The 57,671-nt window shown below is 71.2% G+C and carries 46 protein-coding genes and 2 pseudogenes (2 of these 48 cut by a window edge); 25 read left to right on the top strand and 23 right to left on the bottom strand.

The genetic code is table 11. From position 1 onward, the window contains the following. Positions 1–1,003, bottom strand: the 5' portion of a protein-coding gene (locus ACFHWY_RS17290; RefSeq protein WP_416581221.1) for an aldehyde dehydrogenase family protein. 497 nt of this gene lie to the left of the window's left edge; the window shows 1,003 of its 1,500 coding nt (coding positions 1–1,003); it begins with the start codon at positions 1,001–1,003; the stop codon falls past the left edge of the window. Between the two features lie 216 nt (positions 1,004–1,219). Between ACFHWY_RS17290 and ACFHWY_RS17285 the strand changes: the two genes are divergently transcribed. From ACFHWY_RS17285 to ACFHWY_RS17265, 5 genes are all read left to right on the top strand, one after another. Further along, on the top strand, positions 1,220–1,684 hold the full coding sequence (locus ACFHWY_RS17285; RefSeq protein ID WP_416581220.1) for an FHA domain-containing protein: 465 nt from the start codon (positions 1,220–1,222) through the stop codon (positions 1,682–1,684). Between the two features lie 87 nt (positions 1,685–1,771). After that, positions 1,772–2,827 (top strand): alpha/beta fold hydrolase, encoded by a 1,056-nt coding sequence (locus tag ACFHWY_RS17280; protein WP_416581219.1) that lies wholly within the window; start codon positions 1,772–1,774, stop codon positions 2,825–2,827. A 125-nt stretch (positions 2,828–2,952) separates the two neighbouring features. After that, on the top strand, positions 2,953–4,722 hold the full coding sequence (locus ACFHWY_RS17275; protein WP_416581218.1) for a 3-hydroxyacyl-CoA dehydrogenase family protein: 1,770 nt from the start codon (positions 2,953–2,955) through the stop codon (positions 4,720–4,722). 116 nt (positions 4,723–4,838) lie between these two features. Next, positions 4,839–5,165, top strand: a complete 327-nt coding sequence (locus tag ACFHWY_RS17270; RefSeq protein ID WP_416581217.1) for a hypothetical protein — start codon at positions 4,839–4,841, stop codon at positions 5,163–5,165. A gap of 85 nt (positions 5,166–5,250) precedes the next feature. Continuing rightward, the gene (locus tag ACFHWY_RS17265; RefSeq protein ID WP_416581216.1) at positions 5,251–6,060 is read left to right on the top strand and encodes an alpha/beta hydrolase; all 810 of its coding nucleotides are present in this window, start codon (positions 5,251–5,253) and stop codon (positions 6,058–6,060) included. Positions 6,061–6,228: 168 nt separating this feature from the next. On the opposite strand, the gene ACFHWY_RS17260 is transcribed toward ACFHWY_RS17265, so the two are convergent. The 3 genes from ACFHWY_RS17260 to mce all read right to left on the bottom strand — a co-directional run bounded on the left by ACFHWY_RS17260 (position 6,229) and on the right by mce (position 10,688). Further along, positions 6,229–8,352, bottom strand: a complete 2,124-nt coding sequence (locus ACFHWY_RS17260) for a hypothetical protein (protein ID WP_416581215.1) — start codon at positions 8,350–8,352, stop codon at positions 6,229–6,231. A 175-nt stretch (positions 8,353–8,527) separates the two neighbouring features. Next, the gene (locus ACFHWY_RS17255) at positions 8,528–9,781 is read right to left on the bottom strand and encodes a cell division protein DivIVA (RefSeq protein WP_416581214.1); all 1,254 of its coding nucleotides are present in this window, start codon (positions 9,779–9,781) and stop codon (positions 8,528–8,530) included. Positions 9,782–10,214: 433 nt separating this feature from the next. Then, positions 10,215–10,688, bottom strand: coding sequence for a methylmalonyl-CoA epimerase (gene mce / locus ACFHWY_RS17250; protein ID WP_416581213.1), 474 nt, complete (start codon positions 10,686–10,688; stop codon positions 10,215–10,217). A gap of 61 nt (positions 10,689–10,749) precedes the next feature. Between mce and ACFHWY_RS17245 the strand changes: the two genes are divergently transcribed. The 6 genes and pseudogenes from ACFHWY_RS17245 to ACFHWY_RS17220 form a co-directional block, all read left to right on the top strand. Then, a complete protein-coding gene (locus ACFHWY_RS17245) occupies positions 10,750–11,949 on the top strand; it encodes an acetyl-CoA C-acetyltransferase (protein WP_416581212.1) in 1,200 nt (399 codons plus the stop codon). Further along, complete coding sequence (meaB, locus tag ACFHWY_RS17240) at positions 11,946–12,962, top strand: methylmalonyl Co-A mutase-associated GTPase MeaB (RefSeq protein ID WP_416581211.1); 1,017 nt, start codon at positions 11,946–11,948, stop codon at positions 12,960–12,962. The genes ACFHWY_RS17245 and meaB overlap by 4 nt, the downstream gene beginning before the upstream one ends. Before the next feature lie 92 nt (positions 12,963–13,054). Further along, positions 13,055–13,459, top strand: a complete 405-nt coding sequence (locus ACFHWY_RS17235) for an Asp23/Gls24 family envelope stress response protein (RefSeq protein ID WP_416581210.1) — start codon at positions 13,055–13,057, stop codon at positions 13,457–13,459. Between the two features lie 103 nt (positions 13,460–13,562). Continuing rightward, positions 13,563–15,251: an acyl-CoA mutase large subunit family protein gene (locus tag ACFHWY_RS17230; protein WP_416581209.1), complete on the top strand. Its 1,689-nt coding sequence runs from the start codon at positions 13,563–13,565 to the stop codon at positions 15,249–15,251. A gap of 101 nt (positions 15,252–15,352) precedes the next feature. Then, positions 15,353–16,264, top strand: a complete 912-nt coding sequence (locus tag ACFHWY_RS17225) for a tetratricopeptide repeat protein (RefSeq protein WP_416581208.1) — start codon at positions 15,353–15,355, stop codon at positions 16,262–16,264. Between the two features lie 70 nt (positions 16,265–16,334). Further along, a pseudogene (locus ACFHWY_RS17220) lies at positions 16,335–17,271 on the top strand (arginase family protein); the annotation flags it as partial. Between the two features lie 467 nt (positions 17,272–17,738). Here ACFHWY_RS17220 and ACFHWY_RS17215 read toward each other — a convergent pair. Continuing rightward, positions 17,739–19,691: a penicillin-binding transpeptidase domain-containing protein gene (locus tag ACFHWY_RS17215; protein ID WP_416581207.1), complete on the bottom strand. Its 1,953-nt coding sequence runs from the start codon at positions 19,689–19,691 to the stop codon at positions 17,739–17,741. Positions 19,692–19,983: 292 nt separating this feature from the next. Between ACFHWY_RS17215 and ACFHWY_RS17210 the strand changes: the two genes are divergently transcribed. Next, positions 19,984–25,038 carry an NAD-glutamate dehydrogenase gene (locus tag ACFHWY_RS17210; protein ID WP_416581206.1) on the top strand — a complete coding sequence of 1,685 codons (5,055 nt, stop codon included), beginning with the start codon at positions 19,984–19,986 and terminating at the stop codon, positions 25,036–25,038. A 90-nt stretch (positions 25,039–25,128) separates the two neighbouring features. On the opposite strand, the gene ACFHWY_RS17205 is transcribed toward ACFHWY_RS17210, so the two are convergent. Then, positions 25,129–25,842: a class F sortase gene (locus ACFHWY_RS17205; RefSeq protein ID WP_416581205.1), complete on the bottom strand. Its 714-nt coding sequence runs from the start codon at positions 25,840–25,842 to the stop codon at positions 25,129–25,131. Continuing rightward, positions 25,826–26,713 carry a hypothetical protein gene (locus ACFHWY_RS17200; RefSeq protein WP_416581204.1) on the bottom strand — a complete coding sequence of 296 codons (888 nt, stop codon included), beginning with the start codon at positions 26,711–26,713 and terminating at the stop codon, positions 25,826–25,828. Before ACFHWY_RS17200 ends, ACFHWY_RS17205 begins: the two co-directional genes overlap by 17 nt. Before the next feature lie 539 nt (positions 26,714–27,252). Here ACFHWY_RS17200 and ACFHWY_RS17195 point away from each other — a divergent pair. Then, a complete protein-coding gene (locus tag ACFHWY_RS17195) occupies positions 27,253–29,031 on the top strand; it encodes a glycoside hydrolase family 6 protein (protein ID WP_416581203.1) in 1,779 nt (592 codons plus the stop codon). A gap of 169 nt (positions 29,032–29,200) precedes the next feature. On the opposite strand, the gene ACFHWY_RS17190 is transcribed toward ACFHWY_RS17195, so the two are convergent. The 3 genes from ACFHWY_RS17190 to ACFHWY_RS17180 form a co-directional block, all read right to left on the bottom strand. Further along, a complete protein-coding gene (locus ACFHWY_RS17190; protein ID WP_416581202.1) occupies positions 29,201–29,584 on the bottom strand; it encodes a hypothetical protein in 384 nt (127 codons plus the stop codon). A gap of 176 nt (positions 29,585–29,760) precedes the next feature. Continuing rightward, positions 29,761–30,615, bottom strand: a complete 855-nt coding sequence (locus tag ACFHWY_RS17185; RefSeq protein WP_416581201.1) for a hypothetical protein — start codon at positions 30,613–30,615, stop codon at positions 29,761–29,763. 10 nt (positions 30,616–30,625) lie between these two features. Continuing rightward, complete coding sequence (locus ACFHWY_RS17180; protein ID WP_416581200.1) at positions 30,626–31,243, bottom strand: hypothetical protein; 618 nt, start codon at positions 31,241–31,243, stop codon at positions 30,626–30,628. A gap of 308 nt (positions 31,244–31,551) precedes the next feature. On the opposite strand from ACFHWY_RS17180, the gene ACFHWY_RS17175 reads away from it, so the two are divergent. From ACFHWY_RS17175 to ACFHWY_RS17145, 7 genes are all read left to right on the top strand, one after another. Next, complete coding sequence (locus ACFHWY_RS17175) at positions 31,552–34,206, top strand: nitrate- and nitrite sensing domain-containing protein (protein ID WP_416581199.1); 2,655 nt, start codon at positions 31,552–31,554, stop codon at positions 34,204–34,206. Beyond that, positions 34,206–34,625, top strand: coding sequence for a roadblock/LC7 domain-containing protein (locus ACFHWY_RS17170; protein WP_416581198.1), 420 nt, complete (start codon positions 34,206–34,208; stop codon positions 34,623–34,625). Before ACFHWY_RS17175 ends, ACFHWY_RS17170 begins: the two co-directional genes overlap by 1 nt. Next, positions 34,615–35,004, top strand: coding sequence for a DUF742 domain-containing protein (locus ACFHWY_RS17165; RefSeq protein WP_416581197.1), 390 nt, complete (start codon positions 34,615–34,617; stop codon positions 35,002–35,004). The genes ACFHWY_RS17170 and ACFHWY_RS17165 overlap by 11 nt, the downstream gene beginning before the upstream one ends. Further along, positions 34,985–35,587: a GTP-binding protein gene (locus ACFHWY_RS17160; protein WP_416581196.1), complete on the top strand. Its 603-nt coding sequence runs from the start codon at positions 34,985–34,987 to the stop codon at positions 35,585–35,587. The genes ACFHWY_RS17165 and ACFHWY_RS17160 overlap by 20 nt, the downstream gene beginning before the upstream one ends. Before the next feature lie 124 nt (positions 35,588–35,711). Beyond that, positions 35,712–36,749 (top strand): lactonase family protein, encoded by a 1,038-nt coding sequence (locus ACFHWY_RS17155; protein WP_416581195.1) that lies wholly within the window; start codon positions 35,712–35,714, stop codon positions 36,747–36,749. 145 nt (positions 36,750–36,894) lie between these two features. Continuing rightward, the gene (locus tag ACFHWY_RS17150) at positions 36,895–38,658 is read left to right on the top strand and encodes a VWA domain-containing protein (protein ID WP_416581194.1); all 1,764 of its coding nucleotides are present in this window, start codon (positions 36,895–36,897) and stop codon (positions 38,656–38,658) included. Positions 38,659–38,863: 205 nt separating this feature from the next. Beyond that, entirely contained in the window at positions 38,864–40,348 is a 1,485-nt protein-coding gene (locus ACFHWY_RS17145) for a sugar transferase (protein ID WP_416581193.1), read from the top strand. Here the strand turns inward: ACFHWY_RS17145 and ACFHWY_RS17140 are convergent. Beyond that, positions 40,326–41,486, bottom strand: a complete 1,161-nt coding sequence (locus ACFHWY_RS17140; protein ID WP_416581192.1) for a PP2C family protein-serine/threonine phosphatase — start codon at positions 41,484–41,486, stop codon at positions 40,326–40,328. The genes ACFHWY_RS17145 and ACFHWY_RS17140 overlap by 23 nt on opposite strands. Before the next feature lie 59 nt (positions 41,487–41,545). On the opposite strand from ACFHWY_RS17140, the gene ACFHWY_RS17135 reads away from it, so the two are divergent. Continuing rightward, positions 41,546–42,145 carry a MarR family winged helix-turn-helix transcriptional regulator gene (locus tag ACFHWY_RS17135; RefSeq protein WP_416581191.1) on the top strand — a complete coding sequence of 200 codons (600 nt, stop codon included), beginning with the start codon at positions 41,546–41,548 and terminating at the stop codon, positions 42,143–42,145. Between the two features lie 59 nt (positions 42,146–42,204). On the opposite strand, the gene ACFHWY_RS17130 is transcribed toward ACFHWY_RS17135, so the two are convergent. Further along, on the bottom strand, positions 42,205–42,489 hold the full coding sequence (locus tag ACFHWY_RS17130) for a PP2C family protein-serine/threonine phosphatase (protein ID WP_416581190.1): 285 nt from the start codon (positions 42,487–42,489) through the stop codon (positions 42,205–42,207). A 79-nt stretch (positions 42,490–42,568) separates the two neighbouring features. Then, a pseudogene (locus ACFHWY_RS17125) lies at positions 42,569–42,883 on the bottom strand (SpoIIE family protein phosphatase); the annotation flags it as partial. 57 nt (positions 42,884–42,940) lie between these two features. Here ACFHWY_RS17125 and ACFHWY_RS17120 point away from each other — a divergent pair. Next, entirely contained in the window at positions 42,941–43,909 is a 969-nt protein-coding gene (locus ACFHWY_RS17120; protein ID WP_416581189.1) for a hypothetical protein, read from the top strand. A gap of 144 nt (positions 43,910–44,053) precedes the next feature. On the opposite strand, the gene ACFHWY_RS17115 is transcribed toward ACFHWY_RS17120, so the two are convergent. Beyond that, positions 44,054–45,313, bottom strand: a complete 1,260-nt coding sequence (locus tag ACFHWY_RS17115; RefSeq protein WP_416581188.1) for an ROK family protein — start codon at positions 45,311–45,313, stop codon at positions 44,054–44,056. 49 nt (positions 45,314–45,362) lie between these two features. Here ACFHWY_RS17115 and xylA point away from each other — a divergent pair, with 49 nt between their 5' ends. The 3 genes from xylA to ACFHWY_RS17100 all read left to right on the top strand — a co-directional run bounded on the left by xylA (position 45,363) and on the right by ACFHWY_RS17100 (position 49,507). Then, on the top strand, positions 45,363–46,550 hold the full coding sequence (xylA, locus tag ACFHWY_RS17110) for a xylose isomerase (protein WP_416581187.1): 1,188 nt from the start codon (positions 45,363–45,365) through the stop codon (positions 46,548–46,550). Between the two features lie 10 nt (positions 46,551–46,560). Beyond that, positions 46,561–47,976, top strand: coding sequence for a xylulokinase (gene xylB / locus ACFHWY_RS17105; RefSeq protein ID WP_416581186.1), 1,416 nt, complete (start codon positions 46,561–46,563; stop codon positions 47,974–47,976). Positions 47,977–48,082: 106 nt separating this feature from the next. Continuing rightward, the gene (locus tag ACFHWY_RS17100) at positions 48,083–49,507 is read left to right on the top strand and encodes an MFS transporter (RefSeq protein WP_416581185.1); all 1,425 of its coding nucleotides are present in this window, start codon (positions 48,083–48,085) and stop codon (positions 49,505–49,507) included. A 64-nt stretch (positions 49,508–49,571) separates the two neighbouring features. Here ACFHWY_RS17100 and ACFHWY_RS17095 read toward each other — a convergent pair whose 3' ends face one another. The 9 genes from ACFHWY_RS17095 to ACFHWY_RS17055 all read right to left on the bottom strand — a co-directional run. Next, a complete protein-coding gene (locus tag ACFHWY_RS17095; RefSeq protein WP_416581232.1) occupies positions 49,572–51,230 on the bottom strand; it encodes a glycoside hydrolase family 13 protein in 1,659 nt (552 codons plus the stop codon). A gap of 62 nt (positions 51,231–51,292) precedes the next feature. Further along, entirely contained in the window at positions 51,293–52,327 is a 1,035-nt protein-coding gene (locus ACFHWY_RS17090; protein ID WP_416581184.1) for a LacI family DNA-binding transcriptional regulator, read from the bottom strand. Positions 52,328–52,387: 60 nt separating this feature from the next. Next, a complete protein-coding gene (locus ACFHWY_RS17085) occupies positions 52,388–53,353 on the bottom strand; it encodes a carbohydrate ABC transporter permease (protein WP_416581183.1) in 966 nt (321 codons plus the stop codon). A 1-nt stretch (position 53,354) separates the two neighbouring features. Further along, complete coding sequence (locus ACFHWY_RS17080; RefSeq protein WP_416581182.1) at positions 53,355–54,407, bottom strand: carbohydrate ABC transporter permease; 1,053 nt, start codon at positions 54,405–54,407, stop codon at positions 53,355–53,357. Between the two features lie 70 nt (positions 54,408–54,477). Continuing rightward, positions 54,478–55,827, bottom strand: coding sequence for an ABC transporter substrate-binding protein (locus ACFHWY_RS17075; protein ID WP_416581181.1), 1,350 nt, complete (start codon positions 55,825–55,827; stop codon positions 54,478–54,480). 224 nt (positions 55,828–56,051) lie between these two features. Next, on the bottom strand, positions 56,052–56,543 hold the full coding sequence (locus tag ACFHWY_RS17070) for a TspO/MBR family protein (RefSeq protein WP_416581180.1): 492 nt from the start codon (positions 56,541–56,543) through the stop codon (positions 56,052–56,054). Positions 56,544–56,717: 174 nt separating this feature from the next. Next, positions 56,718–56,861: a GPGG-motif small membrane protein gene (locus ACFHWY_RS17065; protein WP_018786997.1), complete on the bottom strand. Its 144-nt coding sequence runs from the start codon at positions 56,859–56,861 to the stop codon at positions 56,718–56,720. Beyond that, positions 56,852–57,628, bottom strand: coding sequence for a metallophosphoesterase family protein (locus tag ACFHWY_RS17060; protein WP_416581179.1), 777 nt, complete (start codon positions 57,626–57,628; stop codon positions 56,852–56,854). Before ACFHWY_RS17060 ends, ACFHWY_RS17065 begins: the two co-directional genes overlap by 10 nt. A gap of 9 nt (positions 57,629–57,637) precedes the next feature. Further along, on the bottom strand, positions 57,638–57,671 hold the 3' portion of the coding sequence (locus ACFHWY_RS17055) for a hypothetical protein (RefSeq protein ID WP_416581178.1). 242 nt of this gene lie beyond the right edge of the window; 34 of the gene's 276 nt are visible here — the last part of the coding sequence; its start codon lies beyond the right edge, outside the window; the stop codon is at positions 57,638–57,640.

Here is a 57,671-nt window from a genome sequence, read left to right as displayed (position 1 = left end):
GCGCGTCGGCGATGTGCCGCCGGATGACGTCGAGTTGACTGGGCATGGTGATCGGGCCGATGTCGGCGTCGTCGGGGCCGACGGTGAGGCGGCCGGCGCGCTCGACGACCTTGGCGACGAAGGCGTCGAAGACCGGCTCCACGGCGTACACCCGCTCGATGCCGATGCAGGTCTGCCCGGCGTTGGTCATCGCGCCCCAGACACACGCGTCGGCGGCGGCGTCCAGGTCGGCGTCGGAGTCCACGATCATGGCGTCCTTGCCGCCGGCCTCCAGCAGCACCGGCGTGAGCGACTCGGCGCAGGCCGCCATCACCCGCTTCGCGGTGGCCGTCGAGCCGGTGAAGGCGACCTTGTCGACACCGGCGCGGCAGAGCGCCGCGCCGACCTCGCCGAGGCCGTGCACGGCGGCGAACACGGGCTGCTCGGGCACCACCTCGGCGAAGCTGTCGACCAGCCACTGGCCGACGACCGGGGTGTACTCGCTGGGCTTGAAGACCACCGCGTTGCCGGCCGCCAGGGCGTACGCGATCGAGCCGATGGGGGTGAAGACGGGATAGTTCCAGGGCCCGATGACGCCGATCACGCCGTGTGGCTGGTACTCCAGGTGGGCCGAGAACTCGGCCAGGACGAGCCGGGAGCGGACCCGGCGGTGGCCCAGCACCCGGCGGGCGTTGCGGGCCGCCCAGTCGACGTGTTCCACGGCGGTCACGATCTCGACGAGGGCGTCGGCGACCGGTTTGCCGCTCTCGGCGTGCATCAACGCCGCTAACTGTTCCATCCGCTGGGCCAGCAGGGCCCGCCAGCTCAGCAGCCGCTCCCGACGCCCGCTGTAGCCGAGGGCCGCCCACCACTGACCGGCGGCCCGGGCCCGCTCGACGGCGCGTTCGATGCCCACCGCGCTGGCGATCGGGACGCGACCCGCTTCGTCGCCCGTCGCCGGGCTGGTCGAGATCAGGTGGTCGTCCTCGATCACCGGGGTGCCGGGAAGCCGCACAGCCTTCATGGCGAAAGTCTAGACGCGAGAACCACTCACTGATAGAAGTGTTGAACTGGGGTGAACTATCCGGGTTGGGCGGTTTCCGGAAGTCGCCGCCGCAAGGTTCGGACAGAAGCTGCCCACCTGGGCACCCAGAGACGGCCAGCCGGGTGGTGGAGACGGCCGCCCGGGGGTGACAGGCTGACCCGGGGATGGCCGCACGGGGTGGAGGTATGACTGCCCATGGATGAACATCCGCAACTGATGCCGCTGCTGACGGTGGCTGCTGGGCCGATGCGGGGGCTCGGTTTCCGGCTGCTTACGCGGCCACAGGTGATCGGCCGCGACCCGGCGGTCGACGTCGTCGTGCACGATCCGCACCTGAGCCGCCGGCACGCCGAGATCTGGCTGGCCGGTGAGGGCGTCTCCCTGGTCGACCTCGCCTCCACGAACGGAACCTGGGTGAACGATCTCCGGATCACCGGGGTGGCTCGGCTCAGCGACGGCGACGTGGTCCGGATCGGCCGTACCGAGCTGAGATTCTTTGATCCGGCGTTGGCCCGGACCGACCCGGTGGGGCTCAGCTTCGGACCGCCCCGCCAGGAGCGCCGCGCGACCGTGCCGCTGCGCGTCCCGGTCGCGACGCCGACGGTACCCGGGCAGCCCGGCGTGCCGGACCCGTCGGCCGTGGGCGCTGTCCGCCGCTGACAGTGCCGGTCGGGATGACGGTGCCGGGCCTGGTATGTGGGTGTCGGCCACATGGACCGGCCGCACCGATCGTGTCACCATGCCGCGATGAAGGCCGAGCAGCACGTCGTGACCGCGAACGGAATCAGGCAGGCCGTCCAGGTGGCCGGGCCCACTGACGGAGTGCCGGTGCTGCTGGTGCACGGCAACTGTTCGTCGGCCGCCTTCTGGGAGCCGCTGGTGCGGCGGCTGCCGGAGGCGCTGCGGGTGGTCGTGCCGGATCTGCGCGGCTACGGCGGTACACAGACCGCACCGGTGGACGGCAGCCGTGGGCTGACCGACTTCGCCGACGACGTGGCGGCACTGCTCGACGAGCCGGCGCTGTTCGCCGCGGGCGCCCGGCCCGTGGTCGTCGGCCACTCGCTCGGCGGGGGAGTGGCCATGCGGCTCCTGGTGGACCACCCCGACCGGGTGGCCGGGCTGCTGCTCGCGGCGCCGGTGTCGCCCTACGGCTTCGGTGGCACCCGCGACCTGGCCGGCGGCCCGACCACACCCGACTTCGCCGGGACCGGCGCCGGTACGGCGAGCGGCGACTTCGTCGCGCGGCTGGCAGCCGGTGACCGCAGCGCCGAGGCGCAGACCAGCCCTCGCAGTGTCCTGCGCGCCGCGTACGTGGCGGATCCGGCCTGCCTCGGTGACGACGAGGAGTTGCTGCTGGACAGCGTTCTCTCCACCGCGACCGGCCCGGACAACTACCCCGGCGACGCGGTCGGTTCGCCGAACTGGCCCGGTACCGCGCCCGGCCGGCGGGGAGTGCTCAACGCGCTCGCCCACTTCCGGATCGCCGAGCCGCTGGTCGCCGTACCCGCGAAACCTCCGGTGGTCTGGATCCGTGGCGAAAGCGACGTGATCGTCTCTGACACGTCCCTGTTCGACCTGGCCCAGCTCGGCACGCTCGGTGTGCTGCCCGGCTGGCCCGGCCCGGACGAGTGCCCGCCGCAGCCGATGGTCGGGCAGACCCGCGCGGTGCTCGACCGGTACGCCGCCGCCGGTGGCAGCTACCGGGAGGTGACGTTGCCGGGCTGCGGGCACAGCCCACACCTGGAGCGGCCGGCGGAGTTCGTCGCGCAACTGCTTGCCCTCGCGGGCGTCAAGGCGGCCTGACCGCCGCCCGCCCGGTGAGTTATCCCACGGCGTCTCGACAACGGTGCGTCACATGGCAGACTCGCGCGCATAACCTTAGCGGCCGTTCAGTCTGGCCGTTCGCAAGCGGACAGGGGAGGCCGGTCGTGGCGCGCGAGTTCAGCAGCGTGGGTGTGGTGGGTCTGGGCACCATGGGTGCCGGCATCGTCGAGGTGTTCGCCCGCAACGGCATCGACGTGGTCGCCGTGGAGATCTCCGACGTCGCCCTGGAACGCGGCCAGGCCAACCTGACCGGCTCGACCGACCGGGCAGTCGCCAGGGGCAAGCTCGCCCCCGCCGATCGGGACGCCCTGCTGGCCCGCGTCGACTTCCAGGTCGGGCTGGCCGCGCTGCACTCGGTGGACCTGGTGATCGAGGCGGCACCCGAGCGCCTCGACCTCAAGCAGCGGATCTTCGCCGAGCTGGACCGGGTCTGCAAGGCCGAGGCCATCCTCGCCACCAACACATCGTCGCTGAGCGTCACCGAGATCGCCGTGGCCACCGCCCGCCCCGACCAGGTCATCGGCATCCACTTCTTCAACCCGGCGCCGGTGATGAAGCTGGTCGAGATCGTCCGTACGGTGGTCACCGCCGCCCACGTGGTCGCGGACGTGGAAGCCCTCGGCAAGCGGCTCGGCAAGGTCGACGTGACGATCACCGACCGGGCCGGCTTCATCGCCAACGCACTGCTCTTCGGATACCTCAACCACGCGGTCGACATGTTCGAGTCCCGGTACGCCACCCGCGAGGACATCGACGCCGCGCTGAAACTGGGCTGCGGGCTGCCAATGGGACCGCTCGCGCTGCTCGACCTGATCGGCCTGGACACCGCGTACGAGATCCTGGACACCATGTACCGGCGCGGCGGCCGGGATCGCCGACACGCCCCGGTGCCGCTGCTCAAGCAGATGGTGACGGCGGGTCTGCTCGGGCGGAAGACCGGCCGGGGCTTCTACACCTACGAGCGACCTGGCTCGCCGAAGGTCGTACCGGACGAGCAGACAACGACCCCGGTGGCGCCCACGCCCGCCCCCGCGACCGTGACCACGATCGGCGTCGTGGGGTCGGGCACGATGGCCGCCGGGATCATCGAGGTCTTCGCCACGGCCGGCTACCAGGTCGTCTCGGTGACCCAGGAGAAAGTCAAGTCCACCACGGTCTCCGAAACCGTCGGGACCTCGCTCGACAGGAGCGTCGCCCAGGGCAGGCGCAGCGAGACCGACCGGGATGCCACTCTAAGCCGAATCAACTGGTCGTCGACGCTGGAGGACCTGGCCGACGTCGACCTGGTGGTCGAGGCGGTGACCGAGGAACTGAGCGTCAAGAAGACGCTCTTCGCCAGCCTCGACGAGATCTGCAAGCCTGGCGTCGTACTGGCCACCACCACCTCCTCGCAACCGGTGATCGAGATGGCGATGGCCACCCAGCGCCCGACCGACGTGGTGGGTCTGCACTTTTTCAACCCCGCACCGGAAACGGCGCTGGTGGAGATCGTGCAGACGATCCGCACCTCGGCGGAGACCACCGCCACCGCCCGTGCGGTCTGTGCCACCCTCGGCAAGACCGGCGTGCTCTGCGGTGACCGGTCCGGTTTCATCGTCAACGCGCTGCTGTTCCCATACCTCAACGACGCGGTACGCATGCTGGAGGCCAGCTACGCCACGGCCGACGACATCGACCACGCGATGAAGCTCGGCTGCGGCTACCCGGTGGGCCCGTTCGAGCTGCTCGACGTCGTCGGCCTGGACGTGGCGCTGGCCATCCAGCGGGAGCTGTACCTGGAGCTACGCGAACCGGGTTTCGCACCCGTGCCGCTCCTGGAGCACCTGGTGACGGCCGGCTACCTGGGCCGCAAGACTGGCCGCGGCTTCCGCTGAAGTGTAAGGAGGAGCGCCCTGTCAACGCCTGCGGTAGAGGAAGGGCCCCTCATCAACACCATCAGCAGCCGAGCCGGTGAGCAGGGGGTCGCTGGCACGCCCGTACGCTGGGTGACGTGAGTCCTCGTCGCAACCGTCCCCGTCGTGACGACGCCGACCAGCTTAACGCCGAGCGGGCGCGGCACGGCGTCACCTCCGTACAGCAGTGGCGTGACGGCGACTGGCAGGTACGCGGGATCAGCGGCGGCGCTTCCGCCAAGACGTACCGGTGCCCCGGCTGCGATCAGGAGATCAGGCCCGGCGTCGCACACGTCGTGGCCTGGCCGGCTGACGGCCGGGGTGATCTGACCGACCGGCGGCACTGGCACAGCGGCTGCTGGCAGGCGCGCGAACGACGGTTGCCGGCGATCCAGCGCGGCCGTGGCGCGCACCGTCACGGTTGAGGCCGCCCGACAACGCGGTAGTTGAGCGCGATTGTTACCAGGGGGCCCTCCCTTGCATCCGAATGCGGCGCGGGACAATGGGGCGGTGAGTACACCGATCCGCGCGTCCTCGATCCTGCCCGGCCGACGGGAGGAGATCGAGCTGCACACCGCCGACGGCCTGCGGCTGGTCGGCGAGTTGGCCCGGCCGGTGGACCGGGATCCGGTGGGCACCCTGGTCTGCCTGCATCCGCTGCCCACCCACGGCGGGATGATGGACAGCCACGTGTTCCGCAAGGCGGCCTGGCGGCTGCCGGCGCTCGCCGACCTGGCCGTGCTCCGCTTCAACACCCGGGGTACCAGCAGTGTGCGCGGCACCAGCGAGGGCAGCTTCGACTCGGCGGTCGGCGAGCGCTTCGACGTGGCCGCTGCCATCGAGTACACCGAGTTCCACGAGCTGCCGAACGTCTGGCTGCTCGGCTGGTCGTTCGGCACCGACCTGGTGCTGCGCTACGGCTGCGACCCGGCGGTGACCGGCGCGATCCTGCTCTCGCCGCCGTTGCGCTACTCCGGCGCTGCCGATCTGGACCAGTGGGCCGAGTCCGGCAGGCCGGTGACCGCGCTGGTGCCGGAATTCGACGACTACCTGCGACCCGAGCAGGCGCGGGAGCGCTTTGCGGTGGTGCCGCAGGTGGAGGTTGTCGGCATGCCCGGGGCGAAGCACCTGTGGGTCGGTGACGCCGAGACCGTGCTGGACGAGGTGGTGCGGCGGGTCAACCCGGCTGTGCCGGTGCCGCTGCCGCTCGACTGGGACGGCCCGATGGAAACCGGCGACGCCAGCGCGTACGCCGACCGCACGGTCGCCGCCTTCGCCGACACGCCGGTGTCGGGCCCGCCGCCGCGCCGCGCCGAGTGAGCCCGCGCCGCCCGGTCGCCGACGGGGGCGGTTGGGCCGGCGCGGCCGCTGCCGAGCTGATGGCGTGGACGGTTCAGTCCGAGCGGGTACGGCGGATCGGTGAGCGTAGGGCCCGGCCGTCTTGCCGTACCAGCTTGCCGAACTCGCCCTTACCAGATCGGGTGCCGGTCAGTCGGAAGTGACCTTGCTCGGCTTGGCGCTGCGCTCGTCGGTGGTCGGCTTGGTTGGGCGCTTGCCGTTCTCGCCCGTGCTGGTGATCTTCGTCGGGGTGGCACCTCGGCCGCCCTCACCAGGCACCGCCGCCACCGTCGGTTCGCCGTCGACCCCGGCGCTCGCCGTGCCACCGTCGACACTTGTCGGTGCTGTGGTGGGGTTGGTCGCCGCAGGATCCTCGACGGTGGTGACCGGCTCCGCCGCCGGCTTCGTCGCCGGGCCGGCCTCCTCGGTGGCGGGACGTCCACCGTTGGCCGAGGCCGCGACCGGGACGTCGTCACCGGACGGGCGGGCGCCGTTTGCGGACGGCCCGGCGGGGACGTTCTTGCCGGCCGGGCGGGCGCCGTTTGCCGGGGCGGCGGTGGGCGCCGACGCCGCCGGTAGCCGCAGGTCGATCAGCTTGTGCTGCAACTCGTCGGATTCCTGCCGGGCCTTCCAGGTCTCCTGTCGCAGGTCGGCGAGCTGTTGCTGGGCCTTGGCGATCTCCAGCATCACCTGTGCGAGCTGCTGGCGGCCGGACGCCGCCTCCTGCTGGGTCGCAGCCAGGTGCTGCTGGGTGGTGGCCAGGTGCTGCTGGGTGGTGGCCGCGTACTCCTCGAACTGGCGGCGGGACGCCGCGACATGCTCGTCCGCTTCACGGCGCACGGCGGTGACATGCTCGTCGGCCTCGCGGCGGGTGGTGGTGGCGTACTCGTCGACCTCGCGTCGCTTCTCGGCCACCTCGGCCTCGGCCTGACGCAGCAGCTCACCGGCCTGTTCCTGCGCCTGCTCCCGCACGTTGACCGCGTCCTGTTCGGCGTCCCGGCGGATCTGGTCGGCGCCCTGCTCGATCTCGTTGCGCCGCGTGGTGTACGCCGACTCCAGCTTCGCACGGCGGGTCTCGAATCCGGACTCCAGCTCGGTGGTGCGACTGCGGATCCGCTCGTCCAGTTCGGCGCTGCGCGTCTTGTACTGCTCTTCCAACTGGTCACGGCGGTTGGTGAACTCGCGGTCGGCGGTCGCTTTGCGCTCGGCCAACTCCCGGTCAGCGGCTTCGCGCCGGCCGTTGACCTCCTTCTCCACCCCGGCCCGCCAGGCGCCCAACTCCTGCTGCGCCTGCGCCCGGGCATGTTGCACGTACGCCTCGGTCTCGCCGCGCATGCGCTGGGCGTACGCCTCGGTCTCGGTGCGGGTGCGACGAGCCGCTTCGGTCGCCTGGGTGGTCAGCCGCTCGGCCTCCTGCCGGGCCTTGTCGCGGGCGGCCCGGCCGGCCTCGGAGGCGTCGTCGATGATCTGCTTGGCTTCCTGGCTGGCCTTGGCGTGGGTGGCCCGCCCAGCCTCGGTGGCCTGGTCGACGAGGCGCTTGGCCTCCTGCTGGGCGTTGGCGTGCACCTCCTTGGCGGCCTCGCGGAGCTGTGTCGCCTCCTGCTGGGCGTTGGCGTGCGCCTCGCGGGCCGACTCGCGCAGCCGGCTCGCCTCCTGCTGGGCCCGGGTGTGGATCTCCTTGGCGGCGTCGCGCAGCTGGGTGGCTTCCTGTTCGGCCTTGGCCAACGCCACCTGGGTGGTCTTGCGCAGCCGGGCGGCCTCCTCTTCGGCCGCTCGGCTGGCCGCCTCGGCCTGCGCCCGGCGTGTCGCGGCGTGTCGCTCCTCCTCGGTCCGGCGGGCGGCCAGGGCGATCTCGAAGTCCTTGAGCGCCTTGGCGGCCTCGACCCGGGCCTCTTCGATGATGTGCTCGGCGGTGGCCCGGCGGGCCTCGATCTCCTCGTGCGCGGCGCTGAGGATGTCCTCGGCCTGTTCCTCGGCCAGCGTGAGGATGTGTTCCACCCGTGGACCGAGGTGCCGGAACGCGGCCCGGTCCACGGCGCCGACCTGTTTGCGCACCTGGGTGAGGTCGCGCTGCAACACCTCGACCTGGCCGGCCAGCTTGTGGATCTGCGTGTATGCCTGTTCACGTTCGGCCGCGAGCGCTGCGATCTCGTGCTCGGCACGAGCGACGTAGCGGTCGACCTGTCGTTTCGTGTACCCCCGAACAGCGGACTCGAAGTGGGGCTCCGTGGTCACGTCCCCGCCGAGCGCGAACAGTTCCTCGCCGTGCGACATGCTCTCATCCTCACACGCATCGGGCCCTCCTGGGGCGATACGGACGCCCGTCTTGGGACCTACTTCTCCGTATCGGGAGGGCCGGTGCCGGTCGTTTCGCGAACGCAGGGCGGCGCGGGGTGTCACCGGTCACCCGATGTCACCCCGCGCCGTGGTCATGCCCCGGTGGGTTCGGTCAGCTGGCGGTCTCCGCGGTCACCTTGTCGTCGGCGTCGTCCGCCGGCTTGTCCGAGCCGGCCGCGTTCGCGGCGGGTGTGCCCGGGACGATGCCGGCCAGGCCGGAGAGCATCTGCCCGAGCTGGGAGGTGACGGCATCCTTCTGCCGGGTCAGGTCCTCGACCTCGCGGCGAGCCGCCTGGGTGGTCAGCTCCGCCTCGGTGCGCGCCTCGTTGAGCAGGCGCTGCGACTCGGCCCGCGCGTCGTTCAGCGTCCGGTCCGCGAGCGCCTTGGCCTTCTCGACCGTCTCGGTGGCGTTGCGCTCCGACTCGACCCGACGGGCCTCGGCGCGCTGCTCGATTTCCTTCGCCCGCTCCTGCGCGGCCCGGGCCCGCTGCTCGGCCTCGCTGACCAGCTTCTGGGTCTGCGCTACCTGGGCGGCGTGCCGTTCCGACTCCTCGCGCTCGGCCTTCTCCCGCCGCTCGGCGAGCTGTAGGTCCAGTGCCTGGAGGTCCTTGTCACGCTTGTCGCGGGCGTCGGTGAGCAGCTTGGTCGCCTCCGCGCGCTTGTCCTCGGCCTCGCGTGCTGCCTTGGCCCGCTGCTGGGTGATCTCCCGCTCGGCGGTGGCGCGCAGGGTGGCCACCTCCCGCTCCACGGTGGACTTCAGCTCGGCGACCTCGTGGGCGGTGACCGTGCGCTGCTGCTTGGTCTCCCGCTCGGCGTCGGCGCGTAGCGTGTCAGCCTCACGACGGGCCTGGACGCGGACCTCGGCGGCCTCCCGCTCGGCGGTCGTGCGAACGTTGCCCGCCTCCCGCTCCGCGTTGGCCTTCATCGCCGCCGCCTCGGCGCGTGCCTTGTCGGTGATCTCCCGGGCCTCGAGGCGGGCGGCGGAAAGAATGCCCTCCGACTCGCGCTTGGCCTCGTTGCGGTGGTCGTTCGCCTGCTCCTCGGCGAGCCGGAGGATCTGCTCGACCCGGGTGCCGAGGCCCGACAGCGTGGGGCGGCTGTTCTCCTCCAGCTGCTTGCTGGTGTCGGTGAGCTTCTGCTCAAGGGCCGTGAGCCGCTGCTCGGACTGCCGGAGCCGGCGCTGGGCGTCGTTGAGCGCCTGCTCGGCGTCGGCGCGGTCCTTGTTGGCCTGACTCAGCGCGCCGTTCAGCCGGCCGATGAAGTCGTCGACCTGGCCGGTGTTGTATCCGCGCAGGCCAACGGTGAAATCTGGCTGCGAGTTCGCGTTATCGAAGAACGCGAGAGGGGAGGACTGCTGCTGGGGCATTGGGACATAGTGGCAGACCACCCGGGGTCCTTCGCAAGAGCGTGCCTCCCTTTGCCACCCCCAATGCATGGTCAACTCGCCGGACCGCCGGACCACCGGGCCGACAGGCGATCTTGCCAGCTCCGGGGCGAGCCGGGTGGCACGGAGCGTGACGTGGAAAAGGGTTGCGGGGGTGGCCCTTGGCCCTTTAGTTCCGCCTCGGCCGCGATCGCACGAATGCGTCCCGGACAGGGTGTGTGGAAAGCCAATCGCGGTTCGCCGAATGGCCATCGGTGCCTCGGCCGTCAGGTCAACGCCCGCGGAACCGGCTGATGGCGTCTAGGTGCCAGGAGGGTAGCCCGGGGTCGCGGACGCCGGGTCAGTCCTCGGGCGCGAGGTAGCGTACGCCTACCTTGCCCTGGTTGGGCGTCCGATGTGAAAGAAGTGCGTGGGGTCAGGGCCCGGTGGCCGGCTGCACCAGCTCCACCAGCACGCCACCGGCGTCCCTGGGGTGGACGAAGTTGATCCGTGAGCCCGCGGTGCCCCGCCTCGGCTCGGCGTAGAGCAACCGGAGGCCCCGGTCGCGCAACGCCGCGCAGGCCGCGTCGATGTCGGTCACCGTGTACGCCACCTGCTGGACGCCGGGGCCGTTTCGGTCCAGGAACTTCGCGATCGTCGACTCCGCGGTCAACGGCGCGAGCAGCTGCACGCAGCCGCCCTCGGTGTTCGGCCCGACCGCCAGCATCGCCTCGCGGACGCCCTGTTCGGTGTTGGTCTCGACGTGCACGCAGCGCATGCCGAACGTCCGCTGGTAGAAGTCGATCGCGGCGTCGAGGTCGGCCACCGCGACCCCGACGTGGTCGATGCGGCGCAGGCCGATGTCTGTGACATAGTCGGCAGCGGGCTCGGCGGGGGAGTTCTCAGGCATGGCGCTAGTCTGGCCGAACAATCGTTAAGGCGTACAGTTCGGCATCCCCTCGGAGGCAGGTATGGCTTCGGTGATCGTCAGCGGCGCGCGGACCCCGATGGGACGGCTGCTCGGCAACCTCAAAGACCTACCGGCGACGAAGCTCGGTGGCGTCGCCATCGCCGCGGCCCTCGAGCGGGCCGGGGTCGCCGCCGACCAGGTGCAATATGTGATCATGGGGCAGGTGCTCCAGGCCGGCACCGGGCAGATTCCCGCCCGGCAGGCGGCCGTGGAGGCGGGCATCCCGATGTCCGTACCGGCCCTGACGATCAACAAGGTCTGCCTCTCCGGCCTGGACGCGATCGCCCTGGCCGATCAGTTGATCCGGGCCGGCGAGTTCGACATCGTGGTCGCCGGCGGCATGGAGTCGATGACCAACGCCCCGCACCTGCTGCTCGGCCAGCGGGCCGGCTACAAGTACGGCGACGTGGTGATCAAGGACCACATGGCGCTCGACGGGCTGACCGACGCGTGGGACTGCTGCTCGATGGGCGAATCCACCGAACGGCACGGCAGCGCCCGGGGCATCAGCCGCCAGGAGCAGGACGCCTTCGCCGCCACCAGCCACCTGCGAGCCGCCGCGGCGCAGAAGAACGGGCACTTCGCCGAGGAGATCACCCCGGTGGCCATCGCGCAGCGCAGGGGCGATCCGCTGGTGATCGGCGAGGACGAGGGCATCCGGCCGGACACCACCGCCGACTCCCTGGCCAAGCTCCGCCCGGCGTTCGCGAAGGACGGCACCATCACCGCGGGCAGTGCCTCGCCGATCTCCGACGGCGCGGCGGCCGTGGTCGTGATGAGTAAGGCGAAGGCGAAGGAGCTGGGCCTGAGTTGGCTGGCCGAGGTCGGGGCGCACGGCAACGTGGCCGGCCCGGACAACTCCCTGCACTCACAGCCGGCCAACGCCATCCAGCACGCCCTGCGAAAGGGCGGGCTGAGCATCTCCGACCTCGACCTGATCGAGATCAACGAGGCGTTCGCCCAGGTGGGTATCCAGTCCATCCGCGATCTGGAGATCAGCCCCGACAAGGTCAACGTCAACGGCGGCGCGATCGCGCTCGGCCACCCGATCGGCATGTCCGGCGCCCGGCTGGTGCTTACCCTGGCGATGGAGCTCAAGCGGCGCGGTGGCGGCACCGGAGCGGCCGCGCTCTGCGGCGGCGGAGGTCAGGGCGACGCGCTGATCATCCATGTGCCGGCCGCCGCCGAAAGTGATCAGTGAGCGCGACGAACAGCGAGTCGACCGGCGGGGCTCCCGCCGCGGCCAGCGGATCTGTGCGCCGTAGCCGCGACGTACCCGGGCTGGTGCGGCGAGCCCGCGACGGTGACCCACGGGCGGTGGCCCGGCTGATCACCCTGGTCGAGTCGGGCGACGAGACGGTGCCGGGCATCGCCGCGGCGCTCGCGCCGTTCAGCGGCCGGGCGCAGGTGGTCGGCCTGACCGGTTCCCCCGGGGTGGGTAAGTCGACCACCACCAACGAGTTGGTGCGTGCCCTGCGGGCCCGGGGCCACCGGGTCGGCGTGCTGGCCATCGACCCGTCCAGCCCGTTCACCGGCGGCGCGATCCTCGGCGACCGGGTGCGGATGCAGGACCACGCCACCGATCCGGGCGTCTACATTCGTTCGATGTCCAGCCGGGGGCACCTCGGCGGGCTCTCGGCGGCCACCCCGCAGGCGGTGCGGGTGCTGGAGGGCGCCGGCTGTGACGTGGTGCTGGTGGAGACCGTCGGCGTCGGGCAGGCCGAGGTCGAGGTGGCCTCGCTGGCCGACACCACGCTGGTGCTGCTGGCGCCGGGCATGGGCGACGCGATCCAGGCGGTGAAGGCGGGCATCCTGGAGATCGCCGACATCTTCGTGGTCAACAAGGCCGACCGGGACGGCGCCGACGCGACCGTCCGGGACATCCAGGGCATGATCGCGCTCGGCGAGCGCGGGCCGGGCCAGTGGCGTCCGCAGGTGGTCCGGGCGGTCGCCACCCGTGCCGAGGGGATCGACGAGGTGGCCGCCGCGGTCGACAAGCACCGTGGCTGGCTGGTCGAGCACGACGAGTTGCGCCGCCGCCGCGAGGCGCGGGCCGCCGCCGAGATCGAGGCGATCGCGCTCGGTGTGCTCCGCGCCCGGATCGGTTCGCTGCGCGACGGTACCCAGTTGCCGGCGCTCGCCGCCGAGGTGGCGGCCGGGGCGAGCGACCCGTACGCCGCCGCCGCCGCGTTGCTGGCCCAGCTCTCCGGGTAGGCCCGGCGGCGGTCCACTGCGGACAGCCTCCGGCGGTTACGCTCGCACCGGCGCGCTGATGCGCGGGCGATGCGACGAGCGCTGGGGGTTCCGTGGACCACGAGACGACGCAGGAGTTGCAGATGACGCCGGACGCCGTGGCGGGTGGTCGGACGGACATCTCCGACGAGGTGGTGGAGAAGATCGCGGTGGCCGCGGCGAAGGCGGTGCCCGGCGTCGTCGAGCTGGGTGGCGACATCGCTCGTTTCTTCAACGCGGTGCTCGACCGGGTCGGGCTGGACGAGATGGGCGACGCCCGACGGGGCTGCTCGGCCCACGTCACCAACGGCGCGGCGGTGGTGAACCTGGTCATCGTGATCGGCGCCGGGCATCCGGTGCCCGAGGTGACCTCAGCGGTGCGGGCCGGGGTGACGCAGGCGGTGGAGGCGTACGGGCTGCAGGTCGACGAGATCAACATTCGGGTGGACGACGTGGCGATCGACTATCCGCCCGCCTGAGTCCGGGCAGCTCAGGTTACCGAGCAGTACGAGCCGCCTTACCGATCGTTCAGGAGCGGGCCCTACACTCGACGTCAGTCGAGGACTCGAGGAGGAGCCCGGGATGAACGCCGACGAGATCGCTGCCGGGCGGGCCCGCTGGCAGGCCCGCTACGACGCCGCGCGCAAGCGGAATGCCGACTTCACCACGCTCTCCGGGACGCCCGTCGAGCCGGTCTACGGGCCACCGGAAGGCACCGACTACCCGGGCTTCGAGCGGATCGGCTGGCCGGGCGAGTTCCCGTACACCCGTGGCCTGCATCCCACCGGCTACCGGGGGCGGACCTGGACCATCCGGCAGTTCGCCGGGTTCGGCAACGCCCGGCAGACAAACGAGCGCTACAAGATGATCCTCGGCGCCGGGGGCGGCGGCCTGTCGGTGGCCTTCGACATGCCCACCCTGATGGGCCGCGACTCCGACGACCCGCAGTCCCTCGGCGAGGTGGGCCACTGCGGGGTGGCGGTGGACAGCGCCGCCGACATGGAGGTGCTCTTCGAGGGCATCGACCTGGCCGGGGTGACCACGAGCATGACCATCTCCGGCCCGGCCGTGCCGGTGTTCTGCATGTACCTGGTCGCCGCCGAGCGGCAGGGCGCCGACCCGTCGGCGTTGGACGGGACACTGCAGACCGACATCTTCAAGGAGTACATCGCGCAGAAGGAGTGGCTCTTCGACCCCGAGCCGCACCTGCGCCTGATCGGCGACCTGATGGAGTACTGCGCGGCCGAGATCCCGCGCTACAAGCCGCTGTCGGTCTCGGGCTACCACATCCGCGAGGCCGGCTCGACCGCCGCGCAGGAGCTGGCGTACACCCTCGCCGACGGTTTCGGCTACGTTGAGCTGGGTCTGTCCCGCGGGATGGACGTGAACGTCTTCGCCCCCGGGCTGAGCTTCTTCTTCGACTCGCACGTCGACTTCTTCGAGGAGATCGCCAAGTTTCGCGCCGCCCGCCGGATCTGGGCCCGCTGGCTGCGCGACGTCTACGGCGCCACCAGCGAGAAGGCGCTGTGGCTGCGGTTCCACACGCAGACCGCCGGCGTGTCGCTGACCGCCCAGCAGCCGGTCAACAACGTGGTACGCACCGCCGTGGAGGCGCTGGCCGCAGTGCTCGGCGGGACCAACTCGCTGCACACCAACGCCCTGGACGAGACTCTCGCGCTGCCGACCGACTCCTCCGCCGAGATCGCCCTGCGTACCCAGCAGGTGCTGATGGAGGAGATCGGGCTGACCAATGTGGCCGACCCGCTGGGCGGCTCGTGGTACGTCGAGGCGCTCACCGACCGGATCGAGGCCGAGGCGGAGGAGATCTTCGCGCGGATCAGCGTGCTCGGCGGCGAGGGCCCGCACACCATCGGTCCGATGACCTCCGGCATCCTGCGCGGTATCGAGGACGGCTGGTTCACGGGCCAGATCGCCGAGTCGGCGTTCGTGTACCAGCAGGCGCTGGAGAAGGGCGACAAAAAGATTGTCGGCGTGAACTGCCACACCGGCACCGTCGCCAAGGAGCTGGAAATCATGCGCATCTCGCACGAGGTGGAGCTGGAGCAGCGCCGGGTGCTCGCCGAGCGCAAGAGCGGCCGGGACGACTCCCGGGTACGGGCCGCTGTGAAGACGATGGTGGCGGTCAGTCGTACCGGGGAGAACATGATCCCCGCCATGCTCGACGCCGTCCGGGCCGAGGCCACCCTCGGCGAGATCTGCGACGCGCTGCGCGCCGAATGGGGCGTTTACCGCGAGCCGGCACGGTTCTGACCAGCGTCGGTGTGGAGGGCGGCTGGGCAGGGGTGACAGTGGCAACTGGGCGGGTCGTGGCTGATCTGAGTTCGGCAAATCGCGTGCGAGACTAGATAACCATGAGCGACCCACGGATCACCTCGTCGATCTTCACCCGCGGCGCGGTCGACCTCAGCGCGCTGCGCACCCCTGCACCCAGTCCCGCCCCGGCTCCCACCCAGGCCGGTCCCCCAGCCGGTTTGCCCGGTGGGGACGCCGGTGGAGCCGCCGTCATCGATGTGACCGAAGCGACCTTCCAGACCGAGGTCCTGGAGCGCTCGCTGACCACACCCGTCGTGGTGGACTTCTGGGCCGAGTGGTGCCAGCCCTGCAAGCAACTCTCCCCCCTGCTGGAGCGGCTGGCCGGGGAGAGCGACGGAGCCTGGTTGCTCGCCAAGGTCGACGTGGACGCCAACCCGCGGCTCGCGCAGATGTTCCGCGTCCAGGGCATCCCGATGGTGTACGCCGTGGTCGGCGGGCAGCCGGTGGACGCCTTTTCCGGCGTGGTGCCCGAGCCACAGCTGCGGCAGTGGATCCAGGCGGTACTCAAGGCCGGCGGGGTGGCGGTGGCCGAGCCGGAGGACCCGCGACTCGACGAGGCGGACGACGCCCTGATGAGTGGTGACCTGGACGCCGCCGAGCGGGCGTACCGGAAGATTCTCGCCGAGACCCCGGCGGACGCGGCGGCCGAGGCCGGCCTGGCCCAGGTGGGGCTCGCCCGCCGGGTGGCCGGGGTCGACCCGCAGGCGGCGCTCTCCGCCGCGGCGACCGATGTCGACGATGTCGACGCCCAACTGCTCGCCGCCGACATCGAGGTCCTCAGCGGCCTGGCCGAACAGGCGTACCAGCGACTGGTCGGGCTGGTCCGGCGCACCAGCGGCGAGGACCGGGAGAAGATCCGACAGCATCTCGTCGGCCTGTTCACCATCGCCGGGCCGGAGGATCCCGCGGTCGCCTCGGCGCGGCGGGCACTGGCCAGCGCCCTGTTCTGATCCACCTGCCACGCCAGCGCGGGCCGGCGTGCCGCCGGCCCGCCCCGACACCCGAGGACGGGAGCCCACGATGCGCCGGATCGCCGTCCTCGACGCACCGACCAACCTCGGCCTGCGCCCGCCCACGCCCACCTCGGTGCCGGGCTGCGGGAAGGCACCCGGTGCGCTGCGTGACCAGGGCCTGCTGCCCCGACTGCGGGCCCGCGACGCCGGTTGCCTGACCCCGCCCCGCTATGACGCCGGTGACTGGCGGCCGGGCGACGGCGTCTGTCACGCGCGGGAGATCGCCGACTACTCCGCGGCGTTGGCCGACCGGATCAGCGCGATCATCGATCGGGGGGAGTTCCCGGTGGTGCTCGGCGGCGACTGCTCGGTGCTGCTCGGCTCGGCGCTGGCCATGCATCGGCTCGGCGAGGCGGTCGGCGGTCGGATCGGTCTGATCTTCGTCGACGGCCACTCCGACTTCCGGCACCCCGGCAACGCCTCGTACGTGGGCGCGGCGGCCGGTGAGGACCTCGCTCTGGTCACCGGACGGGGCCAGGCCGACCTGGCGGCCATCGAGGGGCGGCGTCCCTACTTCCGGGACATCGACGTGGTGGTGCTGGGCATCCGTGCCCAGGACGAGTACCGGCTCGACCTTCAGGCCGCGGGGATCGTCACCAGACCGGTGCCGGCGCTGCGCGCCGAAGGGGCGGCCCGCACGGCGCAGTGGGCGCACGAGCAGCTCGCCGACTGCGCCGGCTACTGGGTGCACGTGGACGTGGACGTGCTCGACCCGGCTGTGATGCCGGCGGTCGACGCCCCCGACCCGGGGGGCATCGCCTTCGCCGAGCTGGAGATCCTGCTCGCCGGCCTGGTCGACACTCCGCACTGCCTCGGCGTCGAGCTGACCGTGTTTGACCCTGACTACGACCCGGACGGCGCGTACGCCGCCGAGATCGTCAACACCGTGGTGACTGGTCTGCGTCCGGTCACCGCTCCGGGCTCGGTGCCGCCCCGGTTCCGCCCCGAGCCCGCCGACCTGCCTGGCCCGTTGGCGTCGCGGTTGCGTCCGAAGCCGCCGGATGGCCCGGTGCCCGCGCGCCGGCAGCCGGGCGGGCCGACAGACAGCACCGCCGGCCCGGAGCCACACCAGTTGGCCGCCTCGTCCGGACCGGATCCGCGTGCGGTCACCCTCTCGACGGGGCCAGCTGCGCTGCGCCGCCCGGACGCGGCGGACCTGGATGGTGTGGCGGCCGGCGTGCCGGATCCGAGTGCCGGCGGGTCGGCCGAACCACCTGACCCCCGCCGCCCGGCGGAGGACGACGCCCACGCCGTCGGGGAGAGCGGTTCCCGCTCCTCGACGGCGTCGGGCGGTCTGTCCGCCTGACCCGCCCACAAGCGTTCCGCCGGTACGGCGGCATCCGGCCCACTGCCGGTGGCGGCGAGCAGCCCGCCGAGGACGGACCGAGTCAGTTTTCGCCCCGACCTGGAGTCAGCGGGACAGGGCGCGCAGGAAGCGTTCCGCGATCGGTACGGCCGTGCCGCTGCCCGAGCCGCCCTCCTCCACGAACACCGCGAACGCCACGTCATCCTGCCAGCCGACGAACCAGGCGTGGGTGTTCTTCGGGTTGTTGTCGTATTCGGCCGTGCCGGTCTTGCCGTGCACCGGCTCGCCTGGAACGTCCTGCAAGGCGCTGCCGCTGCCGCTGACAATCACCTCGCGCATCATCTCCCGCACCGCCGCCACCGCCTCGGGCTTCAACTCCTGGCCCGGCTCAACCGCCGGCTCCGGGGCCGGGTCCAGGAGCAGCTTCGGCCCGATGAAGCCACCCTTGGCCACCGCGGCGGTCGCCGTCGCCATGGCCAGCGGGCTGACCAGGGTCGTACCCTGCCCGATCGCGGCGGCGGCCTGCTCGGTGGCGCCACCGCCCGCTGAGATCTTTCCGGTGAACGCGTTCAGCCCGACGTTCCACTGCCCCTCCAGGCCGAGGGTCCGGCCGGTGACGGCGAGCCCGTCGGGGCCCAGCTTCGGCGCGAGCGCGGTGAAGGCGGTGTTGCAGGACTTGGCGAAGTCGGTCCGGAACGGCACCGGACCGAGCGCGAAGTCGTTTGAGTTTTTGAACGAGCGTCCGTCGACGATGTGTGTCTTGGGGCAGTCGACGGTCGTTTCGGGGGTCACCGCGCCGCGTTCCACCAGCCCCAGAGCGCTGACCATCTTGAACGTGGAGCCCGGTGGCACCTGTGCGGTGAAGGCCAGGTTCTCCCCGGCGGCGCCGGGGCCGTTGGCGGCGGCGAGCACCGCGCCGTCGCTGACCCGTACGGCCACCAGCGCGGACCGCTTGCGCTCCCCGCGCAGTGCCTGGTCGGCGGCGTTCTGGGCGGCCACGTCGAGGGTGGTTCGCAGCGGCTGGCCGGGTTGCGGTTCGCGCCGGAACACCTCCGTGCCGGTGGGCTCCAGCGTCCCGTCCGGCCCCGGCCTGTTGACGATCACGCTGAGCCCGGCCACGCCGCGTAGCCGCTCGTCCCACAGCCCCTGCAATCCGCCGTGCCCGACCAGATCGCCCGGCAGGTAGCGCTCGGGGAACTTGGCCAGGTCGTCGGCCTGCGCCGGGTCGACGGTGCCGAGCACCGCCCGGGCGAACTCGCGGGTGGGGGCGAGGTCCAGCTTCTCGGCGTGGAACTTCGTCCCCGGCAGGTCGTAGATGCGTGGCTTGATCTGCCGGTACGCCTCGTCGCGCAGGGTGACCACCTCGACCAGCGCGTCCGGGTCGGCCTGGCCGAGCTGCTTCGCCAGGTTGCTGAGGTCGACCGGCGGGGTGATCGCCGGTCGGATCGCCCGGAACGCCTCGTCCAGCTCGCGGGTCACGGCGTCGACGTCGACCACATCGCGGGGGTGCAGGCTGACCCGAACTACCGGTCGTGGTGCCACGATCGCTTCGCCGGCACCGTCGAGCACCGCGCCGCGCTCGGCGGGGTCCCGGCTGAGCCCGAGGCGGTCGCCCCGGGTGAGCTGTTCCTGCACGATCTGCGGCTCCCAGATGACCTGCCACTGGTCGTCGCCGCCCTGGGTGAGTCGCACCGGCCGGTCATACGTCCAGGTCGTCTCGCCCGGCAACGTCCACTCGACCCGGATCGTGGCGGTCGCGGTGTTCTGGACCACCTCGGGGTCACCCTGTCGGCTCAGGGTCGGCGGCGTGCCGGCCAGCTCGCCGGAGAGGTCCTTGATCTCCCGGGACACGTCGGAGGCGGCGATCTTGGCGCCGGTCGGGTCGACGAAGCCGACGGACTGTAGGTCGCCCGTTGGCCAGCCGGCCAGGAAGCGGTCCACGCTGCGCTGCGGCCCGTCCTCGCCGGAGCAGGCGACCAGGCTGGTCGCGGCGACCAGGCAGGCGGCGATGGCGGCGAATCGCGACCTGTTGGGACGTGCTCGTTGTGGAAGGTGCATCGGGGGCGTATTCCTCCTGCTCGGGCTGCTCTCCGCACGCTAGTACGCCGACGCCTGCGGCACTGTCCCGGTCCGGCACGGGCCGACGAAAGACGATCCGATGACGGTGTGATGAACAACATCAAGCGGGGTACTCCGAACCCGGCCGAACCTCGTACCGCAACGGGTGAAAGGACGACGTCGCCAGATCCGGACGCCGGGCCGGTGGTCCACCGATGGAGGAACCTGTCGGTCGGCCTAGGCTTGGCGGCAGAGTGACCCACAGCGCTGTGGGTCGAGGGGAGTGGCACCGATGGACCGGCGTCCGGCGATCAAACCGGGACCCGACGTCCGGCAGGCTGACGCCGGCCGGGACGACAGCTTCGACACGGCGACCGACGGGGACGGCTTCGGCCGACTCGACACAGGAGTGACCGGGATGACCGGTTCGAGTATCGACACCCTCTACGACCTGGGTCTGCCGCCGGAGGCGCTGGCGGACGATGTGGAGGACGCCGAACTCGACGAGCCGGTGCCCAACGCCGAGCGGTTGGTGGCGCAGGCGGTGACGTTGGCCGACGACGACCACGACGCGGCGACCCTGGTGGGTCGTTTCTGGCGGTTCGCGCCGGACGAGGAGCTGATCGGGTTCACCGCGGAGGAGATGCTCGACGCCGCCCGCGCGCATCGGGAACTCGCCCAGCAGCGGGTGCCGGGTGAGTTGAAGTTGCGGATCCACTCACCCGACGCCGAGCAGCACCACAGCGTCATCGAGATCGTCACCGACGACATGCCGTTCCTGGTCGACTCGGTGACCGCCCTGCTCAACACCCACCACCTGGACGTGCACCTGCTGGTACACCCGCTGGTCGTGGTACGCCGGGAGCCGCTGGGTCGGCTGGTCGAGGTCGCCGCCGACGTGGAACCGGACGACGCGATCTCCGGTGACCTGGTCGAGAGCTGGATGCGGATCGAGATCGACCCGGTCCGCGACCCGGAGGTACGGGACAACCTGCGCCGGGAGTTGCAGCGGGTACTCACCGACGTGCGGGAGGCCGTCGAGGACTGGCCGAAGATGCGCCAGCGGGCTCTGGCGTTCGCCGACGAGCTGGCCGCCGCGCGCACCAGCGACAATCGCCCGCCGGTGCCGGAGAAGGACATCACCGACTCGGTGGAGCTGCTGCGCTGGCTCGCCCACGACCACTTCACCTTCCTCGGCTACCGGGAGTACCGCCTCCTGCCGGACGCGGCCGGCGACGGCCCGGCGTTGGAGGCGGTGCTCGGCACCGGGCTCGGCATCCTGCGGCAGGACTCGCCGGATGCCCGTGCCCTGTCGTCGATGACGCCGGAGGCGCACGAGAAGGTCACCGAGAAGCGTTTGCTGATCATCACGAAGGCGAATTCGCGCGCCACCGTGCACCGCTCGGCGTACCTGGACTACATCGGTTTCAAGATCTTCGACGAGAGCGGCGAGGTGGTCGGCGAGCGGCGGTTCCTCGGCCTGTTCTCCACGGCCGCGTACCGGACCAGTGTGCAGGAGCTGCCGGTGGTCCGGCGCAAGGTCGCCGAGGTGCTGGACCGCTCGGGCCTGAGCCTGCGCAGTCACTCCGGCAAGGACCTGATGCAGATCCTGGAGACGTACCCGCGCGACGAGCTGTTCCAGATCAAGACTGACGACCTGTACCACGCGGTGATCGGAGTGCTGCGGATGGCCGGCCGTCGGCAGCTGCGGGTGTTCCTGCGCCGGGATGCGTACGGGCGGTTCATCTCCTGCCTGATCTACCTGCCCCGGGACCGGTTCACCACCCAGAACCGGTTGCGTATGCAGGACATCCTGCTGCGCGAGCTGAACGGCGTGGGGGTGGACTACACGACCCGGGTGACCGAGTCGATGCTGGCCCGGGTGCACTTCATCGTGCGTACCGACCCGACCAGCCCACCCGGAGAGATCGATGCCGATCTGTTGGCCGAGGAGCTGGCCGACGCCACCCGGCTCTGGGACGACGACTACCGGCTGGTGCTGGAGCGCAAGCTCGGCGACGAGCAGGCCAAGCACCTGTTCGGCCGGTACGCCGACGCGTTCCCGGAGGGCTACAAGGACGGGCACACGCCGTACGAGGCGATGAAGGACCTGGCCAAGCTGGAGCTGTTGGAGGAGCCCGGCCAGCTGGAGATGCACCTGTTCCGCAAGCAGTTGGCGCCGCGTGTCGTCGGTCGGGGCCCGGACGTCGACGAGTCGATGGACGTGCGGTTCAAGGTCTACCGCTACGGCGAACCGATGATGCTCTCGGCGGTGCTGCCGGTGCTGCACTCGCTCGGCGTGAAGGCGGTCGACGAGCACCCGTACGAGGTGGAGCGCGTCGACGGCCGGATCTGGCTCTACGACTTCGGGCTGCGGCTGCCCGAGGGGCACCAGGAGCTGGCCGAGGTGCGCCCGCACGTGGAGAATGCCTTCGCGGCGGCATGGCGCGGCGAGGCCGAGGTGGACCGCTTCAACGAGCTGGTGCTGCACGCCGGGCTCACCTGGCGCCAGGTGGTGGTGCTACGGGCGTACGCGAAGTACCTGCGCCAGACGGGCACCGTCTTCTCGCAGGACTACATGGAGTCGACCTTCATCGCCTACCCGGGCATCGCCGCGCTGCTGGTGCAGCTCTTCGAGACGCGGTTCGAGCCGGGCCGGTACGACGCGCAGGCGCGGGTGCGGCGCAGTACCGAACTGGTGACCGAGATCAGCGCGGCGCTCGACGACGTGGCCAGCCTCGATCAGGACCGGATCCTGCGGTCGTACCTGACCCTGATCCAGGCCACCCTGCGCACCAGCTTCTACCAGAAGCCGGTCGGCGGGCGACCCAAGCCGTACGTGGCCTTCAAGCTCGACCCGCAGGCGATCCCCGAGCTGCCCGCACCGCGGCCGAAGTTCGAGATCTTCGTGTACTCGCCACGGTTCGAGGGCGTGCACCTGCGCTTCGGCCCGGTGGCCCGGGGCGGCCTGCGCTGGTCGGACCGGCGTGAGGACTTCCGCACCGAGGTGCTCGGCCTGGTCAAGGCACAGATGGTGAAGAACGCCGTGATCGTGCCGGTGGGCGCGAAGGGTGGCTTCGTGCTCAAGCAGCGCCCAGGCGACCGGGACGAGGCCGTCGTCTGCTACAAGGAGTTCATCTCGGCGTTGCTGGACGTCACGGACAACATCGTGGCCGGTGAGATTGTGCCGCCGGAGGACGTGGTCCGGCACGACGCTGACGACCCGTACATGGTGGTGGCGGCGGACAAGGGCACCGCGACGTTCTCCGACATCGCCAACGGGATCTCCACCGAGCACAGCTTCTGGCTCGGCGACGCGTTCGCCTCGGGCGGTTCGGCGGGCTACGACCACAAGAGGATGGGCATCACCGCCCGCGGCGCCTGGGAGTCGGTCAAGCGGCACTTCCGGGAAATGGGCCATGACACCCAGAGTCAGGACTTCACGGTGGCCGGCGTCGGCGACATGTCCGGTGACGTGTTCGGCAACGGCATGCTGCTGTCGGAGCACATCCGGCTGGTGGCCGCCTTCGACCACCGGCACATCTTCCTGGACCCGGATCCGGACGCGGCCTCGTCGTTCGTCGAGCGCAAGCGGTTGTTCGATCTGTCCCGCTCGACGTGGGAGGAGTACGACTCCGGGTTGATCTCGGCCGGTGGTGGGATCTACCCACGTACGGCGAAGTCGGTGCCGGTGTCGCCGCAGGTCCGGGCGGTGTTGGGGCTGGACGACGACGTCGAGCAGCTCAGCCCGCAGGAGTTGATGAAGGCCATCCTCACCGCGCCGGTCGACCTGTTCTGGAACGGCGGCATCGGCACGTACGTCAAGGCGTCCAGCGAGACCAACGCCGAGGTGGGCGACAAGTCCAACGACGCGATCCGGGTGGACGGCCGCAGCCTGCGCTGCCGGGTGGTCGGCGAGGGCGGCAACCTCGGCTTCACCCAACAGGGCCGGATCGAGTACGCCCAGGCGGGCGGCCGGATGTACACCGACTTCATCGACAACGCGGCCGGGGTGGACTGCTCCGACCACGAGGTGAACATCAAGATCCTGCTGAACACCGCGGTGGCCGACGGTGAGCTGACCGTTCCGGAGCGGGACGAGCTGCTCGCCCGGATGACCGACGAGGTCGCCGAGCTGGTGCTTCGGGACAACTACGACCAGGCCCGGGCGATCAACAACTCCCAGGCCCAGGCCACGTCGCTGCTGCCCGTGCACCGCCGGATGATCACGGAGCTGGAGCGATCCGGGACGTTGGACCGGGCGCTGGAGGCGCTACCGCCGGACGAGGAGCTGGCGGTACGCGCCGAGTCCGGGCTGACCGCACCGGAGTTCGCGGTGCTGCTGGCCTACGTGAAGATCGCCTTGGAGAAGGAGATCCTCGCCGAGGGCCTGGCCGACGAGGAGTGGACCAACGAGGTGTTGGTCAACTATTTTCCGACGCCGATGCGGGAGCGGTTCGCCGACCGGATGGGCCGGCACCGGCTGCGCCGCGACATCGTGACCACCGTGCTCGTCAACGAGGCGATCAACCGGGGCGGCATCTCGTTCGTCTTCCGGGTCGTCGAGGAGACCGCCGTGCCGGCGGCGGACGTGATCCGGGCGTACGTGGTGGTCCGCGAGGTGTTCGGGCTGCGCCGACTGTGGGACGCGGTCGAGGCGCTGGACAACCGGATCGACCCGCAGTTGCAGACGGGCGTATACCTGGACACCCGGCGACTGCTCGACCGGGCGGTGCGCTGGCTGGTGACCAACCGTCGCTCGCCGATCGACGTGCCCACGGAGATCGCCCGACTGCGCGACGGGGTGGCGCACCTGCTGCCACGGTTGGAGACGCTCTTCTACGGCACCGAGCGGGACGCCATCGCGGCGCACATCGACTCGACCAGCGCGCATGGCGTGCCGCGGGAGCTGGCCGAGCGGAGCACCCGCCTGATGTACAGCTTCGGCCTGCTGGACGTGGTGGAGACGGCCGCCCAGACCGGGCGGGACGTGGGCGAGGTGGCCTCGGTCTACTTCGTGCTCTCCGACCGGTTCCGGGTCGACTCGCTGCTGTCGAAGATCTCCTTGCTGCCCCGCGAGGACCGGTGGCAGACACTCGCCCGGATGGCGCTGCGTTACGACCTGTACGCCGCGCTGGCCGCGCTCACCGCGGAGGTGCTCGAAGCCACGCCGGAGGATCTTGCTCCGTACGACCGGGTGCAGCAGTGGGAGCAGTCGAACGCCACCTCCATCCACCGGGCCCAACGGGCGATGGGCGAGTTCGACGAGTCCCGCGCCGATCTGGCAGCCCTCTCAGTGCTGCTCCGCCAGATCCGTACCCTCGTCCGGACCTCCGCCGCCACCTGACCGGTCCGCCTTCGCGGGCAGCCCCAACTGCATGGTCGACGACGCGGGGTGCGGCGGCGGGTGCGCCGGGCCCCGCGTCGTGATGGTGGGTCAGTCCGCCAGGGTCGCGAAGACGATCACGTTCTCGGGGTAGTCGCCCAACGTCTCGTCGAAGACGCCGCCGCAGGTGATGACCCGCAGCCCGGGCCGGTTGGCGGGCCCGTACACCTGGTCGGTGGGGAAGGCGTCCTTCGGGTAGGAGGCCACCGAGTCCACCTGGAAGTGGGCTGCCGTGCCATCCGTGCGGCTGATGGTGATGGAGTCGTCGGGTTGCAGGGCGCCGAGGGAGAAGAAGACTGCGGCACCGATCGCGGCCGAGTCCACATGCCCGACGATGACGGCGTTTCCCAGCTCTCCCGGGCTCGGCCCCGGCTCGTACCAGCCGGCCAACATGGCCTTCTCGAGCGGAGGCACCTCGACCGTGCCGTCGGGGTTGGTGCCGAGCGCGATGATCTGGGCGTCGACGCCGATGCGGGGGATGCTGATGGCGCTGGGCGCGGAGCGGGGCAGGCCCGCCGGTGTCGACTCCGCGCCGTCGAGGTCAGCGTCCTCGAACGGGGCCGTCAGCGTGGGATCGGACGTGCCCGCCCCGGCCCGCGCCGTCGGCTGGGGCGGGCGGTCGGCCTCAGTGGTCTGCAGGGCTGCGCCGATCATCCCGGAGCCCACCATGGCGACCAGGACGACGACGGCGGCGCCGACGGCGCGCCACGGTCTACCGTGGCGGCCGTCGGCCCGTCTCGCCGTCGCGTCAGGCCGCGAACTCATCGGCCCTGCGGCGGCGCATCAGCACGAGCCCGCCGAGGGCGGCCGCGCCGACCAGGCTCGCGCCGGCGGTGGCCAGGCCCCGGTCGGTGCCGGTGGCCACGCCGCCGTCACCACCGTCGACCCCACCGTGCGGCAGAACCACCAGCTCGCCGGTGCCGCAGGAGCCATCCAGCTCGTACGTGCCGGGCTCGGCGTCCTCGGCGACGTGGGCCTCGCCGTAGTAGACGAAGTCCTTTTCGTGCTCCCAGCGGTGGCCGTTGCCGGACTCCTCGCCAGCGGCCCAGTCGCGCTTCTCACCCGACCAGCCGCCGTTCTCGGACTCCTCGCCGGTCCAGCCGTCGTTCTCGCTCTCGTGGCCCTGCCAGTCGTCCTTGTGGCCCCTACCGTCCTTCCGGTCGGCGGCACCCTCGGCGTCCTGACCGTGCTCCTCGCCCTTCCAGTCCTCGCCACCGTCGGCGGCGCCACCGCCGGCACTGTCGGCTGGCTGCGGCCGGTCGCCGCCCTTCCAGTCCTCGCCTGCGTCGCCGTTTTCCCGGCCCTTCCCGCCGCCGTTGTCGGCCCAGTCTCTACCGGACTCGGCGGTGCCGCCTTCCTCGCCCCGGCCGCCGCGGTCCCCGCCCTCGTCGGCCGGCTTGAGCTCGACCTTGCCGGTGATTTTGGACCAGACGAACGGGTGGTCCTGCGGTTCCGGGCAGAGCTGCACCAACCTGACCTCTTCGCCGGCCTTGACGGCGTGTGGCTTGGCGAAGACCTTGCCCTCGTCGGCGTCCGGGTGGCCGTCGGCGAACGCGACTCCCGGCGCGAACACCAGCAGGGAGGCGCCGCCGAGGGCAGCACCCGCAACGACCTTCCCCAGCATCTTGTTAGCCATGACCTGTGTCACTCCATCCCTGGTTGTCCTGCGGCCGGCTACAACCGAGCCAGATCCGACGTTAGACCGTTTCATGACCTATGAAGGGAAAAATTCGCGTTCTGGCATTAGTTCGGTTTGCGGGTTCTGGTGGGCCAGTTGGCCGAGCCGTGCCTGCCTGTCCGGACCTGGGGTCGGCCGGGCGGTCCGCGTGGTCTGGCCCCACCATCCCGGTGCCGGGTCGTCGAGGTGGCGCTTTTGTCCGGTAGGGTTTTGAAAACATCGAACCATTGCCATGGAAGCGCTCCCATGCAAGAATCGCTGCACGCGGTGCTGGGGCCTCACCGCACAAGGCTGGTGTTCGAGGGCAGCCGGTTCGTTACCGGACGACCACCTTGCCGCCGACCGTTGATCCGGTCGACGTACCACCACCAACGCCCGTCCGGGTCGGGCGCTCCCGAAGAATCCCGTTGGCACCGACGGTCGTCCGTCCAGGACGCCGCTCGGGCCACGTGCCGGGCCGTACGCGGATCCGGTCTCGCCCCAAGGAGATCAGTGGCATGAATGTGTGGAGAAGGCTGTCCGGCCGACGCCGGGCTGTCGCGCTGGCCGGCGCGAGCGCGCTGGTCGCGGGCAGTTTGGTGACGCTTCCGGTCACCGCGGCACACGCGGCGACGCAGTGCGACGTCGCCTACACGACCAACGACTGGCAGGGCGGCTTCACCGCCAACATCACCATCAGGAACATCGGCGACGCGCTCAACGGCTGGTCGCTCGGTTTCACCTTCCCGGACGCCAACCAGCGCCTGGTGCAGGGCTGGTCTGCCCGGTGGAGCCAGTCGGGCCGCAACGTGACCGCGCAGAGCGAGTCATGGAACGGATCCCTGGCCACCGGTGCGAGCACCAGCATCGGCTTCAACGGCTCGTGGAGCGGCAGCAACCCCCGTCCGACCTCGTTCACCATCAACGGGGTGGCCTGCAACGGCGGTACCCCGCCGCCCACCACGCCGCCGCCGACCACCGCGCCGCCGACCACCGCGCCGCCGACCACCGCGCCGCCGACCACCGCGCCGCCCGGCAACAAGGTGGACAACCCCTACGTGAATGCCCGGGGCTACGTGAACCCGGAGTGGAAGGCCAAGGCCGAGTCGGTCAGCGGCGGTAGCCGCATCTCGAACACCCCGACCGGGGTCTGGCTGGACCGGATCGCGGCGATCGAGGGTACCGACAACAGCCAGTCCAACGGCCCGATGGGCCTGCGTGACCACCTGGACGAGGCGCTGCGCCAGAACGCCCAGTACATCCAGGTCGTGATCTACAACCTGCCCGGCCGCGACTGCGCGGCGCTCGCCTCCAACGGTGAGCTGGGCCCGAACGAGCTACCCAAGTACAAGGCTCAGTACATCGACCCGATCGCGGCGATCCAGCGTGACGCGAAGTACCGCAACCTGCGGATCATCAACATCATCGAGATCGACTCGCTGCCCAACCTGGTGACCAACACTTCGGGTAAACCGGGCGGCACCGCGATGTGCGACACGGTCAAGGCCAACGGGGCGTACGTGCAGGGTGTCGGTTACGCCCTGGCCACGCTGGGCGCGATCCCGAACGTCTACAACTACATCGACGCCGCGCACCACGGCTGGATCGGCTGGGACAGCAACTTCACCCCGACCGCCCAGATCCTGCGGGATGCCTCACGTGCCTCCGGCGCCACGGCCGCCCACGTGCACGGCTTCATCGTCAACACGGCCAACTACTCGGCCCTGCGTGAGCCGTACGCGCGGGTCACCGACTCGGTGAACGGGCAGTCGGTGCGGCAGTCGAAGTGGATCGACTGGAACCAGTACAACGACGAGTTGTCCTTCGCCCAGGCGTTCCGCCAGGAACTCGTCCGGCAGGGCTTCGACAACGGCATCGGTATGCTGATCGACACCTCCCGTAACGGCTGGGGCGGCAGCGCCCGGCCCACCGGTGCGGGCCCGACGACCAGCGTGGACGCCTACGTGGACGGTGGCCGGATCGACCGCCGCATCCACAAGGGCAACTGGTGCAACCAGTCCGGCGCCGGTCTGGGTGAGCGGCCGACGGCCGCGCCGGCGTCGGGTATCGACGCGTACGTCTGGATCAAGCCCCCGGGTGAGTCGGACGGCTCCAGCCGCGAGATCCCGAACAACGACGGCAAGGGCTTCGACCGGATGTGTGACCCGACCTACACCGGTAACCCCCTTAACGGCAACAACCGGAGTGGCGCCTTGCCGGACGCCCCGATCTCGGGCGCCTGGTTCTCGGCGCAGCTCGCCGAGCTGATGCGCAACGCCTACCCGCCGCTTTCCTGACGGACAGGCATACCTGCCGCCAACAGTAGGTGAGGCGCTGTAGCGGCAGGTCACCGCGGGCCCCTGGTCCGACCGCACCGGTCGGACCAGGGGCCCCTCGTGCCGCCGCACGGCGGTCCGGCTCGGCAGCGCTGCCCTGCGGACGTGCCGCGCGAGTGGTTCAGACGGGTCAGGGCACCGTCTTCTCGACGGCCGCGCGACCGATCTCGTCGAGGTCACGTCGGGCCCGCTCGACGTTCTCGGCAGTGAGGTCCTGACCCCGTGCCATCACCAGGTCCTCCGGCTCCCATGGCTGCTCGGCGCCGGTACGGATGTTGTCCCCACCGGCACCGGTGCCGGTCCCGGTCGCCCCGGTGCCCGCGGCGTACGGGTCGGCGATGATGTCCTCGGTCGGCGCGTCGATGGTGGCCTGCTCGCCTGGTTCGGCGAAGTTCGGGGTGTCCGGATCGGGCCCGCCCCCGGTCATCAGCTGGGGGACAGCGCCGTCGTCGGCTACCGCTGCGGCCGTCTCGGGGGACTCTTCCAGCGGCCGTTGCCGGTCACGATCAGTCATCTGTGCTGCCCTCCTGTCCGCAGCGATCTCCGGGCACTGCTGCGCGTACCCGCTCGGCCGGTGGCCATGCGTGTCGAGGACACATGAGAAGGCGGGTGTCCCGGCATCGGGACACCCGCCTTCTCCGGCTGGCGCGACCGGGGACGTCGACCGCGACGGCCCCGCTCACGCGAAGGTCAGCGGCCGAGCACCCGGTCGAGGAAGTCCCGGTACTCGCGTACGGCCACCCGCAGTTGCTCGGTGTCCGCCAAACTCGCCTCCTGCCAGCTGCCGAGCTTGCTCCTGTGCTCCGCCAGAGCGGTGGAGAGGGCCTCCATCGCCTCGTCGACCAGGGACTGCGCCTCACCCGCAGCCGCTTTGGGGTCGTCCACGAAACGTAGCTGGACGTCGCGCCAGCGGTCCCGGAAGCCCTGCGCGGTCGTGCCGTCGAAGAGGATCGCCGCGCCGGCCGGCGCGACCGCCCCGGCGGCGGTGTCGCCATCCGGTGACTGCGCATCCGGGTCGACCATCGTCGGGGTGGTGCTGCCGTAGCCGGGGGCCTCCGTGACGTCACCGGTGCCGGTCGCCGCCTTCGGCGACTCGACCCCGGTGCCGTCGACGTCGTCTGCCAGGTCGTCGTCGGTCCGGTCGAACTCGGCGGTCGGGTCCGCGCGTCGTCCCGCACGTTCACCGTCGACCGCGCCGTCGCCGGGCCGCGCGGTGCTCTCCTCGCGGGGGTCGACTTCGTCCTCGGGACGCGGGCCGGCCAGCGCCGACGCGGCGACCGCGCCACCGACGGTGGTCGCGCCGAAGGCGGTCGGCACGGGACCCGGCTGGTGGAAGTCCGTCTCGTCGGAGTCCTCGCCGGGACGGCCGTCCCCCGGTCGGGCCCGGCCCGTGTCGACGTCCGACCGGTCGCGGCCCGTCGACTCATCGACGATGTCGACGTCATCGGTCCCGTCACGGTCGTCCACGATGGACGGTGACCTCACCTGGGTGGAGCGTCCGGCCTCCGGGTGGTCGTTGTTGAGCTGCTGTTCATCGTGCCGCATGGCGGCCTCCTCAGCGGTTCGTGGCGTCGTGGGCGGCGTCGGGGTGGCGCTGGTCCGGGGTCCGGGCCGCGACCGGCTCCCCGCCGAGCAGGTCGGCGAAGAGGGCGCGGTAGTGGACGACTGCCTGGCGAAGGTCCTCGGTGCTGGCCTCGCCCCGGGAGTTGCGTAGGTGGATCTCGTGCGCGTCCCGGTAGTGGCCGAGAGTGCGGGCATGCTCGACAGAGAGGTGGGCGATCCGGTCGTCGAACTCGCCAGTTGGGTATCCGCGTTCGGCGACGAGCCGGCTGACCAGTTCGTCGGCCTGACCGACGGTTTCGGCGGGGGAGTCGACGAAACCAACCTGGAGCTCCTCCCATGCCTGCGCGTACCGGGTGCGGGCGTCGGGGTCGAGCGGGATCAGTTCGAGTTCGGCGTGCCGGCGTTTCCGGTCCCGCAACTCCCGCTCGGCCGCGCCGCGACTGTCCTGCTCGGCGACGACATGGTCGTACTCGGGGCCGAAGCGCTGCCGGAGTGACCGGCGGCGGCCGGCGACGACGACGGCGGCGGCGATGGCGGCGGCGATGGCGGCGGCGATGGCGGCGATCACCAGGACGACGAGGACGGTGAGGACTATCTGCGTGGGCGACATGGCTCCTCCTTCGCCTGCAGGTATTCCCTCCGTACCCTGATCGCCAATCCAGTTCCGGAGCACTTTCCTCGCCCGATTGGGACGGGGGCGCAGATGCGGCCGGCAGCGGAAACCGACAGGCTGGGCACCGTCGGGACGTTCGACAACGTACCGGTCGCCTCGACGGACGGTAGTGCGTACGGCGCGGATTACGTATCCTGCCCAAGGCGCCCGAGCCGGCGCCCCGGCGGGCAGCCGGGGCGCGCCCCGGCGACGGCGCTGCCCGGCTGTGCCGGAGCCCCTCCAGCCACCCTTCCGGCGAGGTCCGATTGAACACCCGCGACTGGCCGATCCGCTCGAAATTGACCGCGTTGGTCGTCGTGCCGGTGACCGCGCTACTGGCACTGTGGATATTCGCGACCACCCTCACCTTCGGGCCGGCGCTCGATCTGCTCGCTGCTCGCACACTCCTCTACGACCTGGGCAGGCCGGGCGAGACGGTGGTGGCCGAGTTGCAGCGGGAACGGCGGCTCTCGGTGGTGCAGCTCGCCTCGCCGGACACCGGGTGCGACCCGTCGTCGGGCGGCTGCGTACTGCCAGCGCTGGCAGTACAACGGGGCCGCACGGACGCGGCCATCGCCGAACTGCGCCGCAAGGTCGACGGCGACAAGCTACGGGACGCCGCCGGAGAGCTGCTCGAAGCCCGCCTGGACCGGATGATCCGCGAGTTGGACGCACTGCCGGTGGGGCGCGGGTACATCGACCGGCGGGACCTGGACCGTGCCGGCGCGATCGGTCTCTACAGCGGAATGATCTCCTCCGCGTTCCACACCTTCGCCGCCTTGGCGAACCTCCCGGACCGGGATCTCAACCGCGAGGCGTTGGCGCTGACGAACCTCGGCCGTTCGCGGGAGTTGCTCGGGCAGACCGACGCCCTGCTGGCCGGCGCCCTGACCGCCGGTGGTTTCGCCGACGGCGAGCACACGCTGCTCGTACAGGGCATCGGCAACCAGCGGTTCCTGGCGGACGCGGCAGTGGCCGACCTGCCCGATCCCGACCGCGCCGCGTACCAGCGTCTAATCGAGCAGGCAGAGTTCGGTCGGCTGCGGACGATGCAGGACGAACTCGCCGCCGCCGACCCCTCGGCCCGGCCGGCGGTCGATCCGCTCGCCTGGCAGAACAGCTACGACACGGTGCAGCGGTCGCTGAGGGACTTCGAGCTGACCCAGGCCGACGGACTGGCCGACCGGTCGGTGCCGATGGCGGTACGCATCCTGGCCCGACTTGCGGCTGCTGGGTTGCTCGGCCTGATCGCCGTCGTGCTCTCGCTGGTGGTGGCGTTGCGGGTCGGCCGGTCTCTCGCGCAGCGGCTGACCCTGGTCCGCGGCACGTTCAAGGACGCCGAACAGCGGCTGCCGGACGTGGTGACCCGGTTGCGCCGGGGCGAGCAGGTGGACGTGTCCCGAGAGGTGTCGGTGGCCGACCGGGGCGCCGACGAGATCGGCCAGGTCGCGCAGGCCTTCACGGAGGTGCAGAAGGTCGCGATCCGGTCGGCCATGGTCGAGGTGAGCCTGCGTCATGGGCTGAACGATGTCTTCCTGAACATCGCGCGACGCAGCCAGGGCCTGGTGCACCGGCAACTGGCCCTGCTCGACCGGATGGAACGCCACGCGGAGGACCCGGACCACCTGGCGGAGCTGTTCCGCGTCGACCACCTCGCCACCCGGCTCCGTCGCCATGCGGAGGACCTGGTCATCCTCGCCGGAGCCGCACCGGGTCGCGGCTGGCGCAGCCCGGTGTCGATGGTGGATCTCATCCGGGGAGCGATCTCCGAGGTCGAGTCGTACGACCGGGTCGACATCACCACCATGCAGTCCGCCGGCGCGATGGGCCGGGTGGTGGGCGACAGCATCCACCTGCTCGCGGAGCTGATCGAGAACGCCACCGCCTTCTCACCGCCCGGGGCGCGCGTCGAGATCTCGGGCGAGCACGTTGCCGACGGCTACGCCCTGTCCATCACCGACCAGGGCCTCGGCATGAACGCGGTGGCGATCGAGGAGGCCAACCGCAGGCTGGCCCGGTCGCCGGAGTTCGACCCGGCCGAGACCGCCCGGCTCGGGCTGTTCGTGGTGGCCCGGCTGGCCGCCCGGCACGAGATTCGGGTCCGGCTGCGCCCATCGGACGGTACCGGGCTCACCGCGGTGGTGCTGATCCCCACCGAGCTGATCACCGAGGAACCGTCGCCGCTGCCCGGTCCAGATGTGCTGGCGGCCGACGACCGGGCCGCCACCCCCGAGCACCGGCGGTTGGCCCGGGCGACGCGGTTGACCACGACCCCCCGCCCGCGTACCCGTTCGGGCCCTCGGCGGCCGTCGGAGTCGTCCGCAGGCTCGCGGCGGCCGGCCTCGTCCGACCTGGGCGCGAGCGCTCCGGCAGGTGGCTCGACGGTCGGGCCGGCTGAGGCCGACGGGCTGCCGCGCCGGATCCGCCGGCACAGCCAGGCCCGTCCGCCCGCGCCGGCATCGACGGACGGTTCGCCCACCGCCGGTTCGCCCGAGGGCGCGCGTGGCGCGCAGCCCGACGGTGCCGGGTCGGTCGCGCCGCCGCCGCGCGCTGCCGGCGGCGACGGGGCGTTGGTGGACACACCCACGATCCAGCTATCCGTGGTGCCCGCCGCGCACCGGGAACGGGAAGCCGAGGCGATCGACGGGCCGACCGTACGACAGCCGATGGTTGCGCCCAGGGCGTCGATGCCGTCGCAGCGCGATCCATCGCCGCGCAGTCCCGAGGAGGCGCGCCGGTTCATGTCGGGGTTGCAGGCCGGCACCGTCCGGGGGCGGCTGGCGGCCGCCCGCGGTCAGGCCGCCGGGGCGCCACCCGCGGAATCGACCGGTCCGGGCGGACCTGATGAGCATGCCGCCCCGCCGACCGTCTCCGGACCGGCACAAGTTCAACCACCTACCGTGACTGAGAGGGACGCCTGATGCGATCGACGAGGCAGAGCGCCGATCTCGACTGGTTGCTCGACGATCTCCTGGAGCGGGTTCCGGCCGCCCAGCAGGCGGTGGTGCTCTCGGCGGACGGACTCCTGTTGGGCGCGTCAGCCGGGATGGACCGGGCGGACGCCGAGCACCTCTGCGCCCTGGCTTGCGGCCTGTCCAGCCTGGCCCGTGGCGCGAGCCGGCAGCTCACCGGGGGGCCGGTCCGGCAGACCGTGGTGGAGATGGAGTCGGCGTACCTTTTCGTGACGGCGGCGGGCCAGGGCGCGTGCCTCGCGGTGGCCAGCGACGCCGACGCGGACATCGGCCTGGTGGCGTACGAGATGGCGATGTTGGTGATTCGGGTGGGTGAGAACCTCGGGGTGCCGGCCCGGACATCGGTGGGTGCCGACGATGTCGGCTGACCCGCCGGGGCGCCAGCACGAGTGGCTCGATGACGACGCCGGCCCGGTGGTACGGCCGTACACGCTCACCGGTGGCCGGGTCCGGACCACCGCGGACGGATTCGACCTGGTCGCGTACGTGCTGGCGAAGCCCGACCCGGACCTGGCCGCCTTCCCGGAGTTGCACCCGGAGCACCGGCTGCTGGTGGAGTTGGCCGGCCGCGGGACTCCGGTCGTCGAACTCGCCGCCGGCCTGGATCTGGCCGTCGGGGTGGTCCGGGTGTTACTTGATGATTTGTTGTGCCGCGGACTGGTCGCCGTGCACCAGCCGCGACGCGCCACGTACCTGCCCGACAACGACATCCTCAAGGCGGTGGTCGATGGACTCCGTGCGTTATGACCGCGAGCGGCGGGGCCGTCGGGTCCCGATCGCGTTGAAGATCCTCATCGCCGGTGGCTTCGGTGCCGGCAAGACGACTTTGGTGAGCGCGTTGAGCGAGGTCCGGCCGTTGCAGACCGAGGAGATCCTGACCGGCGCCGGCGTCGACACCGACGATATCTCCGGAGTGGAGACCAAGTCGACGACCACGGTGGCGATGGACTTCGGGCGGATCACCATCAACGAGGACCTGCAGCTGTACCTCTTCGGCACGCCGGGGCAGGACCGCTTCTGGTTCCTCTGGGACGAGTTGGCCTTCGGTGCGCTCGGCGCGGTGGTGCTCGCCGACACCCGTCGGCTGGCCGACTGCTTTCCCTCGATCGACTACTTCGAGCAGCGGGGAATCCCCTTCGTGGTCGGGGTCAACTGCTTCGAGGACTCCCGACGTTTCAGCCTCCAGGCCGTACGCCAGGCCCTGGACCTCAACCCCGACGTGCCGATGTTGCTCTGCGACGCCCGCGACCGGCAGTCCGGCAAGACCGTGCTGATCTCCCTCGTCGAGCACGTCGCGCGGCAGCGGGGGGAGCCTGTTCCGGCGGCCTGAGCGGGCGCGGGACGGTGCGTCTGCGATCGCGCGGACGGTGACTCGCCGGTCGGAGGTCTAGTCGGCCGGCGTCGGGGGAAGGCTTCTGGTGGATCGACGAAGGAATCAGCGGAGGGCGGTACCGGTGGCAGCTCCAGGCGAGATCGTTCACATCGGCGGTTACACCGCCGCCAGCGGCGGACGGGCCACCGGGATAGCTGCCGCCCGACGGGACCCGGACACCGGTGAACTGACGTCGCTGGGCACGGTCGCGGTCACCGCGTCGCCGTCCTTCCTCGCCCGACATCCGACGCGGCCTGTGCTGTACGCGGTCAACGAACTGCCCGAGGGTCAGGTCAGCGCGTGGCGGGTAGGTGCCGACGGAGATCTGTCGGCCCTCGGCTCGCGGCCGACCGGCGGGGCGGAGCCCTGCCACCTGGCGGTCGCGCCCGACGGCGGTCACCTCCTCGTGGCCAACTACGGCGGTGGCAGCGTGGCGGTGTTCCCGCTCGACGTCGATGGCGTGCCCGGCGAGCGCACCGACCTGGTCGAGCACCGGGGGCACGGCGCCGACCCCGAGCGCCAGGAGCGGGCACACGCACACATGGTCTCGCCGGGGACCGGCGGGCAGCCGCTGCTGGCGGTCGACCTGGGCACCGACTCGATCTACCGGTACGACCTGGAGGTCACCTCCGGGCGGCTCGTGCCACGGGCACCCCGGGTGCGGACGGCACCCGGGGTGGGCCCGCGGCATCTGGCCCGGCACCCCGACGGTCGGCGCTGCTACGTCACCGGCGAGCTGGACGGTTCGGTCCTGGTGTACGAGCTGACCGTAGACGGTGCTCTACGCCAGCAGGGGCGCGTCGGCGCCAGTGACCGGGCCGGGCACGTCCAGCCGTCGGAGCTGGCCGTCGGGCCGGACGGCCGTTTCCTCTACGTCGCGAACCGGGGTGTGGGCACGGTCACGGTGTTCGCGGTCGGCGCGGATCTGCCGGAACTGGTCGACGAGGTGGAGACTGGCGGCGAATGGCCCCGTCACTTCGCGCTGACCGGGGAGCACCTCTACGTGGCCGACGAACGGGCGGACATGGTGCGTGCCTTCCGGCTGGATCGGGCGACCGGGGTGCCGTTACCGGTGGGGGAACCGCTGACTTTTGCGAGTCCGACCTGCGTTCTGCCCTGATCGTGGGCGTGGGGCATAGATGCATAGACATTATGACGTTGACCCGTCACACAAAGTCACCAAATCCAGGTGATCTGTTTCTCCTCTGTAACTTTAGTCCGAACGGCCATGGCAGGAGGCGGGGTGGGTACGCAAGATGGTCTGCGTGTCATCAGGCCGCCATCGCATGCGTTCAAGTTTCCAGGGTGCCGCCGCCGCAGCTGCGGTCGGCGTGCTCGTCGTCACCGCCGGCGGCTGGGTGGGTTACCGCCAGCTCGCCGGACAGGACTGCTCGGGCAAGATCGAGTTGTCTGTCGCGGTGGCGAACGAGCTCGCCCCGGCGGTCGACGTGGCTGCCTCCGAGTGGGAGGCCAACGGCGCCGCGGTCGACGGGACCTGCATCGACGTGACCGTCGCCTCCACCGACCCGGTCGAGGTGGCTGCGGTGGTGGCCGCCAAGCACGGCGCCACCCTGGCCGGAGTGGGGCAGGCCAGCGGCACCGCGGTGAGTCCGGACGTCTGGATCCCGGACTCCTCGACGTGGCTGCTCCGGCTCAAGACCGGTGGCGCGGCGGCCTTCGAGCCCGGCAACGGCGCGTCCATCGCCAGCAGCCCGGTGGTGGTCGCCATGCCCGAGCCGGTCGCCACGCGGCTGGGTTGGCCGGATGAGGAGCTCGGCTGGACCCAACTGTTGGCCAGGGTCAACAGCGACCGGCCGCTGAAGACGGGCATCGTCGAGCCGACTCGCGACGCCGCCGGACTGTCCGGCCTGCTGTCGCTGATGACTGCTGCGTCGTCCGCCGGCGGCGAGACCGCCGAGCAGGACCGGATCGGTGCGCTGCGGGCGCTCGCCTCGGGAGCCTCGGCGCTGCGCCAGGACCTGCTCGCCAAGTTCCCGACCGCCACGGATGCGACCACCCTGGCCAGCGCGCTCAGCGCGGCGGCGCTGTCGGAGGAAGACGTCATCCAGTACAACGCCAAGAAGCCGCCGGTACCGCTGGCCGCGCTCTACCTGAAGCCGGCGCCGTTGCCGTTGGACTACCCGTACGCGGTGCTGCCCGGGGTCGAGCCGGCCAAGGCGTCGGCCGCGCGGGTGTTGTTCGAGGTGCTCACGACCGCGTCGTTCAAGGACAAGTTGGCCGTGCAGTCGCTGCGCGGGCCGGACGGCAACTGGGGCACCGGTTTCCACGCGCCGCAGGGCGCGCCGAGCCCGGCTGGCGGCGACGCCTCCGCCGCGCCACCGCCGCAGGGCGGCGTCGCCGCTGGCGGACTGGCGCCGGACGCGGTGGAGCGGGCCGTCTCCAGTTGGTCCATCGCCACCCTCTCCGGGCGGATGCTCTGCATCATCGACGTCTCCGGATCGATGAAGAATGCTGTCCCGACCGCCAACGGGGCCACCCGCCAGCAGGTCACCACGGAGGCGGCCCGGCGCGGTCTCAACCTCTTCGACGACTCCTGGTCGATCGGTTTGTGGGTCTTCTCGACCAAGTTGGTGGGTTCGCGCGACCACCGCGAGGTGGTTCCCGTCGCGCCGCTCTCGCGCCAACGCAGCGAACTGGAGCGGGGCCTGGACACGGTCGTCTCGTCGAGCGGCGACACCGGCCTGTACGACACGTTGCTGGCCGCCTACCAGGACGTGCAGCGCAACTGGGAACCGGGCAAGGTCAACTCGATCGTCCTCTTCACCGACGGGAAGAACGAGGACGACGACGGCATCTCGCAGCGGGAGCTGATCGCCGAGCTGAACCGGATCAAGGACCCGGACCAGCCGGTCCAGGTGATCATCATTGGTATCGGTACGGAGGTCAGCAAGTCGGAACTGGATACCATCGCGGAGAGTGCAGGTGGCGGTGCCTTCATCGCCGCCGACCCGACCAAGATTGGCGACATTTTCCTCCGGGCAATCGCGCTGCGCAAGGCGCCGGCCTGACCGGAGGCTCAGTAACGGGGCCTGAGCCACCGGAGAAACCGGTACCACAGGCCCCTTTCCGGTCGAGATGCTCCGGGAACTGACGGTAATACGTCCCAAGCGATCGGCCGCTGTTGTTGTCAGGGCAGGATGTCGTCGTGCACCGGCAGCGCCGGCCCCCGTCCGGGCCGAACCCGTGCCGCCGGCGAGCGAAGTTGGAGGGCTGGTGACATCGGCGACGCTGTTGACCCCAGCCAGAACGTCATCGCGACCGGAGGACCTCGCCTCGTCGAGCCAGTCCGCGCGTACCGACCAGCGGGCCTACGTCCGGGCACTGATTGTGCTGGACACCGCCGTGCTCGTCGTGGCGGTGCTCGTCGGGTACGCCGCCCGGTTCGGTGAGTCCGCGCCCCACGAGACGGTGCCGTACGTCCTGGTCGCCCCGGGGCTCGTACTGGCCTGGCTGGTCTCGCTGAAGGCCCTGCGCTGCTACGACGACCGGGTGATCGGCTACGGCGCGGACGAGTACCGGCGGGTCAGCATGGCCAGCCTGCGGCTGGCCGGCGCCACCGCCATCGCGGGCTATGTGGCCGACGTCGGTGTCTCCCGGGGCTTCCTGGCGATCTCCTTCGCCGTCGGCCTGATCGGGCTCGAGGCCGCCCGGTTCGCCGCCCGCAAGCGCCTGCACCGGGCCCGGTCGCGGGGGGCGGGGTGGTCGCGGCGGGTCCTGGTCGTCGGCGACACCGCACATGTGCTGGAACTTGTGCACACCCTGCGCCGCGAGCCGTACGCCGGCTACGAGGTGGTGGGTGCCTGCATCCCGGACGCCCTGCTGGCCCCGGTCGCCCAACGGCTCGGCGACGTGCCGGTGGTCGGCTCGTTCCGGGGCATCCCGGAAGCCGCCGCCTCGATCGGCGCGGACACGGTCGCCGTCACCGCCTCCGGTGAACTCACCGCCACCCGGCTGCGCCGGCTCGGCTGGCAGTTGGAGGGCACCGGTATCGACCTCGTGTTGGCCCCGGCGCTGACCGACGTCGCCGGTCCCCGCATCCACACCCGCCCGGTGGCCGGCCTGCCGCTGATCCACGTGGAGGCACCCGAGTTCCGCGGGGCGCGCAAACTCGTCAAGGGACTCGTCGACCGTTCGGTGTCGCTGGTGGCGCTGGCCCTGCTGCTGCCATTGCTGGCGGTCATCGCGCTCGCCGTCAAGCTGGACAGTCGCGGTCCCGTGCTGTTCCGGCAGATCCGGGTCGGACAGGGCGGCCGGGAGTTCGGGGTCTTCAAGTTCCGCACGATGGTGGTCAACGCGGACCGGCTGCTGGCGGAGCTGACAACCGCCAACGAGACCGACGGCCTGATGTTCAAGATGCGGGACGACCCGCGAATCACCCGGGTCGGCCGGCTGCTGCGCAAGTGGTCCCTGGACGAGCTGCCCCAGCTGGTCAACGTCCTGCTGGGGCAGATGAGCCTCGTCGGTCCCCGGCCACCGCTGCCCTCCGAGGTCGCCCGCTACGACGGCGACGTCGCCCGCCGGCTGCTGGTCAAGCCGGGCATGACCGGGCTCTGGCAGGTCAGTGGGCGGTCGGACCTGAGCTGGGAGGACGGCATCCGGCTTGATCTCTACTATGTGGAGAACTGGTCGTTGGCGGCCGACGTGACGATCCTCTGGAAGACCTTCGGCGCGGTGATCAACAGCCGGGGCGCGTACTGACCTCGTCGCCGGGCGTCTGCGGACCGAACCAGTCCAGGCAGACCACCACGGCGTCGTCGGTGAGGTCGCTCGCGACGAAGGCCCGCAGGTCGCCGAGGAGGGAGCGGACCGCGCCCAGGGACGTCATCGGCGTCGTCCGGCGCAGAATCCGGTCCAGTGCCGTCTCGTCGTACCGAACGTCGCCCCCGGTGGCGTCCAGCACACCATCGCTGATCATGAAGAGGCGGTCGCCGCGCTGGAGCTGAATGTACTGCTCCCGATAGTTCGTCCCTTCGAACATGCCGAGCGGAAACTGCTCCTCCAGTGGTTGCACGTCGACCTCGCCGTCGCGGAGCAGGACGAGCCGGGGCGAGCCGGCGTCGACGGCGGTGAGCAGTCCGGTGCGCAGGTTGAGTTCGAGCAGCAGGGTGGAGAGGTACTGCTCGCCCCGGTGCAGGTCGTAGATCGCCTGATCGGTGAGCGCCGCCTGGTCGGCCAGCGGAATGCCGGCCCGGCGGGCGTTGCGTAGCGCGCCGGTCGCGAGGGTGGTGAGCATCGACGCGACGACTCCCTCGCCCATCCCGTTGATTGTCGCGAGCCAGACCCGTTCACCGTCGTCGGCCCAGTCGAAGCTGTCGCCACGCACCGCGTACGCCGGTTCGAGCTGACCGGCGAGGCTGAAGGAGGGGCGAAGCCGGCTGCGCCCCGGCAGCAGCTCCCACTGGATCTCGGCAGCGAGGGTGAGTCGCCGGCTGCGCCGGGCGGTGCGGTAGACGTCGGTGCTGGCATCGGCGGTGGTCAGCTCGTGGGCCAGCGCGGTGGCGATCTCGGCGAGCCCGGTGAGCTGCCGCTCGTCGCTGACCGGCGCCACCCGGAGCACGCCCCGCTGCTCCCCGCGCATACTCACCGGCAGGTAGCCGGTGCCCTCGGCGTACACCGGGCTCTGGTGATCGAAGCACCGCCAGGCGGGGTGCCCTGGTGTGGTCACTTCCTCGCCGTCGGTGAGCGGGATCAGTGCCGACAGCCGGTAGTCGACCTGGAGGAGCTCGGTGTCGGTGATGCCGCACTCCTGCTCCAGCAGCTCCGCGAGACAGGGGACGAGAAGATCCCCAGGAGCTGCGGTGACGGCGGCGCGGGCCCGGTTGACCGGCTCGCTCATGGTGTCTCCTTGATCACAAGCCCATTCACCGACAGAATCGGGGTACGCTCAGGCGCACCATGGCGGAACTGCACGGTCCACCCGGACCCGAGATGAGTATGGCTGCCGAGTTGGATTCCGTGGCAGGTGCCCTGCTGACCGTCTGGGACGGTGCGCGCGAGCGGACGGCCGACCGGATCTCCACCGCCCAGCTCCGGGCCATCATGCTCGTCGAACGGCAGGACGGAATCAATCTTCGCCGGCTCGCCGCAGGACTCGACATGCTGCTCTCCTCCGCCAGCCGGCTCTGCGACCGGCTGGTCGCCGCGGGAATGCTGGAGCGCGAGCCGGGACGCGCCGACCGGCGGAAAATATCCCTGCACCTGACCGCGGAGGCCCGCCGACTGCTGGCCGGACTGCGCGGAGATCGCCGGCAGCACCTGGCGGCCATCCTCGCCGACATGACACCGGAGGGACGGCAGGCACTGCTGCGCGGGCTGCGGGAGTTCGACGAGGCGGCCCGGGCCCGGGTGGTCCGGTCGGTGTCGTCGCTGGTGCCGCAGCCCGAGCAACCGCAGGCGGAGCAGCTGCCGAAGACCCGCGACGGCATGGGCGGTGGTGCGGACCAGCCATCTCGTGCCTGGCCGACGGGGGAGGCGTCCGCCGTGCGGACGGCCTGAACCGCCGGCCACGAAGGTGGGCAGCCGGCCCCGCTGCCCGAACCGATGCGACGGGTCGGTCAGCCGCCGTCGGCGGCGATCGCCAGCACCGCCACGTCGTCGTCGTGCTGGCCGGCACACCACTGGTCGAGCAGACGCAGTACCCGCTCCACCAGCTCCGCCGGAGGCAGTCCGGCTACGGCGGCCAGCGCCCGCCGTAGCCGTCGCCCACCGAACATCTCGGTGCCCTGGGCCCCGCCTTGGGCTTCGGTCACGCCGTCGGTGTGCGTGAAGAGCAGGTCGCCGGGGCCGAGATGAAGGTCGACCTGGGCGAACCGGGCATCGGCAAGCGCGCCGACCGGCATCCCGACCCACCCGTGCCGGGGTTACCGTGCCGTCGACGCGGACCACCAGCGGCGATGGGTGCCCGCCGGCGGCGAGACGGACCCGCAGCCCGGTGGGGGTCGGACGCAGGGTCCCCAGCAGCAGGGTGGTGAGCTGGCTGTGCCGGGCCGCGTCCGGCATGTCGAGCAGCGCCCGGTCCAGCAGCCGCAGCAGTTTCCGTGGTTGCCGCTCGACCAGCCGCAGGGTCCGCAACAACTGTCGGACCCGCCCGGTGGGCACGGCAGCGCCCACCCCCTTGCCGCAGACGTCGCCGAGAGCGAACAGGGCGCCGCCGTCGGCCGGTAGGACGTCGTAGAAGTCGCCGCCGATGCGCAGGCCGTCGCCGGCCGCGCGGTATCCGCCAGCGAGGCTCATCCCGGCGACGGTGGGCAGGTCCGGCGGAAGCAGGCTGTGCTGTAGCACCCGGGCCAGGTGGATCTGTTCGTCGTAGAGCTGCGCGGTGGTGAGGGCGGAACCGGTGAGGGCGGCGAACTCCCGGACGAGTTCGGAGTCGCGCGCGTCGAATGCGGCCCGTCCGGCTCGACGCAGCAGCACCAGGGCGCCGGCGGTGCGGCCGGCACCGGGCATCGGGCTGACCAGCAGCGTCGCGTCCGGTACGAAGTCCGCCGGGATCAGCGGATCGAGCCCGTCCCGCTGCCCGGCGTGCCATGGTCTGGCAGCGGCGGGTTCGCCGTCGAACGCCTCGGCGAGCCCGGGCACGGCCATGACGAGAGACCAGTCCGCGGCCCCGCCGGCCGGTGCGCCGTCCCGATCGGTGTGCCGGACCCAGTGCGGCCGGTGCTCCGCCACAACCGGCGGCAGGTGGACGACCAGGGCCAGGTCGGCCAGGTACGGCACGGGCAGCGTGGCGGCGGCCCGCACCGCCTGGTCGCGGTGCAGCGCCAGCCCGAGCCGGCGGCCGGCGCGGGCCAGGAAGTGGGTATGCCCACGCTCGGCCAGCAGGGCCCCGCTGCGACGGTGCTCGTGAGTGACGTCGCGCACGTACCAGGCGGACCGGTCGCCGGCCAGCCGGTGGCGGAACCGGCCAGCTGCCGGCCGTGGTGCTCGCCGAGGAAGGTGTCCGTCCCGCCGGAGACCGCAGCCGCCAGGGCCGGTACCGGGCATCCCGCCAGATCGGTGCCGGCGGCCAGGCCGGGCAGCAGCTCCCTGGCCATCGCGTTGACCAGCACGCCCAGCCCGTCCTCGTCGGTAGTCAGCACGGCCTCGGTGAGTCCGTCGAGGAGTTCGCGGACGAGGTCGGCGTCCACAGGCGAGGCGCGCCGCGAGGCCCCGGTGCCGGTGTCACCCGTCCGCCCGTCATCTGCGGGGCTGCCGGCGGAGGCGCCCTGGCGGGTGCTGGTCACCGGCGCCCACTGGGCGCCCGGCGTTGTCGCCCAGTAAGCATTCCGGCGGCGCGCTCCTCGAGATTCAGGGGACGGGTGCCTGTCCCCGGGGTACGAGGTGCTGCGGGGCATGTCTGTCGAGCGCGGCGGACCCGGGTGGCGCGCCGGGAGTCCCGCTCCGGGTGGTCGCCCGGGACACCAGCTAGGTCCTGGACAGCCAGCCGGCGGGGCGCGCGATGATCCGGCGTACCACCGAGCCGGCCGCGCCCACCGCGGCGGCGTTGGGGCCGAGGGTGGCGGGCCGGACGGTGACCGGCGACCAGGCCGCGGTGAGTACCCGGCGTTCGATCTCGGCGAGCACCGGCGGCCGGAGCCAGGGGGTGAGCGGGGCGTACGCTCCGCCGAGCACCACGGTGTCGAGATCCAGCAAGTTGATCACGCTGGCCACGGTGACCCCGATCGCGGTACCGGCCTCGGTGAGGGCGTGCAGCACGGCGGCCTGACCGACCTCGGCGAGCTGGGTCAGCCGGGTCGGTGCCGTGTCGGCCGGTAGGTCGACCCCGATCAGACCGGCGGCGGACAGGATCGCCTCCTGCCCGGCGTAGAGCTCCAGGCAGCCTCGGCCGCCGCAGCGGCAGGACGGCCCGTCGGGACGGACCGGGATGTGCCCGATTTCGCCGCTCCAGCCGCGGGTGCCCCGGAACAGCGAACCGTCGAGGACGATGCCGGCACCGATGCCCACCTCGCCGGAGATGTGAAGGAAGCTGCCCGGTCCGGCCCCGGCATGTAGTTCGCCGAGGGCGGAGAGGTTGGCCTCGTTGTCCACCACCAGGGCTGGCACGCCGTCGATGGTCTCGGTCAGCGGTGCGTGCTCGGCCAGCAACTCGGGCACCGGGACGTCGCGCCAGCCCAGGTTCGGGGCGAGGCGGACCCGGCCGGCGTCGTCGACCAACCCTGGTACGCCGAGGGCGGCCCCGGCCAGCGTGAGGCCCCGGCTGTGGGCGTCGGCGCGGGCCTGGGCGGCGAGGTCGGTCAACCGCCCGAGCGCGTCGGTCGGGGAGAGCGGGCGCAGGTCGGCCCGTTGTACCGTGTGGTGGCGGACCTCGCCGGCTAGGTCGACGACGCACGCGGCCAGGTAGTCGACGTTGATCTCCAATCCGAGCCCGGCCGGGCCGTCGACGGCGAGTACCAGGCCGCGGGCCGGCCGGCCGGCGCCGGCACGAGGAGTCGGTTCGGCCTCGGTGACCAGTCGCCCGGCGACGAGGTCCTCCACCACTGCCGAGACGGTCGCCCGGGTCAGCCCGGTCTCGGCGGCCAGCGCGGCCCGGGACGGTGGGCGGCTGGCGGCGGCGATCCGGCCGAGCACGAGGGCGAGGTTCAGTTCGCGCAGGCTGCCCTGCCGGACCGCACCGGCGGGCGCTGCTGGTGGGTTCACCCCTTGACACTGCCACATCGTGGTCATTTAATTCAACCACTGAACAAATAGCGGACGACATCACCGGAGGTCTGCCATGGCACCCCGTCCCACCCCTGCCGACAAGTTCTCCTTCGGGCTCTGGACGGTCGGGTGGCAGGGCCGAGACCCGTTCGGCCACGCCACCCGAGAAGCGCTCGACCCGGTGGAGTCGGTGCACCGGCTCGCCGAGCTGGGGGCGTACGGCGTCACCTTCCACGACGACGACCTGGTTCCGTTCGGCGCGGACGCCGCCAACCGGGATGCCCAGATCGCCCGGTTCCGCAAGGCGCTCGACGAGACCGGCATCGTGGTGCCGATGGTCACCACCGACCTCTTTCAGCAGCCTGTTTTCAAGGACGGCGGCTTCACCAGCAACGACCGTGACGTCCGCCGCTACGCGCTGCGCAAGGTGCTGCACAACGTCGACCTGGCCGCCGAGCTGGGCGCACGCACCTTCGTCATGTGGGGTGGCCGGGAGGGCAGCGAGTACGACGTGGCCAAGGACGTCCAGGCCGCCCTCGAACGCTACCGCGAAGCGGTCGACCTGCTCTGCCAGTACGTCGTCGACCGCGGCTACGACCTGCGCTTCGCCCTGGAGCCCAAGCCCAACGAACCGCGCGGCGACATCCTGCTGCCCACCGTCGGGCACGCCCTCGCCTTCATCTCCACCCTGGCCCACCCCGAGCTGGTCGGCGTGAACCCGGAGGTCGGCCACGAGCAGATGGCCGGGCTGAACTTCGTCCACGGCATCGCCCAGGCGCTCTGGCAGGGAAAGCTGTTCCACATCGACCTCAACGGCCAGCGTGGCATCAAATTCGACCAGGACCTGGTCTTCGGCCACGGCGACCTGCTCAACGGGTTCGCCCTGGTCGACCTGCTGGAGCACGGCGGTCCAGGCGGCGGCCCCGCCTACGACGGGCCGCGCCACTTCGACTACAAGCCGTCGCGCACCGAGGACCTCGACGGGGTCTGGGCCTCGGCGGCGGCCAACATGCGCACCTACCTGCTGCTCAAGGAGCGGGCCGCGGCGTTCCGAGCCGACCCGGAGGTGGCCGAGGCGCTCGCCGCGAGCAAGGTCAGCGAGCTGGCCGTACCGACCCTGAGCGCCGGCGAGAGCTACACCGAGTTGCTCGCCGACACCAGCGCCTTCGAGGAGTTCGACGTCGAGGCGACCGCCGCCCGCGGCTTCGGCTTCGTCCGGCTGAACCAGCTCGCCGTCGAGCACGTGCTCGGCGCGCGCTGAGGCGGACGGTATGCCGCTCGTCGCCGGGGTGGACTCCTCCACCCAGTCCTGCAAGGTGGTCGTCCGGGACGCGGAGACCGGTGCCCTGGTCCGGCAGGGCCGGGCGCCGCACCCGGACGGCACCGAGGTCGACCCGTCCGCCTGGTGGTCCGCCCTCCAGACCGCCATCGACACTGCGGGCGGGCTGGCCGACGTCGCCGCGGTCTCTGTCGCCGGCCAGCAGCACGGCATGGTCTGCTTGGACGAAGCGGGTCAGGTGATCCGGCCGGCTCTGCTGTGGAACGACACCCGGTCCGCCGGAGCAGCGGCCGAACTGGTCACGGAGGCCGGCAGCGGGCAGGCCGGGCGCCAGTTCTGGGCCGACGCGGTGGGCAGCGTGCCGGTGGCCAGCTTCACGGTCACCAAGCTGCGCTGGCTGGCCCGCAACGAGGCGGCGAACGCCGACCGGGTGGCGGCGGTCTGCCTGCCGCACGACTGGCTGACCTGGCAACTGGCCGGCGCACCCGGCCTGGACGCCCTGCGCACCGACCGCAGTGACGCCAGCGGCACCGGCTACTGGTCACCGGCCACCGGCGAGTACCGCACCGACCTGCTGGAGCAGGCGCTCGGCCGGGCGGTGCGGGTGCCGACCGTGCTCGGTGCGGCAGAGGTCGCCGGCAAGCTGCCGGGTGGGCCGCTGCTCGGACCGGGGGCCGGAGACAACGCCGCCGCCGGCCTCGGGGTCGGTGCCGGACCCGGCGACGTCGTGGTGTCGATCGGCACGTCGGGCACCGTGTTCAGCGTGGCCGACGCGCCGGCCGCCGACCCGACCGGTATCGTCGCCGGCTTCGCCGACGCCACCGGCCGCTTCCTGCCGCTGGTCTGCACACTCAACGCGGCCAGGGTGCTCGACGCGGCGGCCGGAATGCTCCGGGTGGACCTCGACGGGTTGGCCGAGCTGGCGCTCTCCGTGCCGCCCGGCGCGGACGGGCTGGTCCTCGTGCCCTACCTGGAGGGTGAACGGACCCCGAACCGCCCGCTGGCCACCGGGGCGGTGCACGGTCTGACCCTGCGCACCTCGACCCCCGGGCACCTGGCCCGGGCCGCCGTGGAGGGCATGCTCTGCGCGCTCGCCGACGGCCTCGACGCGCTGGCCGCGCAGGGTGCGACGGTACGACGGGTCATCCTGGTCGGCGGCGGGGCCCGCTCTGCGGCCGTACGCCGGATCGCTGCACAGGTCTTCGGCTGCCCGGTGGTCGTTCCGCCGCCCGGCGAGTACGTCGCCGACGGAGCCGCCCGCCAGGCAGCCTGGCTGGCCCTGGGCGGGGCGGAGGCACCGCCGTGGACGCCGTCCGGCACCGAGGAGTACCCGGCCGAGCCGGTCCCGGCCATCCGGGACCGCTACGCCGAGGCGCGCGAGCGCCATCTGGACCGTCCCGCCACGTGAGGGCGGATGGCGGTGCGTGTCCCGGCCGGGCGCGCACCGCCACCGGCGCCGGACCGCCGGCCGACCCGGTGACCGGCCCGTTATCCAGCCCTGGTTGGCTGCCCGCATGACCTTGAGCACGGGCCGGCCCACGCGGGCATGGGGTGGCGGTCCGGCGCACCGGTTCTACAGCGTCGTCGTCTTCGTGTTGCTCGCCTCGCTGGACAACGTGGCGATCGGACTGGTGCCGCCGCTCTACGGCGCGATCGCCGACTCCTTCCAGGTGCCGCAGCGGCTGCTCGGCCTGGTGACCGCGGTCAGCTTCCTGGTCAGCGCGGTGGCGGCGGTCGGCTGGGCCTACTTCGGCGACCGCACCCACCGGAAGCCGTTGCTGATGATCGGCACCCTGCTCTGGGCGGCCGGCACGGGTGGCAGCGGACTGGCCGGAGACTATTCGACGTTCCTCGCCGCGCAGCTGCTCGCCGCGGTGGGGCTCGGCGCGGTCGGCTCGGTCGGCTTCTCGGTGGTCACCGACCTGATCTCACCCCGCCGGCGGGGCCTGGTGATGAGCTTCTGGGGCCTCTCCCAGGGGGTGGGCACCCTGGCCGGCACCCTGGTCGGCGGGCTGCTCGGAGCCGCCGACTGGCGCCGGCCGTTCCTACTGCTCACCGTCGTCGGAGTGGCCGCCACGGCGGCCTACCTCCTCACCTACGACATCCGGCGGGGCCAGAGCGAGCCGGAACTGGTCGACGCGCTCGCCGGTGGCGCGGAGTACGACTACCGGATCAGCCGGGCCGACCTGCCCGTCGTCCTGGGCCGGCAGACCAACCGTTGGCTGATCCTTCAGGGCCTCACCGCGCAGGCCGCCTTCGGCTCGCTGGTCTGGCTCCCGGTGCTCTTCGCCGAGCGGGCCCGCGACCAGGGGTACTCACCCTCGACCGCGATCGTGGTGGGCAGCGTCTTCGCCACCCTGTTCCAGCTCGGCGGAGTGCTCTCCATCGTCGGCGGGCTGATCGGCGACGCCCTGCAACGACGTACGCCCTCCGGGCGGGCCCTGGTCGCCGCCGTCGGCATCCTCACCGCGGTCCCGTTCTACCTGGTGTTGTTCTTCGTGCCGATCCGCATCGAGGTACCCGACGGTGCCGGCACCGGCGCCATCGTCCGGGCGGTGCTGGGCAGCGTGGTCACCGAACCGACGGTCGGGCTGAGCCTGCTCACCGCGCTTCTCGCGTTGGCGCTGACCTCGGCGAACTCGCCGAACTGGTTCGCGCTGATCGCCGACGCCAACCCGCCCGAGCACCGGGGCACGGTCTACAGCCTTGGCAACCTGGTCAACGGGGTGGGCCGGGCGGCCGGCAACGGTCTGGTCGGGGTGGCCTTCCACGGCCTGCGGGCGGCCTTCCCTCCACCGCTGAACTACGCCGTCGGGCTGGCCGCGTTCCAGCTCTTCTTCATTCCCACCGGCATCATGTACTGGCTGGCCGCCCGGACCTCGCCGAAGGACATCAGCGACGTGAACCAACTGCTCCACACCCGCGCTGAGAAGCTGTAGGGAAGGCCTCGGTGAACGCCTGGTGCTCTACCGGAGGCGTTAACAGAGGCCCTTCTCTTACAGCTCAGGCCGTGCGAACCCAGATTGTGACGTCGGTGGGGACCTGGTCGTCGGTGTCCAACGGGGCGCTGCTGTGCAGCAGTTCGCCGGCGGGAACCGGTACGGAGGCGGTGCCGAAGTTGGTCAGTACGACCACGTCGTCGTTGCGGAAGGCCAGCACCTCGTCGCCGGAGGGGAGCCAGTTCAGCGTGCCCCGACCGAGCCTGTGCGTACGGCGCAGTCGTAGCGCCGTCCGGTACATCTCGTACGTCGAGCCGACCACCCCGTGCTGGCGGTCCAGTGCGTACTCGGCCCAGATCGCCGGCTGCGGCAGCCAGCTCGCGTCGGTCGGCCCGAACCCGTACGAGGGCGCGTCGGCCTCCCACGGGATCGGCACCCGGCAGCCGTCGCGGCCACGCTGGGTGTGCCCACTGCGTTCCCAGGTGGGGTCCTGGCGGGCCTCGTCGGGCATGGTGGTGTGTTCCGGCAGCCCGAGTTCCTCACCCTGGTAGAGGTAGGCCGAGCCGGGCAGGGCGAGCATCAGCAGGGTGGCTGCCCGGGCCCGCCGCAGACCGGTCGCCGCGTCCGGTTGCTCGTCGCCGACGCCGATACCGTTGGGCCGGGTGGTGCCGACCGGCAGGCCGAGACGGGATGCGTGACGTACCACGTCGTGGTTGGAGAGTACCCAGGTGGTGGGCGCGCCGACCGTGTCGGTGGCCGACAACGACCGGGTGATCACCGCGTACTGGGCCGGGGCGGTCCAGGCGGCGAGCAGGTACTCGAAGTTGAACGCCTGGTGCATCTCGTCGGGGCGCACGTACCGGGCCAGCCGCTCGGCCGGCTCCACCCACGCCTCGGCGACCAGGATCCGCTCGCCGGGATAGCCGTCGAGCAGCCGCCGCCACTGCCGGTAGACCTCGTGTACGCCGTCCTGGTCCCACATCGGCGGGCGGGGCTTGTCTGCTTCCTGCCCGGAGAGAATTTCCTGCGGTTCCTGCCAGTCGGCGAGGTCGGCCTGCTTGATAAGGCCGTGGGCCACGTCGACCCGGAAGCCGTCCACGCCACGGTCCAGCCAGAACCGCAGCACGTCCAGGAACTCCGCGTGCACCTCCGGGTTGTCCCAGTTAAGGTCCGGCTGGCCGGTGTCGAAGAGGTGCAGGTACCACTGGCCGTCGGCGAGCCGGGTCCAGGCCGGGCCGCCGAAGACGCTCTGCCAGTCGTTGGGCGGCTCGGTGCCGTCGGGTCCCCGGCCGTCCCGGAAGATGTACCGCTGTCGTTCGGCGTCACCTGGCCCGGCGGCCAGCGCGGCCTGGAACCAGGCGTGTGTCGAGGAGGTGTGGTTGGGCACCAGGTCGACGATCACCCGCAGTCCACGGGCACGGGCCTGTGCGATGAGGTCGTCGGCGTCGGCGAGCGTGCCGAACAGTGGCTCGACGCCTCGGTAGTCGGCCACGTCGTACCCGGCGTCGGCCTGCGGTGACGGGTAGAACGGTGAGAGCCAGACCGCGTCCACGCCCAGCTCCGCCAGGTGGTCGAGGCGGGCGGTGATCCCGGGCAGGTCACCGATGCCGTCACCGCCGGAGTCGGCGAATGAGCGCGGATAGATTTGGTAGATCACCGCCTCCGTCCACCAGCCGGTGGCCGGGTCGGCGGGCGGGGCCTGGTGCGTCGCATTGTCGTTCAGGGCGTTCTCCCATGGTCGAGCCGTGCGGGCCGGTGGGCCCGGGCGACGGTGGTGACTGGCGTTCAGTGTGCCCACGCCGGTGCGGTCGATTCACGCACGACCAGCCGAGTGGGCAGAATCACCGAGGATCCGGTTGTGCTCGTGCCGGCTGCGCCGGTGTGGCCGCAGAGCGGGTCGAGCAGCACCTTCGCGGCCAACCGGCCCTGCTCCGCGGCCGGCTGGGCGATGGTGCTGAGCCCGAGTACGCCGGAGAGGGCGTGGTCGTCGATTCCGATCACGCTGACGTCCTGGGGTACCCGCAGGCCGGCGTCGCGCAGCGCGGTGAGCGCACCCATCGCCATCTCGTCGCAGGCGGCGAAGATTGCCGTTGGCGGGTCACCTCGGCGCAGCAGTTCCTCGGTGGCCCGGGTGCCACCGGCGATGTCGAAGCGCGATTCCACGTCGAGGCTCGGGTCGGGACGGATGCCGGCCGCGCGCATCTCCTCCTGGTAGCCCCGCCGCCGGTCAAGATGTGCGGTGAAGGCTAGTTCGTCGTCGGGGTCACCCGAGATGTGCGCGATCCGGCGGTGTCCGAGATCCAGCAGATGCCGGGTGGCGGTCCGTGCCGCCGCCAGGTCGTCGATGCGTACGCAGGGCCAGCCGGGCACGGTGGTGCCGGAGCTGACGGTCACCCCGGGCAGCTCCAGTGCGGCGAGGGGGGCGAGTTCGGCGGCGCGTAGCGGGGTGGCGACCAGCATGATCGCGTCCACCCGCTTGTGCAGGTTGGCCGCGTGCAGCAGGCGCTGCCGGTTGTGCTCCCGCCCGCCGAGGTTGTGCAGCAGCAGGTCGTAGCCGGCCTGGTGGAAGAAGTCCTCGGCCGCCTCGACGACCACGCCGAAGAACCACCGGGTGATCCGGGGGACCACCACCGCCACGGTGCCGGTCCGGCCGCCGGCCAGCCGTGAGGCGCTGGGCGAGACGGCGTACTGCAGCTGCTCGGCTGCGGCCAGCACCCGCCGGCGGGTGGTCGTCGACACGGTCGGCAGCCCGCGCAGCGCCCGGGAGACGGTGGCCGTGGAGACTCCGGCCAGCCGGGCGACGTCGTCGATCTTCGTCACGGTGCACCCCGCTCCGGTCCCGCCAGTGGTGCCGCCGCCGTCGGCGGCACCACTGGCGGATCAGCCCTTGACGCTGCCGGCAAGCAGACCTCGGACGAAGTAGCGCTGCAACGACAGGAACACGATCAGCGGCACGACGATCGAGACGAACGCTCCGGCGGTCAGCCGTTGCCACTCGTTGCCCCGGGTGCCGGCCAGTTCGGCCAGCCGGACGGTGAGCGGCGTGGTCACCTCGCTGCCACCGGCGAAGATCAGCGCGACCAGCAGGTCGTTCCAGACCCAGAGGAACTGGAAGATGCCGAACGCGGCCAGGGCGGGTGCGATCAGCGGCAGGACGATGGTGCGGAAGATCTTGGGGTGGGTGGCCCCGTCGACCCGGGCCGCCTCCATCAGGTCCCTGGGCAGTTGTGAGACGAAGTTGTGCAGCAGGTACACGGCGAACGGCAGGGCGAAGCAGGTGTGCGCGAACCATACCTGGGCGAAATTCTGCGCGCCGTCCAGATTCCAGGCCGGCATCAGGGTGACGCCGCCCAGGCTGACCCCCCGCGAGAAGAAGCTCAGTAGCGGCACCAGGGCCATCTGCAACGGCACGATCTGTAGGGCGAAGATGCCGATGTACACCCAGTCCCGACCGCGGAAGTTGATCCAGGCCAGCGCGTACGCGGCCAGGGCCGCGAACGCGAGCGGGAACAGCACCGCCGGCAGGGTGATCACCAGGGAGTTGACGAAGTAACCGGCGAGCTGCCCGGACGACGACGACTGCCCGAACAGCACGTCCTGATAGTTGTCGAGGGTGAACTGGGGATCCCTGAAGAACGTCCACCAGCCGGAGGTCTTGATCTGGTTCTCCGGCCGGAAGGAGCTGACGAGCAGACCGAAGGTCGGGATGGTCCAGACGACCGCGATGATGATGGCGATGAGGCTCGCGGCACGGGTGTTGAGCCGCTTGCGTACCCGCGCCGCCCTTGTCGACTGTTGGCTGGTGGCCTGGCTGCCGGCGGCGACCGGGGGAGTGGTCGTGGTCATCTCAGGCCTCCCGTCGCTGCTGGCGGATGTTGCGGATCTGGAAGATCACGATCGGTACCACCAGGACGAAGAGGAAGACCGCAAGGGCGGAACCCTGACCGTTCTGGCCGTACCGGAACGCCTGGTTGTACATCTCGTTGGCGATTACGCTGGTGTCGTAGTTGCCGTTGGTCGTGGTGCGGACGATGTCGAAGACCTTCAGCGTGGCGATCGAGATGGTGACCACCACCACGATCAGCGCGGGTCGGATGCTCGGCAGGGTGATCTGCCGGAACATCTGCCACGGGCTGACCCCGTCGAGGCGGGCGGCCTCGATGATGTCGGCCGGGATGGCCTTGATCGCCGCGGAGAGCACCACCATGGCGAAGCCGGCCTGGATCCACACCATGATCACGAGCAGCAGCAGCGTGTTCAGCGGTGAGTCGAGCAGCCACTGCCGAGGCTCGCCGCCGAGGCTGACCATGATCTGGTTCAGCAGGCCGATCTGTTCCTGCTCCTGGCTGCGGAAGGCGTACACGAACTTCCAGATGATGCTGGCACCGACGAACGAGATGGCCATCGGCATGAAGATCAGCGACTTGGCCACCGCCTCCAGCCGCACCTTGTCGATCAGTACGGCGTAGAGCAGACCCATGCAGGTCGCCGCCAGCGGCACCAGGGTTACCCAGATCAGGGTGTTGAGCAGTACCCGCACGATCGCGTCGTCGGCGAACATCCAGCGGTAGTTGTCCAGGCCCACCCAGTTCTGGCTGCTGCCGTCCATGAAGGACAGCAGGGTGGTCCGGAGCGCCGGCACGACCAGACCGATCATCAGCAGTAGCAGGGTCGGCAGCAGAAAGAACAGCGCGAACAGCCCCTCCCGGGGCTTGGCCTGCCGACGCGTCGGTGCCCCGTTGACGGACGCGGCGACGATCCGCGCCTCGCGGCGCCGGGCGAAGAAGGCCGGCACCGCGTCGAGCAGCATGAGCAGGCCGCCGACCACCACCGCGAAGGCGACCAGCCCCCACAGCAGCATCATGAGTTTCGGCGCCTGGTCGGCGAAGTCGAAGTTCATCAACCCTCCCAGGGGTCATCGGCAGAGCCGGTGGGCCGGTCCGCGATCGCGGACCGGCCCACCGCTGGGCTCACTTCCAGCTGCTCTCGATGCCCTGGAGTACGGAGGCGGTGCTACCCCCGTTGATCCACTCGACCATGCCCTTCCAGAAGGTCCCGGCGCCGACAGCGGCGGGCATCAGGTCGGAACCGTCGAACCGGAAGACCGAGCTGTCGTCCTGGAGAATCTCCACCGACAGCTTGTCGATCGGGTTGGCGACGTTGGCCAGGTCAACCTTGTTGTTCGCGGACACCCAGTCACCGATCTTGGCGCGACTGTTGGCGTGCTCGCCCGAGGCGAGGTACGTCTGCACCTTCTGCACCTCGGGACGATCATTGAACGCGGCCACGAACTCGCCGCCGCCGAGCACCGGCTTGCCCTTGGCCGGGTCGATGGCCGGGAAGTAGAACGCGAAGACGTCGCCGTCCTCGGCCACCCGGGTGCCCTCCGGCCACTGGTTGGCGTAGAACGAGGCCTGGCGGTGCAGCGCGCAGTTGCCGGCCGTGATCGGCACACCGGCCTCCTGGAAGGAGGTGGTGGCGATGCTGCGCACGCCGCCGAAACCGCCGTTGACGTACTTGTCGTTCTTCAGAATGGTGCCGGCGCGGTCCAGCGCCTCGGCCACCCGCGGGTCGTTGAACGGGATCTGGTGCGTGGTCCACTGGTCGTAGACCTCGGGGGTCTGCGTCCGCAACATGACGTCTTCGATCCAGTCGGTGGCCGGCCAGCCGGTGGCCTCACTGGACTCGATGCCGGCGCACCACGGCTTGGTGCCGCTGTCCGCGATGGTGTCGCTGAGTTTGATCATGTCGTCCCAGGTGGTCGGGACGGTCCAGCCCTTCTCCTGGAACATCTTCGGCGAGTACCAGACGAACGACTTGACGTTCGATCCGAGCGGCGCGCCGTAGAAGGTGCCGTCGATGGTGCTGTACTTCAGCCAGTCGGCCGGGTAGTTCGCCTCGGCCATCGCCTTGGTATCGGCACCGGCCGGCTTCAGTTGATCGCGCTCGGCGAACCGCTGCAACAGGCCGGGCTGAGGGATGAAGGCCAGGTCGGGGGCGTTGCCACCGTCGGCCCGCACGGTAAGTTGGGCCTCGAACTCGCCGCTTCCCTCGTGGTTGATCGTGATGCCGGTGCAGTCCTCGAACTGCTTCCAGGACTGGGCCAGGCGGTCGGCCTCGATGTCCCGGATCGACGAGTAGATGGTCACCGTCTTGCCGTCGTGGCCCTGGTACGTCTCGTACGGGGCGCACTCCGCGGAATCGGCGTTCTTGCCGCTGCCGTTGTTGCTGCTTCCGGTGCCGCAGGCGGTGGCGCTGAGCGCCAGTCCGATCGCACCAGCGATCGCGAGGGCCTGGCGTGGCCTGGCAGAGATCGCCATGCCGTCCTCCTTCCTAGCCGGCGCTGGCCAGGTCGCATCCGGTTGACCGTGGCGCCGGTCCGATGGGCGTGTCCCCATGTAAGCGCTTGCATCGGGCTGCGGTCCACCCTGAGACGGACACGACCGAGTAACGATCCGGAAACCCGGCGTCGTCGGCGGAAAGCTCCCAGCCGAGGAGTTCCAGCATCGGAGGTGGTGCTCCGACCGCTCCTCGTCCGGCGTGGTCAGCTGTTCAGCTGCCAGACCGAGTAGTTCAGCGACGCGGCGAAGGTGACCCAGGCCCAGTACGGCAGCAGCAGCGCTGCCGCGGCCCGGCTGATGCGCCAGAACAGCAGGACGGTCACGCCGACCGCGAGCCACAGCAGCACGATCTCGGTGAAGGCCAGCCCGTACCACCCGGCGGCGAAGAAGATCGGGGTCCAGGCGGCGTTGAGCACCAGTTGGACACCCCAGGCGCCCAACTCCGGGCCGAACCCTGCCTGACGCCAGGCCAGCCAGCCGGAGAAAGCGATCATCACGTAGAGGATCGTCCAGACCGGGCCGAACAACCACGAGGGCGGAGCCCACGCGGGCTGCTCAAGATTCGAGTAGTCGGCGGCGGCACCCACCGCGGCCAGGTTGCCGAGGGCGGCGGCGACCAGAACGGCCGCCCCGAGTCCGGCCAGCACCCACCACTGGCGTGCGCCGTGTCGTCGGTTCTCCGGTGTAGTACGCATGGCGGGAGGTTCTCCCCGTTTCGGGGGTGGCAAACCCGCTGGTCGGCGTGCGGGCCTTGACGGGCTGCGGGCAGCACGCCGAGGTCGCCGCGCCCGGTGGCTCCTGTCGGGAGGACGGAGTTCCGGTCGCGACGACCCCGGCGGGTCCGGTGTGCGGCGCCCTGCGCCGCCCGATCAGCTGAAGATGCTGACACCACCCGGGCCGACGAGCAGCCCGACCACGATGAGGACGATGCCCCAGAGGATCTGCCGACGGAACAACGCGAGGATGCCGGCGACCACCAGTACGACTGCGAGAATCCAGAGAATCAGCTCCATTTTTGCTGAATACCCCCGGCACCGACGCCGGAAACCTCTCCCTGATCAAGGTGGTCACCCAGGTGGAAGACGCTGTACGCCTGCTTGATCACCGGATGGGCGACGTTGCGGACGCGCACCCCGCCCGGCGTGGTACCCCGTTCGGTGCCGTGGTGCGCGTGCCCGTGCAGGGCCAGCGCGGTCGGCGCCGAGTCGATCGCCTGCCCAAGCTGGTAGCAGCCCAGGAACGGGTAGATTTCCAGGGGTTCGCCGGCCAGGGTGTCCGGCACCGGTGAGTAGTGGCTCAAGGCCACCAGCACGTCGCACTCCAGCGAGCGCAGCGCCTCGCCCAGCCGGTCGGCGCTCTCGGTCGTGGTGCGTACGAAGGCCTTCATCTCCGGCTCACCGAAGTCACTGGCACACCGCCCGGCGAAGCCACCGCCGAAGCCCTTGACCCCGGCGATGCCGAGCCGGCCGCCGGGACAGTCCAACACCACGCCGTCGCCCTCCAGCACCACGATACCCACCTCCCGCAGCGCGCCGACCACCTCCGGCACCTGGTCGCACTGGTGGTCGTGGTTGCCCAGGACGGCGATCACCGGTACGCCCAGGCCACCGAACTCGCGCGCCACACAGCGCGCCTCGGCCTCGGTGCCGTGCCGGGTCAAATCGCCGGCCAGCAGCAGCGCGTCGACCTTGCCGGGTAGTTCCTCCAGGGTGGGCCGGAACCGTCCGACCACGTCCTCGTCCAGATGTACGTCGCCCACGGCGGCGAGCCGGACAACCATCAGACCTCCTCAGGGCAGTTGCTCGATCTCCGTGGGTGCCTGG

This window comes from Micromonospora sp. LOL_024, from assembly GCF_048060415.1.
Taxonomy (GTDB): Bacteria; Actinomycetota; Actinomycetes; order Mycobacteriales; family Micromonosporaceae; genus Micromonospora.
The sequence above is the reverse complement of the archived record's forward strand: the minus strand, read 5'-3'. Positions and strand labels throughout refer to the sequence as shown.

Bases quoted from the DNA above. Each gene is read 5' to 3' on its own strand.
- ACFHWY_RS17200 (WP_416581204.1), bottom strand. From the start codon at position 26,713: ATGGCTAACAAGATGCTGGGGAAGGTCGTTGCGGGTGCTGCCCTCGGC.
- ACFHWY_RS17085 (WP_416581183.1), bottom strand. From the start codon at position 53,353: ATGACCACGACCACTCCCCCGGTCGCCGCCGGCAGCCAGGCCACCAGC.
- ACFHWY_RS17225 (WP_416581208.1), top strand. From the start codon at position 15,353: ATGAGCGACCCACGGATCACCTCGTCGATCTTCACCCGCGGCGCGGTC.
- ACFHWY_RS17185 (WP_416581201.1), bottom strand. From the start codon at position 30,615: ATGCGGCACGATGAACAGCAGCTCAACAACGACCACCCGGAGGCCGGA.
- ACFHWY_RS17065 (WP_018786997.1), bottom strand. From the start codon at position 56,861: ATGGAGCTGATTCTCTGGATTCTCGCAGTCGTACTGGTGGTCGCCGGC.
- ACFHWY_RS17205 (WP_416581205.1), bottom strand. From the start codon at position 25,842: ATGAGTTCGCGGCCTGACGCGACGGCGAGACGGGCCGACGGCCGCCAC.
- ACFHWY_RS17215 (WP_416581207.1), bottom strand. From the start codon at position 19,691: ATGCACCTTCCACAACGAGCACGTCCCAACAGGTCGCGATTCGCCGCC.
- ACFHWY_RS17285 (WP_416581220.1), top strand. From the start codon at position 1,220: ATGGATGAACATCCGCAACTGATGCCGCTGCTGACGGTGGCTGCTGGG.
- ACFHWY_RS17080 (WP_416581182.1), bottom strand. From the start codon at position 54,407: ATGAACTTCGACTTCGCCGACCAGGCGCCGAAACTCATGATGCTGCTG.
- ACFHWY_RS17060 (WP_416581179.1), bottom strand. From the start codon at position 57,628: ATGGTTGTCCGGCTCGCCGCCGTGGGCGACGTACATCTGGACGAGGAC.
- mce (WP_416581213.1), bottom strand. From the start codon at position 10,688: ATGCCTGAGAACTCCCCCGCCGAGCCCGCTGCCGACTATGTCACAGAC.
- ACFHWY_RS17260 (WP_416581215.1), bottom strand. From the start codon at position 8,352: ATGTCGCACGGCGAGGAACTGTTCGCGCTCGGCGGGGACGTGACCACG.
- ACFHWY_RS17100 (WP_416581185.1), top strand. From the start codon at position 48,083: ATGACCTTGAGCACGGGCCGGCCCACGCGGGCATGGGGTGGCGGTCCG.
- ACFHWY_RS17230 (WP_416581209.1), top strand. From the start codon at position 13,563: ATGAACGCCGACGAGATCGCTGCCGGGCGGGCCCGCTGGCAGGCCCGC.
- ACFHWY_RS17130 (WP_416581190.1), bottom strand. From the start codon at position 42,489: ATGCCGGTCGGCGCGCTTGCCGATGCCCGGTTCGCCCAGGTCGACCTT.
- ACFHWY_RS17210 (WP_416581206.1), top strand. From the start codon at position 19,984: ATGGACCGGCGTCCGGCGATCAAACCGGGACCCGACGTCCGGCAGGCT.
- ACFHWY_RS17075 (WP_416581181.1), bottom strand. From the start codon at position 55,827: ATGGCGATCTCTGCCAGGCCACGCCAGGCCCTCGCGATCGCTGGTGCG.
- ACFHWY_RS17255 (WP_416581214.1), bottom strand. From the start codon at position 9,781: ATGCCCCAGCAGCAGTCCTCCCCTCTCGCGTTCTTCGATAACGCGAAC.
- ACFHWY_RS17190 (WP_416581202.1), bottom strand. From the start codon at position 29,584: ATGACTGATCGTGACCGGCAACGGCCGCTGGAAGAGTCCCCCGAGACG.
- ACFHWY_RS17195 (WP_416581203.1), top strand. From the start codon at position 27,253: ATGAATGTGTGGAGAAGGCTGTCCGGCCGACGCCGGGCTGTCGCGCTG.
- xylB (WP_416581186.1), top strand. From the start codon at position 46,561: ATGCCGCTCGTCGCCGGGGTGGACTCCTCCACCCAGTCCTGCAAGGTG.
- ACFHWY_RS17280 (WP_416581219.1), top strand. From the start codon at position 1,772: ATGAAGGCCGAGCAGCACGTCGTGACCGCGAACGGAATCAGGCAGGCC.
- ACFHWY_RS17170 (WP_416581198.1), top strand. From the start codon at position 34,206: ATGCGATCGACGAGGCAGAGCGCCGATCTCGACTGGTTGCTCGACGAT.
- ACFHWY_RS17070 (WP_416581180.1), bottom strand. From the start codon at position 56,543: ATGCGTACTACACCGGAGAACCGACGACACGGCGCACGCCAGTGGTGG.
- ACFHWY_RS17135 (WP_416581191.1), top strand. From the start codon at position 41,546: ATGGCGGAACTGCACGGTCCACCCGGACCCGAGATGAGTATGGCTGCC.
- ACFHWY_RS17180 (WP_416581200.1), bottom strand. From the start codon at position 31,243: ATGTCGCCCACGCAGATAGTCCTCACCGTCCTCGTCGTCCTGGTGATC.
- ACFHWY_RS17165 (WP_416581197.1), top strand. From the start codon at position 34,615: ATGTCGGCTGACCCGCCGGGGCGCCAGCACGAGTGGCTCGATGACGAC.
- ACFHWY_RS17245 (WP_416581212.1), top strand. From the start codon at position 10,750: ATGGCTTCGGTGATCGTCAGCGGCGCGCGGACCCCGATGGGACGGCTG.
- ACFHWY_RS17140 (WP_416581192.1), bottom strand. From the start codon at position 41,486: ATGAGCGAGCCGGTCAACCGGGCCCGCGCCGCCGTCACCGCAGCTCCT.
- xylA (WP_416581187.1), top strand. From the start codon at position 45,363: ATGGCACCCCGTCCCACCCCTGCCGACAAGTTCTCCTTCGGGCTCTGG.
- ACFHWY_RS17160 (WP_416581196.1), top strand. From the start codon at position 34,985: ATGGACTCCGTGCGTTATGACCGCGAGCGGCGGGGCCGTCGGGTCCCG.
- ACFHWY_RS17115 (WP_416581188.1), bottom strand. From the start codon at position 45,313: ATGACCACGATGTGGCAGTGTCAAGGGGTGAACCCACCAGCAGCGCCC.